Origin of the sequence: Pseudomonas sp. PDM13, assembly GCF_025685765.1 — a bacterium.
GTDB lineage: Bacteria > Pseudomonadota > Gammaproteobacteria > Pseudomonadales > Pseudomonadaceae > Metapseudomonas > Metapseudomonas solani.
This window is the reverse complement of the sequence record NZ_JAOTQU010000015.1, coordinates 114,123-169,584: the sequence shown is the minus strand read 5'-3', so window position 1 is coordinate 169,584 and position 55,462 is coordinate 114,123. Positions and strand designations below refer to the sequence as shown.

Annotated in this window: 6 protein-coding genes and 1 pseudogene (1 of these 7 running past the window's edge); 4 read left to right on the top strand and 3 right to left on the bottom strand. The window is 68.1% G+C overall.

Annotated elements, in window-relative coordinates; translation table 11 throughout:
• Positions 1-356 precede the first annotated feature (356 nt).
• From OEJ36_RS16990 to OEJ36_RS16980, 3 genes and pseudogenes are all read right to left on the bottom strand, one after another.
• Positions 357-499: pseudogene (locus tag OEJ36_RS16990) on the bottom strand (6-pyruvoyl trahydropterin synthase family protein); the annotation flags it as partial.
• 157 nt (positions 500-656) lie between these two features.
• Positions 657-2,594: a type II secretion system secretin GspD gene (gene gspD, locus OEJ36_RS16985; RefSeq protein ID WP_263402507.1), complete on the bottom strand. Its 1,938-nt coding sequence runs from the start codon at positions 2,592-2,594 to the stop codon at positions 657-659.
• 13 nt (positions 2,595-2,607) lie between these two features.
• Positions 2,608-3,279, bottom strand: a complete 672-nt coding sequence (locus OEJ36_RS16980; RefSeq protein ID WP_263402506.1) for a type II secretion system protein N — start codon at positions 3,277-3,279, stop codon at positions 2,608-2,610.
• 285 nt (positions 3,280-3,564) lie between these two features.
• Between OEJ36_RS16980 and OEJ36_RS16975 the strand changes: the two genes are divergently transcribed.
• The 4 genes from OEJ36_RS16975 to OEJ36_RS16960 all read left to right on the top strand — a co-directional run.
• Positions 3,565-46,446, top strand: a complete 42,882-nt coding sequence (locus OEJ36_RS16975) for an Ig-like domain-containing protein (protein WP_263402505.1) — start codon at positions 3,565-3,567, stop codon at positions 46,444-46,446.
• An 89-nt stretch (positions 46,447-46,535) separates the two neighbouring features.
• Positions 46,536-47,414 (top strand): peptidylprolyl isomerase, encoded by an 879-nt coding sequence (locus tag OEJ36_RS16970; RefSeq protein ID WP_263402504.1) that lies wholly within the window; start codon positions 46,536-46,538, stop codon positions 47,412-47,414.
• Positions 47,401-48,270, top strand: coding sequence for a peptidyl-prolyl cis-trans isomerase (locus tag OEJ36_RS16965; RefSeq protein WP_263402503.1), 870 nt, complete (start codon positions 47,401-47,403; stop codon positions 48,268-48,270). The genes OEJ36_RS16970 and OEJ36_RS16965 overlap by 14 nt, the downstream gene beginning before the upstream one ends.
• Before the next feature lie 147 nt (positions 48,271-48,417).
• On the top strand, positions 48,418-55,462 hold the 5' portion of the coding sequence (locus tag OEJ36_RS16960) for a hypothetical protein (protein WP_263402502.1). Its footprint extends 338 nt past the window's final position; only the first 7,045 of its 7,383 coding nucleotides appear in the window; its start codon is at positions 48,418-48,420; its stop codon lies off the right edge, out of view.

Here is a 55,462-nt window from a genome sequence, read left to right as displayed (position 1 = left end):
CGATCTTCGTAAGAAGGTCGGGGGTTTGACTTTGTGCTGTGGAAAAGTTGGCGAGCAATGTGCAGTGCTCGCGATACCCGCTTGAGGCAACACTGGTCCAGCCAGGGTGCAATGGGACGGCTTGCCAGGGTGACTTGTAGGGGCGACTTCAGTCGCCAAGCAGGCCGAAGGGCTGCCATGCCTAGGAGCCTCGCTGCAGCCGATCCCGTTATTTCCGCTGAGCCGAAGAGCCCCCGGACTGAAGTCCGGGCTACATCCGGTCCACGCCCGACTAAACAGGCGATATGATCGGCAGGATCTACGCGCAACAAAAAGGCCACCCTAGGGTGGCCTTTTGCATTTGCGCAGGAGAAGAATCAGTCGCCGCGGTACTCGCAGCCACTGGTGCAGGTCTCATGGATGCGCACGCGGCTGAGGTCGGGTAGCAGCGGCTTGAGCTGTTGCCAGATCCACTTGGCGAGCACTTCGCTGGTGGGTTCTCCAGGCCAGGAGTGTCGTGCCTTGGCTGCCCAGTGCGCCCGGGTTCAGGCGTGGTTCCCATGCGCTTGCGCGAAGCCCATATACCCCCCGCCAGCTCTGCGGCATTCCGGAGAGCCTCAACAGCCGCCCAACAAAAAGCCACCCGAAGGTGGCTCTATATGAACCGTCAATCCCTGCTACTGCGGCGGCAGCGGTACGGCTTTGATCTTCAGCTCCTTCTCCGCGCTGTTGATGCGCTCCGGCAGCGTGGGCACGCCCTTGGCGATGTCCTGGTCGGCATAGCGAAGCTGGCGTTCCCGGATGAAGTTGTACTTGCCTTCGGTCAACTGGTCGGCGTGGTCGAAGTCGTTGATGATGGTGGGCTTGATGAACACCATCAGGTTCTTCTTGTTCACTTCCTTGCGATCGCTGCGGAACAGCTGGCCAATGATGGGGATCTTGCCCAGGAAGGGCACCTTGTCGCCCGAATCCCTCACCTCATCCGAGATGAGTCCGCCCAGTACCAAGGTCATGTTGTCCTTGATCAGCACCCGCGTTTCCACCGAGCGCTTGTTGGTCACGATGTCGGCCGCGCTGGTGTCGTTGGTGACGCTGGAAATCTCCTGATAGACGTTCAGGGTCACCGAGTCCCCTTCGTTGATCTGCGGTTTGATCTTCAGGGTGATACCCACGTCCTGGCGCTCGATGGTCTGGAACGGGTTGGTGGACGGGTTCGAGGCGCTGGTCGAGCTGCCGGTCACGAAGGGCACGTTCTGGCCGACCACGATCTTGCCTTCCTCGTTGTCGAGGGTGACCAGGTTCGGGGTGGACAGGATGTTCATCGAGTCATCGGTGGACAGCGTGCGGATCAGCGCCCTCAGCGAGCCGTTGCTGTAGAAGCCCAGGCTCAACCCGGCATCCAGTTTGGGAGGGGTGCCACCGGGGAAGGTGTCGACCGTATTGCCCTTGAGCGAAGACTTGAAGCCGCCGTAGAAACCGTCACCGCCAATGGCCCCATCCGAGGTCTTCCACTGCACACCCAGCTCGTTGACCTTGTTGTCCGAGACCTCGACTATCACCGCCTCCACCAGCACCTGTGCACGACGGATATCCAGCCGCTGCACCACGCCCTCTACGGTCTTCATGATCGCCGGTGGCGCGCTGATCACCAGGGCATTGGTGGTGTCGTTGGCCTGGATGGAAATCTCCGCCCCGCTGATGCCCACATCCTTGTCCTGCTTCTGCAGGCTGGTGGCCACGTTCTGCAGAATCTGTGCGACTTCCGAAGCCTTCAGGTAATGCAGGTAGATCACCTGGGTGTCGCGGATGATGTTCCCCGGGCGATCCAGATTGGCGAGCACATCGCGCAACTGCTGGCGTTTGCTCGGGTCACCGGAGATCAGGATGCTGTTGGTGCGCTCGTCCACCGACACGTTCATCTTGCTCGAACCCTCGGCGCCGCCACCCTGGGGCACCAGGGTGCCAAGCATGCTCGACAGCTCCTTGGCATTGGCGAACTTCAGCGGGATCACATCGATCTCGAACTGGCCGGCGCGGTCGATCTCCGAGATCAGCTTCAGCAGCTGGCTGATGTTCGAAGCCCGGTCGGAAATGATCAGCGCATTGCTATCGGGGTACGCCGCCAGATGCCCCACCTGCGGCACCATCGGCCGCAGGATGTTCACCAGCTGCGTCGCCGGCACGTGCTGCGTGCGGATCACCCGCACCACCTGCTGGTCATCGTTCAGCTTGTCGTCGTCCACCAGCGGCACGCCGCTCTGCTTGGCATTCGCGTCGGGAATCACCTTCACCGCGCTTTCCGACTCGATGGCGGAGAAGCCGTGCACCTGCAGCACCGAGAGGAACACCCGGTAGGCCTCTTCCGGCTTCATCGACTCGTTGGAAATGACCGTCACCTTGCCGGTCACCCGTGGGTCGATGATGAAATTCTTGCCGGTCGTCTTGGCGATCCACTCGATGAAGGAGCGGATGTTGGTGTCCTGCATGTTGATCTTCACATCGCTGGACGCCGCAGGCGCCTCGGCCGCTACCGGTTTTTCATCGGCGTGGGCCAGGGTGAAGGGGAAGAGCAGGCACAGGCTGAGCAATAGGCACGACGGGGCTCTGGTGGACACTTCCATTACTCGACTACTTGTTCTGCGCGAGTTTGCGCTGAATGTATTGCTGATAAGCGGTGGGCACACCCTGGCTCACAGGTACCGGCTCCGCCACGGCGGGCAGCGAGCTGGCCAGGGTGTCGGTCACCGGTTCGATGTTCTGGGCAACGGGCATGGGCATCGGGCTTTCCGGCGCGGGGCTGGCCCCCGGTATATCGCCATAGCCGCGGAAGGTGATCTGTTCCAGCTTGCCGTTGCGCTTCAGCGTGATCCGGTGGCTCTCGATGCGCTGCACGGCAATGCCGGGGCGGACTTCTTCCCCGGGCTTGAGAATGAGGGTGCGATCGCCGTCTTCCAGGATCGCCGTGCTCTCTTCGGCCGGGACCACGAAGAAAATCGCCGAAACCTGCAGGTCCAGGTTGCTTTCAGGCAGCTTCTCGAGCGCCTCGGCGGCCACGGACTCGGCATCGGCGCTGGAACCGAACAAACCGAGCAGGCCTTTGCCGAGTTGCGTCGGGCCATCCTGCGGGCTGGGCTCGTTCGCCTCGGTGGGCGCGAGTACCGGCGCTTGCAGGGCAGCTCGAAGCTGCAGGCCTTGCCACACGAGGGCGGCGAGCACGAGGAGGAAACACAGGGAGAGCGCCGACAGCTTGACTGAGCGAATGCCCGCGAGCCGGGTCAGCGTGTGAAGTATGGTGGCCATGGACTCTTCCCTGTAATGGCGCGGCAATACTATCGGTTGCCCTAACGGGTGCAAAGCCGGGTCAGGACGGGTGGTGGCACATGATGGCGTTCTTTGATGTCGATCACGTTCCCCACCGTTTATGCCCGTTCGGCATTTGTATCTGGCTTGAAATAAGATTTTTCCGTGTATAGCATTCTGCCACTGGAAAGGCTAAGGCTATCGAATTCCTACGCCTTTATAAGCAAAGTAAATGGAACTTTCCCCAAGATGCTGCAAGGATGCCGCCATACAGGGTTTCGTCGGGTGCTCGCCGCGCTTATCGCGCTGGCAGCCCCTGAAGCCTTTGCATCCGAAATAGACATCCGCACCGCCTCCGCCCTCGGTTCCTCCGGCAACGCTGCCGACTACGTTCTCTCCATCGACGACTGCCGCGACCTCGCCGAAGTCAGCGTGCCCGCCACCGGCAAGCGCTTCCTGCCTACCGACGCCGCCCGCGACATCGATTCCAGCGTCGCCTGCTCGTTCAGCTTCCGTCTCGAAGGTACCGACGTCCTGCAGCCCGCCGTCAAGCTGGTCTTCGCCGATGGCCGCATCCAGGACTACAGCGAGACCTTCCAGCAGGAAAACGTCGCCCCGCAGCTGGAACTCGCCCAGCTGGCCATCGAAAACCAGGACGGCAACCAATACCTGGTCGCCAGCTTCGACGCCCAGGACGACATCGACCTCAGCTACCTCAGCCTCTCCCTCACCGGCCTGCGCGCGTCCGATCTGCGCGCCGCTGGCGGCGTGGTCAGCCAGGCCGAGCGCCGCGCCTTCCTGCGCATGCCCGAAGCGCTCCGCGTCTTCCCCAAGGTGGATGGCCAGCAGCGCTACACCCTGCGCCAGCGCCTGGATGCTCCCCTCAGCGCCGAGGAAGTGGCGCGCAACGCCCTGGTCATGGTCCAGGCCGTCGCCGTCGATGCCTCCGGCAACCAGAGCAGCTTCTCCGACATCCGCTTCATCGGCGACAGCGTCGAAGAAGCCGCCCGCTCCATCGCCGTCCACCCCGACCGCCTGGTGTTCAGCGACGCCCTGCAGTCGGCCCGGCTGATTCCCGAGGTCGATTTCGAATTCCGCGGGCCTACCCCCCTGGCCGGCCTGGGAAACGGCATCAGCTACCGCTCTTCCAATCCGGACGCGGTCTGGGTCAGCGCCGAAGGCGTTGTCTATCCATTGCAAGAGACCGCCGCCGAGGCGGTCTTTGTTTATGTGAGCTACCCCGGCCTGCCGGAAGTCAGCCTGCCGGTGAAGGTCGACTACAGCCGCCGCCTTACCGCCCTGCGCTTCGAAGGCCAGGTCGCCGGCCAGCCGCTGGTCCTGCCGCGCCTCAACGACTACCAATCGCTGCCGGCGCTGCTGGCGGTATTCGACGATGGCAGTGAATCGCCCCTGGCCGACAGCCTTGTCGTCGAACTGCAACTGCCCAACGGCAGCGAAGGCATCCTCGACAGCAACGACCAGCTGCAACTGCGCGCCCGGGCCCAGGTGCCCGAGCAGAGCCCCATGCAGCTGCATGCCCGCCTGCAGCGTTACCCGGATATCGGCGTCGACCTGCCGGTCGCCGCCCAGGACGCCGCGCCCACGGTCGACCTGCAACCCGAAGCCAGCATCGCCGTCGGCTCGGTACTGGAGCTCCAGGCCAGCGCCAGCGACGACGTCGGCGTGAAGAGCGTGGAATTCTGGCTCGACGGCAGCATGGTCGGCCGTCGCCTGTCCCCGCCCTACGCCCTCAGCCTGCCCATCGAACAGGAACTGGAAGGCCGCACCCTGCGGGCACGCGCCGTCGCCTTCGATGAAACCGGCAAAAGCCAGAGCAGCCCCGAGCGTGCGGTGCAGGTCGTGGCCAAGAGCAATCCCAAGGCCCCCGACTTCATCTTCGAATCCCCGGTGGATGCCCAGCGCGTGGTGGAGAACAGCCCGCTGCGCGCCGCCATCAGCGTCAACCTGGGCGTGCTCCCGGACGTGGAATACCAGAGCGGCATCAGCCAGGTCGAATACTTCCTCGACGGCCGCAAGGTCGGCGAAACCCGCTTCCCCATCTTCGAGCAGCGCCCGCTGGAGAGTGACCCGAAGCAGAAGCAGCTGTTCGAGGTCTGGCAGGTCACGCTGCAGGTTCCCGAGATTGCCCTGCGGGAAACCAGCATGGCGCTCTCCGCCCGCGTACACGCCCAGAACGGCGCCGTGGTCGACGCCCCGGCCCGCCTGCTGCGGGTGCTGGAGAACCAGCGGCCCACCTCGCGCATCACCCAGCCAGCGGCCGGCAGCATCGCCACCGTGGGCCAGACCATCAGCGTCACGGTCGAAGCCACCGACGACACCCTCGAAGGCGGCACCGACATCTTCCTGCTGGTGAACGGCGAAGAAGTGCAGTCCTACCGCCACCAGGACCGCGACTACGATGGCTCCAAGCTCGGCCTGCGCAGCACCAGCCACAGCTTCCAGCTGCCGATCAAGCAGGACTGGCTCGGCCGCACCCTCGAACTGCGCGCCCGCGTGGTCGACCTGCACCAGCAATCCAACCTGTCCGAGCCCCTCACCCTTCCGGTCAAGGGCGACCAGGCCCCCACCGTCGCCCTCAGCCACCCGGTGGAAGGCGCGCATCTGGTCTCCGGCCAGCCGGTCGAACTGCGGGCCAACGCCACCGACGACCTGGGCCTGCGCCAGGTCGACTTCTACGTCAACGGCAAGCTGGTGGGCACCGACCTCAAGGCGCCCTTCGCGGTGATCTACCAGGCACCGGCCGGCGTCGACAAGGAAACCCCGCTCACCATTCACGCCGAGGTCACCGACAGCGCCGGCCAACTGGCCCGCAGCGCCCCGGTCAACGTCACCCTGGGCAAGGACGAGGAAGACCCGGTCATCAACCTGGCGTCCCCCTCCATCACCGTCAGCGATGCCGGCGACGACCTCGCCCCGGTGGTGGAAGACAGCACCTTCGTGCTCAAGGTCACCGGCTACGACAACGTCGGTGTCGAGCGCCTGGACCTCTACGGCGTCGCCAAGAAGGAAGGCGTCGGCTTCTACCTCACCGGCAACCCCAGCGACCACCTGAGCAGCGCCGACGGCAGCCTCTCGGTGCAAGCCATCCCGGGTGCCCTCAAGGCCTTCTCCACCCTCAAGGTGGTGGCCGCACCCAAGTTCAAGCACCTCGACGGCGTGCGCTACGACCGTTACCCGATCCGCGCCGTGGCCACCGACGGTGCCGGCAACGACAGCGAAGTGAAGGTGCTGATCGGTATCGCCGACGACACCAAGCCCGAAGTCCGCGCCCTCAACCCGGTGCAGAGCCGCGTCTACAGCAAGGACAGCCTGCAGGTGGACGTGGTCGCCCACGACGACCGCGCCGTGCACGCCCTCGAAGCCAGCCTCTGGGCCGAAGGCGGCAGCGCCCCGCTCTGGCACAAGCGCCTCGACCAGCAGTCAGGCCTCAACATCGGCCCGGACACCGTCAACCGCCTGGTGGTGGACCTCAAGCCCCTCAACCTGGGCAACCAGGACCGCGCCCTGCGCCTGAAGGTCGCCGCCATCGACGACGGCGGCCAGCAGGGCGACGACCGCGAACTGCCCGTGCAGGTCATGGCCGACACCCTCGGCCCGCGCCTGGCCGTGGTCTCGCCGATCCAGGGCGCGCCGCTCTATGCCGGCAACCGCATCCAGGTCCGCCTGCGTGGCGTCGACGACACCCGCCTGGTGACCTTCAGCGCCCACAGCGGCACCAAGGAGCTGTACGCCAAGACCTTCGGCGAGAAACAACAGGTCGCCAGCTTCGAAGACAGCTTCTTGATGGACGTGCCCTCGGACCAGCAGGAGCTGGTGATCGAGCTGCGCGGCAGCGACCAGTACGAAAACGACGCCCAGCCCACCCTCTGGCGCTTCCCCATCAGCAAGGACTTGCCGCCGAAGATCAGCGTCCGCGCCCCGGCTCCCGGATCGCGCCTCTACGAAGGTGAAGCCTTCACCGCCCAGGCCCTGGTCACCGACGACCGCGAAGTGAACCGCGTCGAATTCATCCTGCGCCAGGGCGGCCAGGTGCAGGTGCTCAAGACCGTCACCGGTGCCGACATAGCCAAATCCAAGGAAGGCTACGTCGGTGCCGCCCTGCGCGTGCCCAACAAGGCCGGTGCCGATACCGATATCGCCGTGCGCGCCTACGACAGTGCCAACCAGGTCAGCGAAGCCTCGCTGGAACTGGAAATCATCGACGACACCGAGCCGCCGACCCTGCAGCTGAGCAAGCCGGAAGGCGACTTCAGCCTGCCCCCGGGCACCAGCTTCCAGATCCAGGGCAGCGCCGGCGACAACCAGTACGTCGACAGCCTCGACCCGGTGCTGATCGACCCGGACACCCACGAAGAACACGCCATCGCCTGGGAGCTGTTCAGCCGCAAGGACCGCGTCGAAACCGTCAGGGTCCCCAACCCCGGCACCCTCGGCGCCATCCTCGTGGGCCAGCGCTTCTATGCCGACTTCGACGGCCGCCTGCGCCTCACACCCGAGCTGACCCGCCGCTACGCCGGCCGCGTCCTGCAACTGGTGCTGCGCGCCCGTGACCGGGGCATCAACGAAACCCGCTCCCCGGCCATCAACATCAAGGTGCTGGGCGACGAGACCGGCCCGCAGATCAACATCCAGTCGCCCATCGAGCGCCTCTTCGAGCGGCAGAAGACCAAGCTGCAGATCAGCCTGCAGGACGACACCGCCGTCGCCTCCTACGAAGTGCGCCTGCTGGACGACCAGGGCCGCGACGATCTGCTGACCAAGGCCGAAGGCCTCAGCCTGCCGCAGGTCGAGGTGCCCGCGAACGGCGCCACCGTCGAGCTCGATATCGAACGCTACCGTCCCCAGGCCGAGCCCATCGGCCTCACCCTGGTGGTCAAGGCCAAGGACCTGCTCGGCAACGAAAGCCAGGTCACCCGCCGCCTGCTGGTCCAGCGCGACATGGCGCCGCTGCTCAGCTGGAAGGACAGCACCCCCTCTGCCCAGCAGCAGCGCGGCATGCCCCTGCGCGGCAGCCTGCTGGTGCAGGACGACTTCAATGACGGCGTGCCGGAAAGCACCGCCCGCTACCTGCTGCTGGCCAGCTCCCTGCGTGACCTCGGCGGCGCCCGTGATGTGCGCGGCCTGAACCAGGTCGAGCCCACCAGCAAGCAGAACAGCCCGCTGATCAGCATCGCCTACCCCGAAGCCCAGGGCTGGCAGGGCAACCTGCTGTTCAACGAAAAACCCTTCCTGCAGGTCAAGGACGGTCGCCTGATCGTCGCCGGCAGCGACCAGTTCTATCAGCCGCGCCTGCTCAAGGTGGGCGACCAGACCAGCACCTGGCAGCTGGAAACATACTCCCGCAGCCTCTGCCAGGTACGCCCGGCCCTGCGTGACGTACAGGCCGTCAACGGCCTGCTCGACCTCACCGCCCTGGGCGGCCCCGACGCCACCCGCCTGGTGCTGCGCCCCCGCAGCGGCGCGCCGGCCTTCATCCGCGAGCTGCAGTTCACCCAACTGGAAACCGCCCTGGCGGATGTCAGCACCGACGGCGGCACCCGTGTACCGGGTCGCTACGCCCTCAACCTGCTGCTCCAGGACGGCCTCGACGGCAACGCCCAGACCGCCTTCCTGCAACTGGGTGGCAGTGCCTCCCAGAACCGTGCGGAAGACCGCTACAACCTGCTCCTGCCGGTGCCCGCCGAGGTGCAAAGCAACAGCCTCAGCCTGATCGGCCACGCCACCGACCGTCTCTCCCATGAGCGTGGCGACCTGGTGCTCGGCACCCTGCTGCAACAGCCCCTGCGGCTGGACGAACAGGCGCCCCAGTCGCGCATCGTCAGCCCGGTGGCCGGCAGCGTCGTGGTGCCCATGCAGCAGCTGGACCTGAAAACCACCTTCGGTGACGACAGCCTGGGCCTGAAGAGCCTGCGCCTGCTGGAAAACCGTGGCCGTACCGTCCATGACCTCGGCGTCATCCTCGGCCAGACCGGCCTGCAACTGCCCTACCAGGTGCCCCGCGAGTTCTCCAGCGGCGAGCTGGAGCTCACCCTGGTGGCCGAGGACTGGAGCGGCCGCACCACCGAGCACAGCCTGCGCTACCCCCTGGCGGCCAACGAAAAGCCCCAGCTCAGCATCACCGGCTTCAACTCCTACTGGGTCGACGGCAAGTACGAAAAAGCCCTTACCGACCCGGCCCGCATCAACTACGGCGAGTTCTGGGTACGCACCCAGGAACGCTTCCGCCTTGACACCGACCTGCGCGACGACGCCGGCCTCGCCGCCTACCGCGTGCTGCGTCTGAAGCGCGACGGCAGCATCGCCGCCGTGGTCTACGAGCGCGGCTTCCAGGTCAACTGCCCCACCGCGCCGCCGCTGCAGGCGCTCGACCAGGCCGAAATCCTCTTCGACCAGACCGAGCCCACCGAATACCGCATCGAACTGACCGACACCTACGGTCATGTCAGTGACCGCACCATCCTGGTCCACCCGCTGACCAACATGGTCCCCGAGGTGCGCATCACCGCCCCGGGTGACACCCAGGAAATCGCCGCCGGCACCTTCCGCATCCGCGTGGGCCTGGTGGCCGCCGACGACCGCAAGATCACCGCCAGCCGCCTCAAGGTCTTCGCCAATGGCGTGCCGCTGCCGGTGATCGCCAGCGCCGACGGCGCCGCCGGTGGCGACAAGGTGGTGGAAGCCGCGTTCGCCAGCATCCACGACAGCATCCATGGCCGCTACGACAAGTCCATGGCCGACGACTTCGGCCGCAAGGACAGCCCCTACGCGATGCAGCGCACCTTCGTGCTGGAAGTGCCGCAGGGCCTGATCCGCTACAACGAAGACCTCAAGCTGACTGCCCAGATCGAAGACTCCGATGGAGCGGTCGGGCTCTACGAACGCAAGATCAAGGTGATGGCCGATACCATCAGCCCGAAACTGCTGTTCAAGCGTCCGACTGTCGGTTTCGGCGCCATCGAAGACAGCGACTTCACCCTGGTCTACCAAGCCTTCGACAACGTCAAGGTCAACCGCCTGGTGCTCTCGCGTGGCTACTCGGTGCGCGTCCGTGGCGAAGCCCAGGACCGCGAGCAGCCCTTCACCGTGGTGCGCACCATCGACGGCATTCCTTCCGAGGACTACGAGCCGGTCACCACGGTCGACATCGACACCCCCGAATACAGCCAGCTGATCCACGTCGACCGCCTGGCCGAGATCGTCCGCGCCTTCGGCCTGACCAGCGACCAGATCGAGCGGGTCAGCGTGCGCGTGCGCCTGGAAGGCTTCGACGCCGCCAATAACGCGGTGCTCACCAACAGCTACCCGATCAACATCGACGCCCGCCCGGTGATCGACGTCGTCGAGCCGGTGCCCGGCGCCAAGGTGGTGGAAGGCAACCCGCTGTACGTCAACGCCAAGGCCTTCGACGACGTCGGCGTCGAGTACGTGCACCTGCGCGCCACCTACGGCAACGGCCAGGCGCCCTACGAGATCCGCCTGCGCCAGTCGCCCTACAACTTCTCCGTGCCGATGCCGGCCTTCGACCCGGACAACCCCCAGGCCAACCAGGTGCAGCTCAGCCTGGAAGCGGTGGACACCTACGGCGTCGCCCACGGTGATCTGGACGCCCACCGCGCCGAAGAACACCTGACGGTGGAAGTCACCCGTGACCAGCTGCCCAGCGTGGTAGTCGGCGCGCCGCTGAACAACAGCGAGACCACCGAAGGCCAGCTGCTGCTGGTGGAAATCAACGCCGTGGACGACGTCGGCATCGACCGCGTGGTGCTCAACATCGGTGGCCTCAAGGGCGGCGACCGCAGCCTCACCGACATGGTCTTCCCCTACGAATTCCTCGTCGAAGTGCCCTATGGCCAGGCCGGCACCGACCTTAGCCTCACCGCCAGCGCCCTGGAGCGTCGCGCCGACGGCAAGGGCCGCAACGTCACCACGCCGCAAGCGGTGCGGGTGCGCGTACTGAAGGACGACAAGGCGCCGCAGCTGCTGGTCAAGCTGCCGGTGGCCAACGGCGCCAGCATCGCCGAGAAACGCAACCTGCCGTACCAGCTCGAAGTCAGCGACAATGTCAAGGTCGGCTCCGTGAGCCTGGGCCTCTATGTCGACCGCAACGGCGACGGCACCTTCGCCCCCGAAGAGCGCGTCTCCGACCGCCTGCTGCTCACCGGCCCCTTCATCGGCAGCCTGCCGGTGGCCAGCATCGCCGACTACCTCGGTCGCACCGAGACGCTGCCCGAATCCCTCGCGATGCAGCTGCAGGTCACCGCCCGTGACCCCGCCGGCAACGAAGCCAAGGAAATCATCCCGGTCAACCTGCTGCGCAACCAGCCGCCGGAGATCAACGCCATCAAGCTGCTGGACGCCCGAGGCTTCGCCATGGGCGAGGTCACCGAGCTCACCGAAGGCCGCGGCGTGGTGGTCCAGGTCCAGGCCAGCGACCCCGAAGTCGGCGTCGACAGTGCTGCGCTCTACTACGCCATCGGCCCGGCCGGCTCGGCGCCCAAGTACCAGGCCCTGGGCGAAGACTCCGCCGCGCCCTACCAATTCCAGTTCAAGGTGCCCACCGGCCGCGTCGACCAGGTGCTGCGCTTCCGCGCCAAGGCCCGTGACCTCGATGGCTACGAATCCGCCATGGTGGACCTGCCCGGCAGCATCCTGATCAAGGCCGACAAGCCGCCGCAGGCGCGCATCGTCAAGCCCGACAACGACAACTCGGTGGTGATCGACGGCCAGGACCTGGAAGTCTTCGTCGAAGCCTTCGACGACCTCGGCCCGGAAGGCATCGACCACGTCACCTTCTATGTCAACGGCGTACCGGTCACCACCACCGAGCAGAGCTACGGCCAGCAGGTCGGCAGCCACGCCCAGGACCACGTCTACCGCGCGCGCCTCGCCGCACCGGCGGGCGTCCAGGGCTTCACCGTCCAGGCCATCGCCTACGACACGCTGGGCCAGGCGGGTGAAACCCAGGTGGTCCGCGTCGGCAAGCTGGAAGACACCGTGGTGCCGCGCCTGGGCGTGCTCTACCCGATCGACAAGGACGTACTGACCATGGGCGAAAGCCTGCGGGCGGTGGTGTCCATCGAAGACATGGGCGGCGCCATCCAGAGCGTCAGCATGCTCTGGCGCCGCGAGTACCAGAACGACGCCGGCGAATGGAAGGTGGCGGACGAGTACCCGCTGTCGCTGTTCCGTGATGACCAGCGCCAGCCGGGCGACACCACGCCGGTCAGCGACCCCGACAAGCACTACTTCATCTACTGGGCCGACATCAGCCAGGGCAACGTGCTGCGCCGTACCGGCCTGCGCAACGAGCGCCTGCACGTGCTCACCAAGGTGGTCACGCCGAACCACACCGTCACCCGCGACACCTACCACGAAGTGGGCTGGCCGCTGAGCGAGCGCCGCTTCATCGCGCCCCAGGCCGGTGCCCAGGCGTCCGCCAAGGGTGTGCACTACACCGCCATCGACCAGTACCGTGCCCTCGACCGCACCGGCGCGATGATCGCCGCCTGGGCCAGCGTCGACCCGCTACGCGTCGAACAGGGCCTCGGCCTGCTGAGCAAGGAAGATGCCTTGCGCGGCCTCGCCGAGCCCCGCACCGGCATCTTCATCATGGACGCCGTGGACGAAACCCAGGGCAACCAGAAGGGCGACTACTTTGCCTACTCGCCGCTGCTCAACGGCGCCGCCGAAATCTTCACCGGCACCATCGGCGAGCTGGTCACCGACGAGAACATCGTCCTCGCCGGCAAGTCCGGCGTCACCGCCCCGGGCAGCTGCCAGTCGAACGCCCTGGGCTGCCAGTTCGTCAGCCAGTTCAGCGAAGAGATCCGCAAGGACTGGCACGGCGGCGACACCCCGAGCGAAGGCACCGGCGCCCTCTACCTGGACAACAAGGCCGGCGAGCTGCTGCTGTTCGGCCAGCGCAACGGTGACGGCCAGTTCGGCCTGCCCTACCTGAAGATGGGCCGCGTCGACATGCCCTACCCGGATGTCTACGGCCTCACCCGCAGCGGCAACCTGGCCCTGGTGGCCAACGGCGCCGGCGGCGTGCAGGTCATCGACATCACCAACATGACCGCGCCCTACCACGTCGGCTACATCAAGCCCAACGGCTTTGCCCGTGACGTCAAGGTGCGTGGCCACTACGCCTACATCGCCGCCTCCGAAGAAGGCGTGGTGGTGGCCGACCTCAGCACCCCGGCCATGCCCCAGGTGGCACGCATCGACACCCTCGGCGTCGCCAACCGCCTGCACCTGGTGGGCAACCAGCTCTATGTCACCGACATGGCCGGCAGCGGCGACAGCGCCCGCCTGACGCGCATCGACATCAGCGAGCCCGACCAGCCGCGCCTGGTCCAGGTGGTGGAGATCAAGCCGCACCGTCCCGACCAGGCCGCCGACGGCCTCTACGACGTGCACGTCTCTGGCAACCTGGCCTACGTCACCGAGCTGCTCTCCGACCAGGAAGACAAGCCCACCCAGAGCCTGGTGCAGATCCTCGACCTGGCCCGCATCGGTGAAAGCGGCCTGGACGCCAGCGTCCCGGTCATGGTCCAGCGCAACGCCACCACCGACAACTTCGCCATCCGTGGCGTGACCCTCGCCCGTGGCGCCATCCAGGTCGCCGCCGGCAAGGGCGGCATCGGACGCATCGACCTGCCGGCCCTCACCGTGCTGCAACACAACCCGCAGGTGGGCGAGAGCGATGTCAGCACCCAGCTGCCGGCCATGCTCATCGAGCTGTCGGCGGTGCTGCCGGAGCAGACCCGCCTGGCCGACTTCGTCCAGGTGCTCGAAGGCGATGCCCAGGTCGGCCGCGACGTCACCGGCCTGTTCGACCTGTCCTTCGCCGCCCGTGGCACCGACACCACCAAGCGCCGCATCCAGCTCACCCGCAAGGACGGCCAGAGCCTGCAGCCGCGCCAGCGCTACTACGTGCGCATCAAGCAGGGCCTGGCGCCCATCACCGGCCAACCGCTGGCGTCCGACTACGTCTTCAGCTTCAGCACCGCGCCGGCCGACGCCGCCTACCCGGACATCCAGAGCATCTGCACCCGCGAAAGCGCCGAGCGCAGTGCCTGCGTCAACGTCGGCGACGTGCGCGGCGGTACCGAACTCATCGTCCGTGGCCTCAACTTCGGCGACCAGCCGCGCCTGCTGGTGGGCGGCGAACCGCTGGTGATCGAGCGTCGTGTGGTGGACGCCGCCAGCGGCGTGATCAGCCTCTACGCCCGCACCGTGCCCAACTACCCGGGCCCGGCGGCGGTCAGCCTGTACACCGAAGCCGGCCTCTCCGACACCGTGCTCGGCGGCTTCGTGTTCGTCGACGAACTGTCCATCTCGCACCTGGCCCCGGCCGTGGTGCGCGTGGCCCAGAGCGGCAAGAACGACCGCGTCGACCTGGTGGGCAAGGGCTTCCACAGCGGCCTCCGGCTCACCGCGTACAAGAGCGGCGAGCCGAACCCCGAGAAGAAGGTCATCAAGGTCGGCTCCGACGACCTGCGCCTCTACAGCGCGGAACGCATGAGCCTGCTGGTGCCGGACTTCCGCGACGAAAACGGCAACGGCTACCGCGGCTTCGTCGACCTCGAACTGGACGACGATCTGGGCCGCCACTATGTCCAGCGCAACGCCCTGTTCTACGGTCGCCTGGAGCTGAACCGCGGCCTCGAGAGCGAGAAGCCGATGACCGCCAAGGACATCGACAAGCGGCTGGAGACCCTGGAGCAGGGCGGAATCACCGACTACGTGCCGGACCCGCTCAAGCTGCCGCCGGGCCAGATCGTCGACCTCGCCGTCGACAGCCAGCTGCACATGTTCTACGTGCTCGGCCGTGGCGAACTGGGCGAGGGCTCGCCCCGACCCAACCAGGTGTTCAGCCGCGAGCAGCTCGAGCACTACTACGCCCCGGGCTGGATCAGCCTGGTGAAATACGACCCGGCCAAGGTCGGCGAAGCCTCGCCGCGCCACGGCCTGGGCTACTACAACCTGCCCCAGGACATGAAGCCCAGCGCCATGGCCCTGGCTGACAAGCAGCTGTATGTTGTGGGCCGCGGTTACGACTTCCCCTACATCGACACCGAATACGAAAGCCGCAGCGTGCTGCTGGTCTACGACCGCGAAATCCGTGACCCCGACGACCTCACCGAACAGCCCCCGGGCAAAGACCGTGGCATCCGCTACAGCCTGCCGCTGCCCTTCACCCAGGCCGTGCCGGAAAAAGTGGTCGCCCACCAGGGGCTGCTGCTGATCGCCACCACCGGCGAAGGCATCGCCGTGGTCAGCGTCGCCGACCCGCTGCGCCCCACCGTGGTGCGCCGCATCACCCAGGCCAGCATCGACGGTCGCGCCCAGACCCTGAGCAACGTCCAGGACATCGCCGTCATCGGCGACAGCCTGCACGTGGTCAACGGCACCAGCCGCGTGGTCTTCGACCTGTCGCGTCCGTCCCTGCCGCAGCTGGGCGAATCCCGCGTGGGTGGCTACATCGGCCTCACCGCCGACGGCAGCCGCTTCGCCACCGGCAACGGCCTCAACCTCTACGACGCTAGCCGTCCGGCCTTCATCCGCGAGCAGGGTCGCTACCTCTCCAGCGGCTTCAGCGTGCCGGGCGAAAGCCGTGGCATCGCCGCCCAGGCCACCGCCGGCCTCAACCTGACCCTCACCGACAGCGACGATGGCGCCTGCGAGAAGGGTCTGCGGGCTTACCTGGGCTTCTACGACTTCAGCCGCACTGCGGAAATCGGCCTGCTGGACGCCCTCAGCCTGCCTTATTGCGTACGTCCCGCCGATTATCAGTACGAATACGACGGCCTGCTGAAGAAACCCTGGCGCACCCAGCCGCTGGTCATCGCCGACCAGGGCATCGCCGGCTTCGCCCTGCGCGCCGACGCCAATGCCGGCAGAGTCTCCCACCTCGGCCTGGTGGACCTGCTGACCCTGGAACTGGTGGGCTCCACGCCCCGCGACCAGGCCGACGGCGTGCCCCTGGACAGCCCCCTGGAGCTGCGCTTCACCCGCTCCCTCGCCGCCATGAGCGACGAGCAGCTGCGCCAGTTCCTGGTGCTGCAACGTGACGCCCAGGGCGACCAGCCGGCCACCAGCCTGCCCTTCGCCCTGCAACGCAGCACCGACCAGCGCACCCTCACCCTGGTACCCGAACAAGCGCTGCTGGCCAATGCCAGCCACCAACTGATCCTCAAGGGTGACCTGGCCAGCCGCCGCAGCCGTGGCCTGATGGAACACGCCATCCACTTCCGCAGCGGCCTGGCCGGCGGTGCCCAGGTGGCCATCCTCGACAGCCGGCCCTCCATGCTCGACGTCGGCGGTGGCGAGATCACCGTGCACCTGTCCGGCGTCACCGGCCAGCCGCAGTTCACCGTCTCCGGCCAGACCGCCACTGGCACCCTCGCCGAATCCCTGCCCGACGGCAGCGCCCGTTACCGCGTCCAGGCGCCCTCCAGCCTGCCCGGCCCGGCCAGCCTGCAAGTGGTCGCCGGCAACGGCAGCAAGGCCACCCGCGTCGGCGCCGTGCAATTCGTCGAACCGCTGCTGCTGCGCTCGCTGTCCCCGGCCCAGGGCTCCCTCAACGGCGGTACCCGAGTGCTGATCAAGGGCCAGGGCTTCCGCAGCGAACTGGGCGCCATGACCGTCAGCTTCGGCGACATCCTCGCCGAGCAGTTCAAGGTGCTCGACGGCGAAACCCTCGAAGTCATCACCCCGCCCGGCCCCATCGGCACGGTGGACGTGCGCATCCGCCTGGCCAACGGCCAACAGGGCACCCTGGCGCAGTCCTTCACCTTCCAGCAGCCGCCGCAATCGCAGATCCGCGACAAGGGCCGGGTCTACGACCTGGCGCTGGACCCCAGCGGCAGCTACCTGTTCTCCGCCCAGGGCAGCAATGGCGTGCTGGTCTACGACCTCAACGCCGGCAACTACACCGCCGACCCGCAGAAACCGCTGAACCCGGACGACCTGTTGCGCCTGATCGACCGTAACCGCGATGGCCGCGACGACCGCGTCATCTCCTCCATCAGCCTGCCGTCCGGCTACATCGCCGTGGGCGTCGAACCCTACTTCGAGCGCGGTTCCGACCGCGTCTACGTCACCGCCGTGCACCTCAGTGGCGGCAAGCCCGACGCCGCGCAACTGTTCACCGTGGCCTTCGACAGCCTCGACCCGTCACGCACCACCCTGATCGGCTCCCTGGAGCTGCCGTCCAGCGCCGTGCGCGGCCTGCGGGTACGCAACGCCCGGGTCCTCCTGGCCATGGGCGAAGAAGGCCTGGGCGTGGTCGATGCCTTCCTGCCGAACAAGACCTACCTGGTGGAAAGCCTCGCCACCGACCCGCGTGTGCCGATGCTCGACGTTGCCACCCGCGACGCCGCTGCCGGCGAAAGCGGCCTGCTGGTCACCGTCGGCGGCGCCTTCGACTTCCCCAACAACCGTCTGCTGACCAAGGAAGAAAACGGCAGCGGCGGCTTCCAGGTCTACGGCCAGAGCAGCGGCCAGGGCCTGCAGCGCCTCGGCCACCTCGACCTGCCGGGCACCCGCGTGGTGCTGCAGGGCCGCTATGCCTACGTGGCCGCCGGCGCCAGCGGCGTCGCCGTGGTCGACCTGCAGGACCCGAACCGTCCGCAGGTGGTCGCCCGCGTCAACGACATCGGCTACGTCTACGACCTCGACTACAACGGCAACACCCTCTACGTCGCCCGTGGCGACAAGGGCGTGCTCAGCATCGACGTCACCGACCCGCTGCGTCCGCAACCCAGCCGCAGTATGCAGGCCCCTGAGGGCGGCACCGTGGAAAGCGTCGTGGCCAGCGAATACGCCGCCCACGCCGGTGGTGTCGACGCCAAGGGCAGCGTGCTGCAAGTGGTGCCGGACGTGGTGCTCAAGCTGCACACCGTCGACCCGCGCAACGGCATCCTCGACCGCCAGGTGGACGGCAGCCTGCAGGTCATCGCCCGCTTCAACAAGGCCATCGACCTGTACCCGGCCAACGCCGCGCTGTTCAGCGTGCTCGGGCCCCAGGGCGAAACCCTGCCGGCCATCGTGCAGATCCTCAACAACGACGCCCGCCTGACCCTGGCCGCCAGCGTCGCCGACAGCCTCAAGGCCGGCGACCGCCTCACCCTGCTGGCCAAGGCCGGCATCGCCTCGGTCAAGCCGCTGTCCGCCACCGACACCGTGGTGCTCCAGCGCCTGGCCCAGGATCAGCGCGTCGGCCTCACCTACCGTGGTGCCCGCGACGACACCCTCAGCCTCGAGGCCGTGGTGCCGCGTCGCATCGCCCAGAACGCCACCAGCCTGATTACCGTCAGCGCCCGTGGCATCCCGGCCAACCTGGCCCAGGTGCGCCTGTTCCTCGGCGACCGCGCCCTGCAGATCGAAGGCGTCACCCGTGACAGCGACACCGCCCCGGCGGTGCTCAAGGTCAGCGTCCCGGCCATGCCGCGCCCCGGCCAGTACAACCTGACCCTGACCGTGCTGCGCGACGGCGTCTGGCAGCAGGCAGTGCTGGAAGGCGCACTGCTGGTGGATGCACCGATCCGCTTCGACGCCCTGGCACCGCTCTGGGGCCCGATCACCGGCGACACCACCGTCACCATCAGCGGTGATGGCTTCGAGCCGGGCAACAGCGTCATGGACGGCCTCAAAGTGCGCTTCGGCGGCCTGCCGGTCGGCCGCGTCCAGGTGCTGTCCACCAACCGCATGCGCGTCACCACGCCCCGTGGCGCCCCGGGCAAGGTGGAAGTGCTGGGTGAAGACCGCTACGGCAACCAGGCACGCCTGAATGGCGAGCGCAGCTTCGGTTATGGCCTGCGCAAGCTGGCTGAACTGCACCCCTCGCTGATCTTCCCCAGCGACCTGTGGATCGACCGCGACACCGGCGTCGCCATCAGCAACGGCGGCCTCATGGTCGAAGGCTACGGTGCGCAGAAACTCGTTTCCGGCGGCTGGCTGCCGGAGAACTACCGCGCCGCCACCTTCTCCGTGCAGGACGCCTCCAAGCCCTTGCTCGTGGGCGGCTCGCCGGCCCTGCCCAGCGACACCCAGCGCCTGTCCCTGAAGCTCCAGGCGATGGCCATCAACGAGCGCCTGTCGGACGACTTCCTCGGCAGCGGCGAAATGGAGCCCACCGAGGAAGAGCAGAAGGTCCTCGATCGCCAGGCCGCCCAGGACTTCACCGTCGGCCTCGACTCCCTGCAGATCGCCCCGACCCGTGAATGGGAAGAAAACACCTGGCGCAAACGCCTCTACGTGGCCAGCGGCAACGGCGGCGTGGCACGCCTCAACCTGGACGAGCAGAACGGCCTGCAGGTGATCCAGGAAGAGAAGCTCGAAGGCCTCGTCAGCCGCCTGGTCAAGCAGGGTAACGGCCTGTTCGCCGCCACCGCCTCGGTGGATGTCGACCCGCCGAACAGCGACACCTGCGCCTTCAAGATCGGCGGCTCCAGCGGCCTGGGCCTGGCGGCACTGAACTATCAGGATGGCGAAGACCCGGTACGCGTTGCCGCCCCCGAAGGCCTCCGCGGCGCCGGCCTGCTCAAGCTCGACAACGGCTGGCTGCTCAGCGGCGGCCTGGTGCAGGGCGCCAAGTGGGTCAACTGCCCGGGCTGGGATGAATCCCTGTCCAAGGCCGTCGACATGGACAAGGGCGAGATCCGCAGCCTCAACCTGTTCGACCCGAGCCAGACCCGCACCTACAGCTTCACCGCCAACCCGCAGGACGTGCTGGTCTACGGGCGCTACCTGGTGGTCGCCGCCGGCAGCCGCGGCATCGAAATCATCAACCGCGACGAGCCGGAAGAGCGCGTCCTGTTCAGCCTCGACAAGCAACTGCAAGCCGTCGCCGGCCGTGGCGTCTCGCTGCGCATGGCCGGCAACCTGCTGTTCGTCTCGGCAGAAAGCGGCGTGGTGGTGCTGGACCTGGCCCAGCCCCTGCAGCCCCGTGTAGTCTCCGCCGGTAACCAGGAGCGCATCGAAGCCCTGGACCTCTTCAACAACCGCCTGGTGGCCGGCTCCGGCAAGCAGGGCCTGACCGTGCTGGAACTGCCCGGCGCCCTGGTGCTCGATGCCAGCGTCGCCCAGGGTGGCGTGATCCCGGCCAGCGAACAGGCCGTGAGCCTGAGCTTCAACGAACCGGTAACCCTGGAATCCCTGCGTGCCCCGGGCGCCTTGCGCCTGCTGGACATCAGCAACGGCGAGCAGGTGCTGGCAGCCCCGAGCATCGAGGCCGTGGGTGGCGATGGCCGCTCCGCGACCCGCGTCACCCTGCGCTTCACACCCACTGCCGGCGCCACCCTGCGCCTGCAACTGAGCGACGCCCGCAACCTGCGTGGCAGCGGCCTGTGGGCGCCCTACCTGGTGGACTTCAAGGTCGCCGCCGCCGGTGCCACCCAGCCGCGCATCCGCAACCTGGAGAACGCCCGCTTCCACCGTGGCGCCCAGGACCGCGTGGTGATCAACGGCAGTGGCTTCTCCAGCACCGTCAAAGGCTACGTCAACCAATACCCGGTGGCCCTGCAGTGGGTCAGCGCCGAGCGCCTGGAAATCGCCCCGAACGCCCTCGACATGCTGCCCCTCGGCCCGGGCCAGTGGCACCTGCGCCTGGACGACGGCGGCCTGCGCGAGGACTACCTGGGCGCCCTGGTGGTCGGCGCCGAGCAGGCGCTGAACCAGGTCAAGTACCGCATCAGCCCGGATTCCGCGAGCAAGACCGGCGGCACCCTGGTCAGCATCGACGCCTCCGCCGACGTGCTGCTGCCGGGCACCCGCGTGGTCCTGCGTGCCCGCCACGGCGCCACCGAGATCTACACCGGCCGCAGCCCCATCGTCGAAGAGCCCGGCCGCGCCGCCATCGACCTGCAGGACAACGTCGAGACCCAGCGCGCCTTCAAATTCATCCTCCCGGGCGTCATCGACCCGGATATCTACGACGTCTTCCTGCGCATCCCCAGCGGCGCCAGCACCCGCGAAATCAAGGTAGGCTCGCTGTCCTACACCCTGCCGCAGGGCCTGGGCATCGTGCTGCCGAACTACCCGCCGATGCAGATCGGCGCCGCCCAGGTGGTGGGCGACACCCTGTTCGTCGGCGTCAAGGCGGGCTCCGCGCCCACCAGCTCCAACCGCTTCCTGATGCCGGCCGGCCTGGAGATCTACGACATCGGGCTGTGGGAACGGCCGATCCGCCTGTCCCAGCTGCGCCTCGACCAGCCGGTGCTGGGCCTGGAGACCCTGGGCAGCCTGGTGTACCTGGCCAACGACCGCGACGGCGTGCGCGTGGTGGACATCAACGACCTCGGCCGCCCGCTGCTGGTCTCCAGCCTGACCCTGCCCAACCACCGCGCCCTCGACCTGGCCGTGGAAAGCGAGCGCGGCGCCCTCGCCGTGGCCGCCGCCAACGACCTGGGCACCGGCTATGTGCGCTTCCTGCCCCTGGGCCGCAACGAACTGGGCGCCCAGGCGCCGCTGCCGAGCATTCCCTTCGACGGCAGCCTGCGCGCCGACCTGCTGGGTGCGCCGGTGGACCTGCAATGGCTCAACGGCCAGCTGTACGTGCTGTTCCTGCGCGACAAGCAGCTGCACCTCGCCACCTTCAAGGACTTCGGCGACAAGCTCGACTACCGCGTCCAGGCCATCGAGCGCGGCACCGTCACCGGCGACTCCATCGGCGCCACCCTCAGCCGCCCGACCCTGCAGGTCCAGCAGGGCCTGATCAGCGTCGGCACCGGCGACACCTACCTGCTGCTGGAAGCCAACGCCCAGGGCCAGTACGAAACCATCTACTGGCAGAACCAGAAGACCGGCGGCGAGCTGCTCAGCGTCGGCGGGCAGGTCATGCAGGGCAACGGCAAGGGCGTGCAGATCAACACCTCGCCCTACCTCGCCGTCGCCTCCGCCACCCCGGGCAACGGTGCCGTGCTGGGCAGCGGCGAATCGGTACTGATCGCCTTCAACAACCTGATCAACACCGACCCGGCGCACCTGGGCCAGGTCATCCGCGTGCTGGGCGAGGGCGGCCAGCCGCTGCCGGCCGGCGCCTTCGAGATGACCGGCACCAACACCCTGCGCGGCGGCCAGGTGCAGATCGCCTTCAAGGGCGACTACCAGGGCGCGCTGCGCATCGAAGTGAGCACCGCGCTCACCGACCTGGCCGGCCACGCCCTGCGCCAGGCCTTCGTGCTGCAACTGGAGCGCCTCACCGGCATCCGTCCGCAGATCACCCAGGTCCAGCGTGAAGTCGCCGGTGTCGCCGGCCTGCATTACTTCCACGCCGCCGGTGGCGAAGTCGCCGTGATCAAGGGCAGCGGCTTCGGCATCGCCGCCGACCAGCTCGCCGTGTGGCTGGGCGAAACCCGCCTGCAGCCCCAACAGGTGCTGGAAGTCACCGACACCCAACTGCGTGTCGACGTACCGGACCTGCAACTGGCCGGCATCAGCGCCAGCCTGGCGGTCAAGGTCGAGCGCATCGACCAGCGCCTGTCCTACCTGCGCCAGGGCGCCATGACCGTGCTGCCGCAGATCGAGATCGACGACCTGCAACCGCAGACCGGCCCGCCCCAGGGCGGTAACCTGGTGACCCTGCACGGCCGTGGCTTCAACCACTACATGCAGGTGCGCTTCGCCGGCGCCCTGGCCGGCGACCTGAAGATCCTCAGCAGCAACCGCGCCGAAGTCCGCGCCCCCGCCGGCAGCTTCGGCAAGGCCAAGGTCAGCGCCATCAGCCAGCTGTTCCCGGGTGAGCAGAGCGACTCGCCGGTGGACTACTTCTACACCGGCATCCCCACCGGCTCGGTCAACCTGCCGGCCGAAATGGCCAGCCCGGTTTCCGCCATCGCCCGCCTCGACGGCGCCGAGAGCCAGCTGCTCTACGCCGTCACCGGCGGCAGCTTCGACAAGCTCGACAGCCAGGGCCGCGTCGCCGCCCTGACCAGCAACGCCGCGCGCCTGCTGGTGGCCGACATCAGCGACCCGGTGCACCCGGTGATCGTCACCCGTGAATTCGCCGGCCAGACCAAGTCCTACCACTACGAAGCCGCCAACGGCCTGTCGCCCCGTGGCTTCGTCGACCTGACCATCAACGATCGCCAGCTGTTCGCCGCCGGCGGCCGCAAGCTGCTGCAATTCGACCTGACCCTGCCGGCCGCGCCGGAGAAGCTCGCCGAACTGGAAATGGCCGGCGAGATCAACGCCCTGGCCAGCCGCGACGACCTGCTCTACGTCGGCTACAAGGACGGCGTGCGCCAGTACCGCATCGGCCAGGACCTCAAGCTCACCGACCTCGGCCTGATCAGCGTGCAGCAGCTGGGCGGCGTGCCCGGTCGCCTGCGCCTGGCCGGCTCCAGCCTCTGGGCCACCCTGCCGCAGCAGCGCCAACTGGTGGAAGTGGAACTGGCCAGCGGCGAATTCCGCGTGGTGCGCCGCGTCGCCACCCGCGACCAGGCCGGCAACCCCTTCGTCCCCGAAGACCTGCTGGTGGCGCCCGAGCGCCTGCTGGTCTCCAGTGGCAAGAACGCCACCGTGCAGCTGTTCAACCTGGACCGCAGCGACGACGCCACCCCGGTGGCCGACCTCAAGCTCACCTACCTGGTCAGCCGTGGCGACCTGTTCGCCGGCCAACTGCAACTGGCCGGACAGACTCTCTACGTGGCCGGCGGCCAGGGCGACGTGCAGCTGTTCGACATCTCGCCGTGGCTCAACGGCGACGCCCGCGCCAGCATCGGCCTGCGCGATTACTTCAGCGTGCTCGGCAACGTCAACAGCCTGTCCCTGGGCAGCCAGGCCCTGTATGCCGGCAGCGCCTTCGTCTACCTGGACGGCGTGCCCGCCGAGAACCCGCTGCCCAGCCTGGATTCCGCCAACTACCTGGGCGGCAGCCTCAACACCCTGGCCTACCAGAACCTCGCGATCCTGTCCCAGCAGCCGCTGCCTTCCGGCCGCCTGCCGCGCGACGGCGCCATCGAAGTGCAATTCAACCGCCTGCTGGACAACGCCCAGCTGCGCGACCAGGGCACCCAGCTGGTGCAACTGCTGCTCAGCGGCACCCCGGTTCCGGCCCAGGTGGCCCAGGTCGGCGTCGGCCGCCTGGTGATCCGCCCGGCCGCGCTGCAGGCCGGCAAGCAATACCAGGTCCAGCTGGGCGCCGCCCTGCGTGACCAGCAGGGCCGCACCCTGGGCCACGACTACCGCTTCGGCTTCATCGCCGACGACCAGCAACAGCCGGTGCTCGACAGCGTCTCGCCGCGCCAGGCCAGCTGGCGTGGCGGTGCCGAAGTCACCCTGCGCGGTCGCAACTTCGCCGAAGCCCTGGACATCGAGGTGGGCGGCCAGCGCGTGCCGGCGGCCGACGTGCTCTACCGCGACGACAACCAGCTGCGCTTCCGCGTCCCGGGCCTGGTGGCCTCGCCGGACCGCAACCTGCCGGTGGGCCTGCGCCTGAAGCAGGGCGGCCAGGAAGTCTTCCTGGGCGCCGCGCTGACCTATGTCGCCGACCCGCGTATCGACCAGACCGGCCTCTACGACCGCCTGACCGGCACCCTCAACGTCCAGGCCAAGCGCTTCATCTACAACGCCGGCGAGATCGTCGGCCTGCAAGGGCGTGGTTTCGGCGAGTCCACCGTGGTCCGGGTCAACGGTCGCCAGATCGCCAGCACCCGCCTCGAGCGCGCCGACCTCATCAGCTTCGCCGTGCCGGAGAACAGCCTCGGCCAGCTGCTGGTGGAAGTGAGCAACCAGGGCTTCGCCGGCGATCTTTCCAGCGACGCCAGCCTGCGCATCGAACTGCCGGCCCGCCGCCAGCTGCAAAGCGTCCAGCAGTTCCGCCGCCAGGGCGACCTGCTGCTCACCGGCAGCAGCCGCGACGTGCAGCTCTACAGCCTGCGCGATGGCAGCACCCCGCAACTGCTGGCCAAGTGGCAGGCCGCCGCCAACGTGGTGGACCTGGCCCTGGGCGACCGCTACGCCGCCGTGCTGGGCGACAAGACCCGCCTGCAGGTCTACGACCTGGCCAACCTCTATTCGCCCCAGGCGCTGCCGGCCCTGGCCAACAGCCGCCAGGTCCAGTACGACAAGGTGCGCATCGCCGGTGACCTGCTGCTGGTCAAGGCCGGCAACCGGGTATTCCATGGCCAGGTCCAGGGGCCGGAGCTCAAGGAGCTGACCCTCGGCAGCGGCACGCTGGTGGACCTGGCGCTGGATGGCCGCGCCCTCTACCTGCTCTACGGCGACCGCCTGGAAGTGCGCAACGTCCGTGACCCGGCCCAGTTGCTGGCCACCCAGGTGCATGGCCTGGCCGGCGCCAAGTCCCTGTGGCTCGACGGCTCGCGTCTCTACCTGCAAGGCACTTCCGGGCTGCAGGTGCTGCAACGCGCCGCCCTGCTGCGTGGCCGTGGCGAGCCGGTGCTGGGCGAGCTGGAAATCCCCGCACGCATCACCAAGCTCGCCAGCCAGGGCGAACTGCTGGCCTGGCTGGACAGCGGCCGCCTGCAGGTCCTCGACCTCGACCTGGACGACCAGCGCCGCCTGGTGGCCCGTGAAGTGGCGGCTATCACCGTCGCCAACGACAGCGTGGGCTCCCTGGGGCAGCTGGAGCTGCACGGCGACCTGCTGGAATGGAGCAACGGCGGCAACTACTTCAACGCCAGCGTGCCGATGAACAACGCCTGGGGCCTGGCCCCGGAAAGCCTGGCCGCCGCCGACGAGCCGCTGGGCCTGCGCGTGGCCGGTGCCGAATACGCCTGGCGCGAGGCGCGCCTGGCGCTGTCCTCGGCCAGCGGCGACAGCATCGCCAGCGAATCCCAGCTGCTGGGCCGCGAACTGCGTGCTCTGGTGCAGCAGCCGAGCTTCCAGCCGGCCGGCCTCTACCGCCTGCAACTGAGCCAGGCGCCGCTGGACTGGCTGCAAGGTGCCGAGGTGCACATCGACCTGCCGTGGCTGGTGGATGCCGTGGACTTCTTCGGCGCCGCCCAGGTCCGCCTGGACAGCCTGCAACCCAACCGCAGCATCAGCGGCGTGCCGCGCGACTACGTGCTGCAGGGTCGCCAGCTGCAACTGATCGACGAGCTCCAGGTCGGTGACCGCGTACTCGGCCGCAGCCAGCTGCGCGCCAACGCCGCCGGCGACCAGCTGAGCTTCCGCCTGCAGATGGACCAGGCCGGCCTCTACAGCCTGCAGGCCCGCTACGGCGACGAACGCGCCACCCTGCCCACCGCCCTGGCCGTGGTCACCCCGCTGGCCATCGACGCGGTGCAGTCCGCCCATGCCGCCGGCCAGGTGGTCAGCGACGCCGGTGGCACCCAGGTGCACATCGCCGCCCAGGGCCTGTCCGAAGGCCTCAGCCTGCATTGGTACCCGGCCGGCCAGGGCATCCAGCCCACCGCCAGCAACCGCGTGGCCTTCACCCTGGCCGACGACGGCCTGAACTTCGTCACCCCGGCCAGCCAGCCGGGCTGGCAGTACCAGGTTTCCGTCCTCCGCGAGTCCAGTGGCGAGCGCGTCGACAGCGCCCCGGCCCAATGGCTCACCGCCGTGGACGACAGCGCCCCGAGCGTGCGCCTGATCGCCGCCCTGGGCGCGTCCCAGCCGCTGGTGCTGGAAGCCGACGAGCCGCTGCAGGTGCAGGGCGTCAGCGTCACCAAGGTGTTCAAGGACTACGACACCCACGCCCAGCCGAGCGAAGACGTCAGCGCGCGCTTCCAGCCGCTCATCACCCAGGGCAACCGCCTGGAGCTGCGCCTGCGCGCCGACGCCCAGCTGGAGGCCAACGCCCTCTACCAGATCGCCCTCACCGGCATCCGCGACGCCGCCGGCAACCCCGCCCGCGACAACGCGCTGATCAAGGCCGGCGCCTACAACGGCGTGTTCCAGGCCGAAGACCGCCTGGCCCCGCGCTACGACTCGCTGCAGATCAAGCTGCAGGACGGCCGCGCGCTGAGCCCGGCGGTACGCCTGAAAACCGGCAGCCGCTACGGCTTCCTGGTCAGCGCCCAGGACAACCTGCTGGCCGCCGACAAGATCGCCTTCGCCTATCGCCTGTCCGCCGATGGCGGCCAGACCTGGAAAACCGACTGGGTGCCGGTGCAGAAGGGCGAGTTCAGCCTCGACCTCAACGGCGAGTACCAGGGCTTCAGCCTGCTGCTGCGCGCCAGTGACGGCCGCAACAGCATCGACCGCCGCTTCGACGCCGAGATCAGCGCCCCGGACCTGACCCTGGCCTCCTTCAGCACCGCGCCCACGCCGGTGGAAGAGAGCACCCCGGCCGAGCTGCGCTTCGCCATCAGCGGCGACCTGGACCTGGTACGCAGCACCGAAGTGCGCCTGCTGGATGGCCGCTACCAGACCGCCAGCTTCGACCGCGCCAGCGGCCTGGCCAGCCTGAACGTGCCGCACCCGCGCCTGCGTGACCTGCCGGGCGCGCCGACCACGGCCACCCCGATCACCGCCGAACTGCGCGTGGGCTTCGGCCTGGCCGGCCAGGAAAGCTACCGCTACTTCCCGGTGGGCTATGACCTGCAGCCGGATCGCACCCCGCCGCAGCTGTCCATCATCGCCCCGCTGGACGGCGAGTTCGTGCCCCGTGGCGAGACCACCGAGATCATCCTGCGCAGCTACGACCGCTACGGCATCGACCGTGTCGAAGCCTGCGTCGACAGCCGCAGCACCGATCCCTTCGCCGACGCCCAGGCCTGCCAGCGCCTGGCCGACCCGAGCCGCCTGCGCCTGCCGATCGCTGCCGACGCCACCCAGCCGATCCGCGTGGTGGCCCGCGCCATTGACCTCAATGGCCTGGCCAGTGCGCCGGCCAGCGTCACCCTGCAGCCCTACGACAGCCGTGCCGGCGCGCCGGAGCTGAGCTTCCTGGTTCCGGCCGACGGCCTCGACGTCCAGGCCGGCGAAACCATCCCGGTGCGGGTGCGCATGCGCAAACTGGAACAGGCCACCCTGAACCTGGATATCGCCGGCAACCCGCAACACGCCGGCAACCCGGCAGCCCGTACCCTGACCCGCGCCGCCGACGGCGACGAGGTGGTGGAACTGGCCGTGCCCATGCCCCAGGTCGCCGCCGATGGCGTGCTGGTGCTGCGCCTCGAAGCCACCTGGCAGGGCCAGACCCTGCGCAGCCAGCGCATCCTCAACCTGCATGCCGACAACGGCATCGATCAGGACGTGGGCCTGCTGCTGCAACCGGCCAGCACCCTGCTGGCGGGTACCCAGCTGTGGATCGACGCACCGCCGCCGGCGGGCATGAACGACTTCAGCCGCGATTCGACCCTCGACCTGTTCGACCCGGCCGATGCCGGCAGCGCCGCTGCGCGCCTGGCCTTCAGCGACCAGCGCCAGGTCTGGAACAGCCTCACCCAGGGTGCCGGCCTGCGCCTGGCCGCCACCCTGCGTGACCGCTCCGGCCACGAGAAGGCACTGGAGCGCAGCCTGACCAAGCTGGGCTACCTGCAAGCCGAAAGCCGTCGCGAAGCCATCGAGACCGGCTACCAGGCCAGCCACCTGACCCGTCTGCCGGGCCTGGCGGACGGCGCTGCCTGGGCCGAAAACGCCCAGCGCGACGGTTACCGCATCCGCACCCTCGGTGGCCAGGTGGAAAGCCGTGACAGCGGCCGCATCCGCCAGCTGGCCTTCACCGGCACCGGCCTGGTGGCCCAGGTCCGCCGCGATGGCCAGGACTACCTGCGCTTCTGGCGCTGGCAGGGCGACGCCTGGCTGGCCGCCGTGGAACAACCCATCGCCGGCACCCTGCTGGGTGGCAGTGGCGACCTGCTGTTCGTCCGTCATGGCCAGCAACTGGGCGGCTACGCCGTCGACGGCGGCGCCATGGCCGAACTGGTGGGCCTGAGCCTCGCCGACGAAATCCGCCAGGTGCAGCTGGATGGCCAGCGCCTGCTGGTGCTGACCGACAAGGGCCTGGAATGGCTGCAACTGGATGACAGCCGCCTGCCGCAACTGGTGCGCCGTGCCAGCCTGGCACTGCCGGGCCGCCTGGGCTTCGCCCTCGACGGCGAGCGCCTGGTGACCTGGACCGCTACTGAAGCCACCCGCTTCAAACCGCTGCTGGATGCCGATGGCTGGCGCCTGGGCGATGCCACCGTGCTGGCCGTGGACGGCCAGGTGCAACGCGCCCGCTTCGACGGCGAGCTGGCCTGGCTGCGGGTCAGCAACGACCTGCACGGCGACAGCTGGCAGGCCTGGCGTGACGGCGAGCGCCTGGGTGCCCTGGCGGGCGAACGCCAGGACCTGGCCTTCACCGCTGGCCGCCTGGTGTCCCTGCAACTGCGCGACGGCGTGCAACAACTGGTGGTCGAACCTCTGAAAGTGGCTGCCGCACCGGCCGTCACCCTGGCCGCCAAGGCCGTGCGCCTGCCCTTCGGCGTGCTGGTGGGCGGCCTGCCTGCCGCAGCCGAAGCCGCCCTCGGCCAGGCCGACCTGAGCCTGCGTGATGGCGCCGACAAGCCCCTGGCCGCCCAGGCCTTCTGGTACCAGGGCGAACTGGACACCTACCTCGGCGAGGCCTTCCCCCAAGGCCGCGCCTGGCTGCTGGCCAACCCGCCAGCCACCCTGCGCCTGGTGCTGCAGGACCACGCCGGTGAGCAGAGCCTGGACCTGGCCGTACCCGCCGCCACCGTGGCCGCCGCCGACCTCGTGCCCGACCAGGGCGCGGTGCTCGTCGCCGGTGCCCGCCTGCCCCTGGCCGCCGCCTTCAACGCCGGCAGCGAAGGCGCGGGCGCCAGCCTGACCCGTGAAGGCCAGGCGCAACCCGCCGTCAACGGCCTGCGCCAGCGCTTCAGCTGGATCGGCCTGCCGGCCAGCGGCGAAGCCCGCTACGGCTGGCAGGACGCCGCCGGTGCCCGCGAGATCGGCCTGTTCACCAAGGCCAACCAATCCACCAGCGCCATCACCCTGAGCGGCGCCGGCAACAACCAGGTGTTCGCCGAAGGCTCCAGCCTGTCCCTGGCCTACCAGGTGGGCGACGTCCCGGCCTGGGTGGAACTCGAACTGCTGAGCTTCAACGGCCAGTCCGTGCAGCGCATCCTCGACGCCGGCCAGCAGGGCCGCTTCAGCCTGCGCCTGCCCCAGGTGGCCGTGCAGGAAAGCTATGTACTGCGCGCCCGTGCCTATTTCGCCGGCGACTTCCACTACAGCGAACAGCAACTGAACCTGCGCGTCGCGCCGGCCCAGCAACTGCCCCAGCCGCAACTCGCCGGCCTGCCGAGCCTGCTGTATGCCGGCAGCCGCGTGGACCTGAGCCTCAACGGCGTGGACGCCGCGCGCTTCCGCATGAGCCTGGAAGCCCTGGACCAGAACGACCGCCTGCTGGCCAGCGGCGCCGGCAGCCTCGGCCTGCGCCTGCCGGCGGGCATCCGCGAACTGCGGGTGCGCGCCCTGATCGACGACGAGCTGGGCAACCGCCAGGAGCAGCGCTGGAGCGCGCCGGTGGTGGACGCCTGGAACCTGCAGAGCGAAAGCGCGCGCCTGCCCTTCGACCTGATGCTGCCCCAGGTGGGCGGCTACTGGCTGGCACGCGGTGCCGAACTGCATGATGCCCAGGGCCTGCGCCAGCGCCTCGACGGCCCCATCGCCGCCATGGACAACCTGCAGCGCTACCTGCTGCTGAGCATCAAGGGCTTCGGCCTGACCCTGCTGGACCCGCAGGACGGCCTGCGCAGCGCCGGCAGCCTGGCCGTGGCCGCGCCCCTAAACCACCTGGCGGTGCAGGGCGAGCGCGTCCTTGGCGCCAGCGGTCGCGACCTCTATTGGTTCGACGCCCTGGGCAGCCAGCTCAAGGCCAGCGGCACCCAGACCCTGGGCGCCGAGGTCCGCCAGCTGCTGGCCCGCGACGACGGCTTCCTGGTGCTCACCGCCGGCCAGGTTCTGCGCCTGTCCAGCAGCGGCCAGGTCATCGCCAGCTTCAGCGGCGAGAACCTGCTGGCCATGGCCCGCAGCGGCGACCAGCTGCAGGTGTCGGACACCGCCGGCCGCCTGTGGCGCCTGGATGCCGCCCTGAAAGGCACCTCCGTACAGCTGGGTGCTGCCGCCAAGCGCCTGTTCGCCCTGCCGGGCCAACTGCTGGCGCTGGCCGACGGCCGCCTGCAACTGATAGACCTGGCCACCCGCCAGCGCATCGCCGACTGGAGCCTGGGTAATGCGCCCGTGGCCGCGGCGCAATGGACCGGCGGCCGCCTCTGGCTGGGCGGCAGCGAAGGCCTGGTGCTGCGTCCGCAGGCCGGTAGCGCCGGCTTCCACCTGCTCCACGACAGCCGCAGCCTGGCCACCCCGACCCGTGGCAGCGTGGAAGACCTGGGCCTGCGTGACGGCCAGGTGCTGGTCGCCGCCGACAACTTCGGCGCCCAGCTGCTGCGCCAGGACGACGCCGGCAGCTGGCAGTCCACCCTGTACCCGAGCCAGGCCTTCACCCAGGCCGCCAGCCAGGTGGCCAGCGCCGGTGACCTGTGGTTCCTCGCCCAGGATCAGCAACAGCAAGTGGTGGCGCTGTCGCGCTCCACCCTGGCGGCCCAGACCGTCTTCGCCCAGACCCCGGTGAACGACCTGGCCATTGCCCGTGGCCAACTGCTGGTGGCCAGCGGCGGCAGCCTGCAGATCGCCCCCCTGGACAACCTGACCAACCCGGCCAGCCGCCGCAGCCTGCTGGTCAACGCCCAGGAAAGCCTGCGCCAGCTGTCGGCCCACGGCAGCCGTGTCGTCGCCCTCAGCGAGAGCGGCCGCGTATTCCTGGTGGACCTGCGCAGCGACGCCCGCCAGCCGGTCAGCGAACTGAGCGCCCAGCTGGGTGGCGAAGTCCGTCAACTGGCCTTCACCGGCGACGCGCTGTTCTACATCTCCGCCGAGCGTGCCTGGCGCTACGACCTGCGCAGCGGCCAGCGCAGCGAACTGCTGGCCGGCGCCAGCGCCAGCCAGCTGTACCTGGGTGGCAACCTGCTGTGGATCGAACAACCTCAGGCCCAGGGCGTGCGCCTGCTGGCCCTGGACCCGGCCAGCGGCCAGGCCATGGCCAACGGCGAGCTGCTGCTCGCCCAGCGCATCAGCGCCCTGGCCGTGGAAAACAACCGCCTGGCCGTCGGCCTCGGCAGCCAGGGCGTGCTGGTCTACGAGCTGCCCTATGGCCTCGGCGCCAGCACCACCTCGCTGCTCGAGCCCCTGGCCGGCAGTCACCTGCAGGCGGCCCAGGCATTGGCCCTCGGCCTGGCCGAAGACGGCCTGCGCGGCGTCGAATTCAGCATCAACGGCCAACCGGCCGGCACCCTCGGCCAGGGCCTTGGCGCGACCCAGCTGCGCCTGCCCGCCAGCCTGCCGGGTGGCCAGTCCATGGAACTGGGCCTGCGCCTGGAAGATGCCTATGGCGTGATCCGCCAGGGCACTGCCCGCGACCTGTTCCTGGAGCCGGGCGACGGCGTGGCCAACCCCTTCAGCATCGCCCTGGTGGCCGATGAACATTCCTGGCTGCCCCTGCCGCTGACCGTCAGCGCCCAGGTGAGCGGTAGCCAGCAGCCCCTGGCCCAGGTGGAATTCCTGGTCGCCGCCGGCAGCAACGGACCCTGGCAGCGCGTCGCCCTGCGCAGCGCCCAGCCCTACCAGGCCAACCTGGCCCTGGACAGCAGCTTCAGCGGCCAGTACCTCAAGGCCCGCGCGGTGGACGTGTTCGGCAACAGCGCCGAATCAGCGGCCAAGCGCTTCTACCGTCACCAGGACACCAAGGCGCCCACCGTGAGCCTCGGTTACCAGGGCAGCGCGGTGTTCAAGGACAACAACCGTGCCGTGCGCGGCTATCCCTTCACCGTCACTGCACAGATGGCGGACGAAGAGGGCGCCCTCGACAAGGCCACGCTGCTGCGCAACGGCCAGGTGGTGGCGGTGGCATTCGGCCAGAACCAGCTGAGCTACCAGGACGCCGCCACCAGCCTTGGCGAGCAGGTCTACAACGTCGAGGTGCGTGACCGCGCCGGCAACGTCAGCAGCGCCGATCTGCGCATCACCGTCATCGACGACGCCTTCCCCGAAGTCAGCAGCCTGAGCCTGCCGGCCGAGGTGATCGAGCGCGGCCGCTTCGACATCCAGCTGGCCGCTCGCGACGACGTCGGCCTGAAGGGCGTCGACCTGCTGTGGAACGGCTTCACCGACCACTACGATGTCACCGGCACCACCCTGAACCGCAGCTTCAGCGTCCAGGACCGCCGTACCGAGCGCGTCGCCAGCAGCGTCAACCAGCCGTTCAAGGTGCGCCTGACCGACAGCCGCGGCCAGGTGAGCGAGTCCCCGGCGCAGAACCTGCGCGTGGTCCGCGACCGCGCGCCGGACGCCACCGCGCTGCAGGTGAGCCTGCCGGCCCGTGGCGTCTACGGTGGCCTGGTCACCCTGCAACTGAACAACCTCAACGCCCTGGACGACACCGGCGGCCTGGGCCTGCGCGTGCTGCAGCTGGTGGGCAGCGAGCGCAAGGAACTGTTCAGCTGCCTGCGCGACGACAGCAGCAACTTCCGTTGCGGCAATGGCGCCTACTGGAACGGCCACAGCCGTGACCTGCGCATGCCCGAAGCCGCGCTGCCGGGCGACGCCTTCCGCGTGCAGGTGGAACTCACCGACCGCATCGGCCAGCAGACCCTCAGCCGCGAATACGCCGTGGCCCTGACCCAGTCGCCGAACCAGCTGCGCTTCAAGGCCGTACAGGGCAGCGACAACCCCGACCAGGCGCGGGTGCAGGAACGTCCGATCTACCGCGTGCAGGTGCTCGACGCCGCCGCGCGCCCGGTGCCGGAGCAGCCGGTGCAATGGCGCCTGCGCCGCCTGGCCGACGGCTATGTGGAAAACCTCGGCACCAGCAACAGCGACAGCGGCGGCTACGCCAGCCTGACCTTCAACGCCGACCGGAGTCTGGGCGACTACCTGCTGTGGGCGGACCTGCCGCAGTTCACCCAGGTGGCCCGTGCCGAGAAGGCCCTCGGCCTGCTCGCCGGCCCGACCCGCAACCTGCTGCTCAGCTACCTGCCGCCGGTGGCGGCGGGCGAGACCCTGACGCTGGACATCCAGTCCCAGGACCTGGTGCTCAACCCGGTCACCGATGACCAGAGCAGCCTGCTGGTGGTGACCCTGCCGGCCGCCGACTACCACGCCCAGCCCGGCGCCGGCATCCAGATCGGCAGCACCACCCTCAACGGCCAGACCGTGGAGCGGGTGCAGGTGACCGTGAAGGACGGCCGTGCGCGGCTGAACCTGCAGGTCGGCCAGAAAGCCGGCCAGTTCAGCCTGCCGCTGTCGAGCAACGGCAACAGCATCCGCTACACCTACGACGCCCGCGGCAACGTCAACTGCTGCTACAGCAACCTCGACCTCACCGTGCTGCCGGCCGTGGCCAGCCACCTGCGCCTGCTCAACGACCAGGGCCGGGTGCAGGACGACGGCGCGGTGCTCACCCGTGGCATCAAGCAGGACGTGCGCCTGCAACTGATGCTGCAGGACCGCTTCGGCAACCCCATCACCCAGGTCGACGGCAAGCCCGCCAACCTGGCGGTCAACGTCCAGGCCAGCGGCTCCGCCCTAGTGGACGGCAAGGCCGGCGGCACCACCGTGCAGCTGAGCGCAGGCCAGGGCTGGATGGCCATCAGCGACGAGGCCTTCGAAGAAGTCACCGTCAGCCTGGCCGGCCCGGTGCAGGCCCTGCCGAACCTGGACCTGACCAGCCGCTTCCGCATCAGCTTCACCGTGCAGCCGCCGGAGGTCATCCGTGGCCTCATCGAGGCCCGCCAGGGCACTGCGCTGCGCGCCTACTTCGACTTCGACGAGCCGGTGCGCCTGGCCAGCGGCGATGCCCTCAAGTTCTTCGAAGGCAACGCGGCCCGTGGCGGCAGCGCCACCCTCAGCAGCGACGGCCGCACCCTGACCTTCGACGCACAGCCTGCTCTGGCGCTGGGCCGTTGCTACCGCTACGACACCACCGGCTCCGGCCTGCGTGGCGTCGCCCGCGACGACCAGGTCCGCGAGCAGGGCGCCGAGCTGTGCGCGCCCCATGCGCTGTTCAGCGTCGCCGGGCCGCTCAAGGTCCTGGCCGGCCAGAGCATCCAGATCCCGCTGACCCTGGCCGACAACGTCAGTTGGTACTACGTCGCCAACGGCCGTGCCGAGCTGGGCGGCGCCAGCCAGGGCTTCGACTGGTCCTCCAGCCGCAGGATCACGGTTCCGGCCCTGTTCGAGGCCGCCAACAGCCCGATCGCCGATGGCGCACTGCTACCCCTGACTCTGAGCGGCACCCTGTCGGGTACGCCGGTCAAGCCGGTGGTGCTGGGCAACGCCCTGAAACTGCAGGTCTTCGACCCGGCCGGTGACTTCGACGGCGACGGCCTGAGCAACAAGCTGGAAATGGAAACCCAGGGCCTCGACCCGGCGCTGCGCGACTCCGACGGCAACGGCATCGACGATGGCGCCGAGGACCTCGACGGCGACGGCCTGACCAACCTGGAAGAAGCCGCCCTGGGCACCAAGCTGCGGGTGGCCGATACCGACGGCGACGGCCTCTCCGACGGCGCCGAAGTGCGCACCCACCACACCGACCCGCTGAAGGTCGACACCGACGAAGACGGCCTGTCCGACGGTGCCGAGGTCAGCAATATCCCGGCGTCCTCGCCGCTGAAGAAAGACACCGACGGCGACGGCATCCCCGACCCGCTCGAACTGCAGATGGGCCTGAACCCCAGCGACCCGGCCGACGGCCAGGCCGACAAGGACAACGACGGCCTGAGCAACGCCCGTGAGGCGCAGCTGGGCACCCTGATCAACAACCCGGACAGCGACGGCGACACCCTGCTGGACGGCGTCGAAGTGGACCAGAAGGGCACCGACCCGCTGAAGGCCGACACCGACGGCGACGGCCTGCGCGACGACGAAGACGCCGAGCCGCTGGTCAAGGACACCCAGGCGCCCCGCGTGGGCCTGGACAATCCGAAGGTCGGCCAGACCCTGATCAAGGGCCTGCGCATGACCCTGGTGCCGACCCTGCAGGACAACGGCCGGGTCACCAAGGTGGCGTTCCGCCTCAACGGCGCCCAGATCGCGCTGGTCAATGCTGCGCCCTTCACCTACAGCCTGAACCTGCCGAGCGACGCCGACAGCCTGCGCCTGGAAATCATCGCCACCGACACCAACAACAACGTCGGCAGCAGTGGCGAGCACAGCTTCGCCCTGGTGCAGGACCCGCTGACCACCGTGATCGGCCGCGTGCTCGACAGCAACGGCCAGCCGGTGGTGGGCGCCCAGCTCGACGTCGGCGGCCAGACCGCGGTCAGCGGCGGCGACGGCAGCTTCGTCATCACCCGCGTGCCGGTGGCTCCGGGCGTGGTCTCGGTCATCGCCAGCGGCCTGCTGGGCAACCAGGCGGTGACCGCCGTCTCCGCGCCCACCGACCCGGTCTGGGGCGGCACCACGGACGTCGGCACCATCACCCTGCAGCAACCGAAGGTGCGGGTGGGCTACTTCAACGCCCGCTTCAACGCCGGCCAGCCCTCCCAGCGGCTGGTCATCGAGCGTGCCGGCTATGAGCCGGTGCAGGTGAACAACCTGGCCACCTTCGACCTGTCGCAGCTCGACATGCTGATGGTGGACAGCTCGCGGGACCACTACGGCAACAGCAGCTACTCCAGCAACCGTGCCAAGGTCTTCGCCTTCGTCGAGAACGGCGGCACGCTGCTGTTCAACGAGAACTACAACACCAGCTCCAACTACGTGCTCGCGGATGTACCCGGGCAGCCCGCCGAATCGGTATGGACAGGTAACTGGATCCGCCTGACGCCGGTGCAGCGCTGGTCCGACGCGAGCGAGAGCCGTATCGGTTCCTGGTGGCCCTACCGCGGCAGGGACTACGCCGGCCACACCTATATGCCGATGGACAAGCTGGCGCCCGGCGCCGTGCCGCTGATGTTCACCGATGCCCGTGCCGACAAGCGCGTGGTCGCCATCCGCTACGCCCATGGTGCCGGCCAGGTGTACTTCGGCTTCTCGCCGACCGAGGCTGGCCGCCCGGGCGATGACGACCCGCTGTTCACCATCTACCACCCGGGCATCCTGGTGATGATGCACGAGCTGACCCTCAAGGACAGCGACAACGACGGCCTCAAGGACGTCTACGAATATGCCAACGGCACCAGCGCCTTCATCGCCGACCGCGATGGCGACGGCCTGCTGGACGGCTTCGAGGTCAAGTACGGCTTCAACCCGCTGGTGGCCGGTGAACAGGACCTGGACAGCGATGGCGACGGCCTGACCAACCTGCGCGAGCAGGAGCTGGGCACCCACCCGCGCCAGGCCGACAGCGACGAGGACGGCCTCACCGACGGCGCCGAGATCAACCAGCACAACAGCGACCCGCTGAGCGAAGACGGCGACTACGACCGCGTGCTCGACGCCCAGGAAGTCCAGTACAAGGCCAATCCGCGCAAGGCCGACAGCGACGACGACGGTATTTCCGACTACGAAGAAATCAACAACTACGGCACCCGTCCGGACCTGGCGGACACCGATGGCGATGGCCTCTCCGACTTCATCGAGCTGAAGGGCCCCTATGCCGACATCCTCAACCCGCGCTACGCCCAGGACGCCAGCCAGGACTATGACAATGACGGCCTGAGCAACAAGCAGGAGCTGCTGGAGACCCTCACCAATCCGAAGGTGGCGGACACCGACGGCGACGGCCTGTCCGATGGTGCCGAAGTCGCCCGTGGCCTGAACCCGCTGGATGCGGACATGGACAAGGACGGCCTGCTCGATGGCGAAGACAGCGCGCCCACCGAGAAGGACACCCAGGCGCCGACCGTGAGCCTGGTCTCCCCGGCGGCCGGCGCCAGCCTGGCCCACGGCCAGCAACTGCGCCTGCGTGCCGATGCCAGCGACGACGGCCGCGTGGCCAGCGTGACCTTCTATGTCAACGGCGTGGCCGTGGCCACCTATGACCGCGCGCCCTACCAGCATGTGATCCGCGTGCCGGGCGTAGGCGCGCAGCTGGATATCGAAGCCAGCGCCCGCGACACCAACGGCAACGAAAGCCGCAGCGGCGTGCGTCGCCTGAGCCTGGTGGACGATTCGGGCACCCAGGTCACCGGTCGCGTGCTGGACGCCAACGGCCAAGCCATGGAAGGCGCCCAGGTGACCCTGATCGACGGCTACGAAGCCGCCCGCATCAAGCCGGTTTCCTACACCCTGGACCAGGGCCTGGACTGCTGGCACTACTGCTACTCCGACGAGTACAGCCGCCAACTGATCGATGGCCAACTGGGCGTAGCCGGCTACGCCGCCAACCTGGGCGCAGGCAATGCCTACGAGTGGCTGGGCTGGAACGACCGCACCATGAACGTCGACTTCGACTTCGGCCGTGTGGTCAGCCTGACCAGCCTCAAGGTCGGCGCGACCCAGAACACCCTCTCGGACTACGTGCTGCCGTCCTTCGACGTGCTGCAGAAAGTCGGCAACGACTGGGTGCCGGTCGGCACGCTGAACACCGCACCGAGCAATGCCAACAACCGCGACCGGATGTCCCTGGACGCCCATGCCCAACTGACCCTGTCCGGGCTGAACATCAACAGCCGCTACGTGCGAGTCAGCTTCCGCGCCAATGGTCCCTGGACCCTGGTGGACGAAGTGGCCTTCAGCAACGGCACTGGCCCGATGCCATCCTCGGCGACCGTTACCAGTGACAGCCAGGGCCGCTTCAGCCTGTCTGCCTCCACCCTGGCGCTGGAACCGCGGGTCAGGGCCGAGGCGCGCTTCGGCAACCAACTGGTTACCGGCACCAGCGAGGTGTTCGAACTCGCCCGTGGCAGCAGCTCCGATATCGGTGACCTGGTGCTGGCCGCCCATGGCCGCACGGCATTCGAGCCGATCGAAGAGCGCCATGTGGCCGCCGCCGAGGAAAGCACCTCGTACAACCGCGAGGTGAACAACACCGTTCGTTGGGACTTCAACAGCTACGGCGGCATCGACAACGGCACCTATTTCAACAACTGGACCTTCAGCGGTGCCCAGTACCTGGTGGTCAATGGCAGCAACTACAACAGCAACACCTACCGCACCCGCCTGGATGGTCGCGAGCTGATCTACCCGGCCAAGCAGCTCGGCAACGTACTGGTCAGCCGCAAGGTTTATGCCCCGGCGAACCAGAATTACGCCCGCTTCATCAGCGTGCTGGAGAACCCCAGCGACCAGCCGGTGACCGTGCCCTTCTATGTGTACGGCCACTTCTACGCGAGTCGCCCGGTGGTGCAGACCTCGTCCGGTGACGCCGGCTTCGACCCGGAAGACAGCTACCTGCTGACCGACGACGCGGCCCCCGAAGGTGGCATGTACGCCGCCGGTGTGGTCATCGGCAGCCCGACTGCGCCCCTGCGCCCGGTTTCCACCTGGCTCAGCGGCAACCAGTACCAAGCCAACTACCAGGTCACCCTGGCTCCGCGCAGCCGCCAGGTGCTGGTGCAGTACCTGGTGCAGGATGCCAGCCGCGAGCGCGTGCGCAGCACCCTGGAGCAACTGGCCAATAGTGATGTCCAGGAACCGAACCTGACCCTCGAAGAGCAGCGCGGCATCGTCAACTGGACCACCCAGGTGGACAGCGACGGCGACGGCCTGGCCGATGCCCTCGAATACCTGCTGGGCCTCGATCCGCTCAAGGCCGACACCGACGGTGACGGCCTGCGTGACGGCTTCGAGCAACGCTATGGTTTCGCGCCCAAGCTCGCCAATGGCGAGGCTATCGAGGACAGCGACGGCGACGGCCTGACCAACCTGCAGGAGCAGGAAGCCGGCAGCCACCCGCGCGTGGCCGATACCGACGGCGACGGGCTCACCGACGGCGCCGAGGTGCTGGTGCATCATTCCAGCCCGCTGACCCGCGACACCGACCTGGACCGCATCCTCGATCCGGACGAGATCGCCCGTGGCACCCGTCCGGACCTGGCCGACACCGATGGCGACGGCCTCAGCGACTACGCCGAGATCAACAATCACGGCACCGATCCGCTCAAGGCGGACAGCGACGACGATGGCCTGCCCGACAAGTACGAGGTGGATAACAACCTGCTCAACGTCAGTGCCCAGGACGACACCGACGGCGACGGCCTGAGCAACCTGGCCGAATTCCAGGCCGGCACCTCGCCGCGCGACGTCGATACCGACGACGACGAGCTGCTGGACGGCTGGGAAGTGCTGGGCACGCCGCCGAGCGATCCGCTCAAGGCGGACGGCGACAACGGCGGCCGCCGCGACATCAACGAACGCTTCGTCGATGGCACCGATCCCAAGGTCGCAGGTGACGATCGCGCGAACATCAACGGCTATCGCACCGCCAAGGACGAGAACAACCGCGACTGGAACTTCTATTACGGTGGCGAGCTGCGCTCGACCACCGGCTCCGCCGTGGACTCGAGCTACTGGGCCAACCGGCTGTTCATCAACGGCGACCGCTACGGTTACTCCTACAACCATGCCATCAGCAGCGCCAACGGCCGCGAGTACCACTACGAAGGGCGCCGCATGGGCAACCTGGTGGTCAGCCGCCGCGTACTGGTTCCCAGCGTGGGCGGTGCCTATGCCCGCTACCTGGAGATCCTCGACAACCCGAGCGGCACCGAGCAGGTGGTTACCCTGCGCCTGCAGTCCTACTACGGCGCCAACGACGCCCAGACCGCCATCGTCACCAGCAGTGGCGACGACCAACTGACCACTGCCGATGACTACCTGGCGCTGCGCGACACCGCCACGCCGACCCGTCCGGTGCTGCTGCAGGTGCTGGGCGGCAACGACAACCGTCGCCAGGGCACCAGCCTGGTCAGCCGCAACGGCCGTCAATGGCTGGCGGAGTACCAGGTGCGCATCCCGGCGGGCGAACGCCGCGTGGTCATGCACTTCTCCACCCTCGAAGGCTCGGCCGACGCCGCGATGCTCACCGGCGCCCGCCTGCGCAGTCTCAAGGGCCTGGGCCTGGACAACCTGGACCCGACCCTGGCCGGCAAGGTGGTGAACTTCTTCGCCTTCTACGACCAGGACGAAGATGGCCTGAGCGATGCCGACGAAGCGCGTCTGGGCACCGACCCGGCCAACCCGGACAGCGACCACGACGGTATTCCGGACGGCAAGGACAGCGAGCCGCTGGTGCCCGACGCCACCGCGCCCAACGTCACCATCCAGCCCCTGGAGCCGGCACGTCGCTACGGTGGCGAATCGCTGGACCTGACCGCGCTGATCAGCGACAACGGCCTGGTGGCCAAGGTCGAACTGCTGCAGGACGGCCTGCTGCGCGAGACCCGCACCAGCGGCGGCACCCAGACCTTCACCGTGATCCTGCCGAACCAGGACAGCACCCTGTTGCAGGTTCGTGCCACCGACAGCAACGGCAACGTGCGCACCGCGGACCTGACCGTGGCGGTCGCCACCGTGCCCGAGCTGGAGGTTTCCGGCCGGGTGCAGGACGTGCTGGGCAAAGGTATCGCCGGCGCCCTGGTGCGGGTGAAGGGTATCGAGGCCACCACCGACGCCCAGGGCCACTACCAGCTTCAGGTGCTGACCACCGACACCGCGCTGAAGGTCCAGGCCACCGCGCTGTTCGGCAAGCAACCCATGTTCGCCCAGGTGCTGGCGCAGGTGCCGGTGGACTCGGAAGACGTTCGCGTCGAGCCGCTGGTGCTCAAGGCCCTGCCTCGCCAGGTCCGTGACCCCATCACCGACGCGGAGCTGAGCTACGAGGGCAACACCGGCTTCACCTACAACCTCTACAACGGCTACCGCTGGGACATCCAGGGCAACGGCGGGATCAACGACGGCACCAGCGACGCCTATGACAATGGCCAGTACCTGATCGTCAACGGGCAGGGCTTCCCCGCACTCAGCCAGGGCCTACTGCGCCTGGCCGGCCGCGAAGTGACGCTGCCTGCGCAGGTCATGAGTGGCGGCGTGCTCAAGGTCAGCCGCAGTGTCTACGTACCGGAGAGCGGCAGCTACGCGCGCTTCATCGAGCGGATCGAGAACACCAGCGACCAGGCACTGACCATCCCGGTGCAGATCGGCGGCAACCTCGGTTCCGACAGTTCCACCTACACCATCGCCACCTCCAGCGGCGACCAGGCCTTCACCACGGCCGACAATTGGCTGCTGACCGACGACGGCAGCAATGGCGGTGGCGACCCGGCCGTGGGCCTGCTGTTCAGCAGCGCCAGCGCCAAGGTGCGCCCGGCCTTCGTGATGCGCAGCGCCGACGACTACGCGGTGACGTACAACCTGACGCTCAAGCCCCACAGCCGCCAGGTGCTGATGCACTACGCCGTGCAGAACTACAGCCGTGCCGAAGCCGAGCGCGTGCTGCGGCAGCTGGCGTCGGCCACCTTCGAAGACGTCGGCGTGACCCAGGAAGAGGTTCAGGACCTGGTCAACCTCAGCGACCTGGTGGACTCCGACAACGATGGCATGCCGGATGCCGACGAGATTCCGCTGGGCCTCGACCCGGAAAACCCGGACGTCGATGGCGACGGCATCCCGGATGGCCGCGACCCCGAGCCGAGCGTGCCCGATACCCAGGCGCCCGCCGTGAGCATCGCCCACAGCGAAGGCCCGTTCTACCCGGGCGACCCGATCAACCTGACCCTGGACGTGCAGGATGCCGGCATCGTCGGCGACGTCGAACTGCTCATGGATGGCGAGCAGCAGGCCGTGTTCAGTGGCGCCGGCTCGCACTCGCTGCAACTGACCCTGCCGGGCGAAGGCACCGTGCGCTTCGAGGCCCGCGCCACCGACAGCAACCACAACGTCGGTCGCCAGACCCTGGAGCTCGACGTGGTGGCAGTACCGCCGAGCAGCATCGCCGGTCGCGTGGTCAACGAACTGGGCGTGCCCCTGGCGGATGTCCAGGTCAGCCTTAGCCGCAACCAGGATCAGGGCGGCGAAGTCCCGGCGTTCATGGCGCGCCTGCTGGGCGACTCCAGCACCGTGACCACGGGTGCCGATGGCCGCTTCCTCTTCGAGGACCTGAACCGCCGCGAGAATGCACAGTGGCTGATCAAGCTCGACAAGGACGTGCTCGGCTACCCGGTGCATGCCGAACAGGGCGTGCAGCTGAACATCGATGGGCCTTACGACGCCGGTGATGTGATGCTGGGTGGCGAGGACAACTACGTCGAGCCCCTGAGCGGCGACCTCGGCCAGCGTTACGACGACCCCAACACCCAGCTCGACCTGCAATTGCCCGCTGACTTCGCCTTCGCCGACAAGGCGCTGACGATCCGTGTGCATGACCAGCAGGTGGAGATCGGCGGTAGCAACGGCATCCAGGACATTCCGCTGCAGCGCCTGGTGGAGAACGACCAGGGCAGCCAGGCCTTCCACCTGGCCACGCTGCCGGACCGCCTGGTCCTCACCTGGACCGACTGGGGTCGCGAGGGCGTGAGCAGCGACGAACTGGTAGACGTGCAGACCGTGATCCACCGTGACGGCCGCATCGAAAACCGTTACTACAAGCTGCCGCTCAATGGCTGGCACTGCGGCCTGCAGACTCGTACCCGCTTCGCCCATGGCGAGTGGTACGGCGCCGTGGATTCGCAGAACCTGCCCAGTGTGAATGGCCGTCTGGTCTACCCGGACTACGCCATCCAGCAGAGCGGCTACTGCAACTTCGACCTGCATGGCTACACCGTCACCTACGTGCCCACGGCCGAAGGCAACTACCGAATGGACGTCGACCGCCTGCCGGGCCACGCGGACACTGACGGCGATGGCCTCTCGGACATCCGCGAGACTCTGCTGGGTACTCGCCTGGACGTGATCGACAGCGACAACGACGGCTTGGACGATTACTTCGAGCTGAACTACGGCCCGGCGCCGCTGGAAGCCAACCCGGAAGCGGCCGGTGACGACTGGGACGATGACGGCCTGACCAACCTGGAAGAGCAGGAGCACGGCACCAACCCCTACAGCTCCGACACCGACGGTGACGGCCTATCGGATGCCGATGAGGTGCGCCTGCACCACACCGACCCGACCCGCGAGGACACTGACGGCGACTGGCTGAACGACCGCGAAGAGGTGGAGAACAACGCCGACCCGCTGAAGGCGGACACCGACGGCGATGGCCTCAACGATTACCAGGAGGTGCGCCAGTACGGCACCCGCCCCGATAAGCGCGACAGCGACGACGACGGCATGGAGGACCCCTTCGAAGTCGAGTACGGCATGGATGGCACCAGCCCGGATGGCGACGAGGACGGCGACGGCCTGAGCAACATCGAGGAATTCCGCCAGGGCACCCACCCGCGCCTGCTGGACGGCGACGGTGACGGCCTGCCCGACAAGCTGGAGCTGGAGCTGGGCCTGTCGCCGAACAAATTCGACAGCGATGGCGGCGGCCGTGGCGACGGTGACGAGCTGTTCGCGGACGGCACCGACCCCGAGAACCGTGCCGACGACCGCCTCCCGCTGGGCCAAGGCGATTCCCCCTCCATGCAAATGGAGGCCGGCCTGAGCCTGTTCGTCGAGCAGAATGGCCGCGTGCGCATCCAGCGTACCGATGAGTCCGGCAACATCGGCGTGGAATATGCCCTGGAGCTCGAAGGCCTCGGCAACTCGCAGGCAGGGGTGGCGGCGCGTGTGCAGGCCGCACCGCTGCAGCCCCAGCTCTATAGCCGCATGGGCGACGAGCCGATCTGGCGCTCGCCGCTGAAGGCGGTGGACGCGGGCCTGGTGGTCAGCCGCGAGTACTACGCGCCGGCTACCGGCCGCAGCTTCCTGCGGGTGCTGGACCGGTACTACAACGTCAGCGGCCAGGCCCGGACCATTGCCCCGATCCTCAACTCTCGCCCGCACTACTGGGGGCCGGGCAACCTGCAGCAAACCTCCAGCGGCGATGACCAGCTCAGTGCCGATGACAGCTGGCTGAGCCTGCGCAAGCGGACTTATGGAGAGCAGGGCGACGTACCGGGCCCGATTTCCACCGTGCATGTCTTTGCTGACCAGGCCGGGCGCGCCTCGCTCAACAGCGACGAGCTGTACAGCGATGCCTACTACAGCTGGCGCATCGGTTATCGCTTCGAGATACCCGCCAACGAGCACCGCGTGGTGATGTCGTTCCTGGCCGTGGAAAACGCCGAAGCCGGCGCCCAGGACATGGCCAGCGTGCTTCAGGGCCTGGGCGAGAACGCGCTCAAGGGCATCTCCACCGCCGATCGCGAGCGCCTCGTCAACTTCACGCCCTGCCGTGACGATGACCTGGACCTGCTGTGCAACGCCGCCGAAGCCCAACACGGCTCCAGCGACGGCAACCCGGACAGCGATGGCGACGGTTTCGACGATGCCCTGGAAGTGCAGGTGGGCAGCGACCCGAGCGACCCTGCGTCCCTGCCGGAATTCGAGGTCTACGGGCTGGAAGATGCCGATGGCATGGAAACCAGCCGCGTGCTGAAGCAGTCCGGCTTCACCGGGCCGATGACGATGGCCGGCGACCTCAATGGCTGGTATGTCAGCCTGGACGTGGATAACAACGGCGAACTCTGGACGGCGACCTCAGGCTCTTCGGAAGGCTTCGGCTACGAGGCGTATGAGCTGCCCTCCCTGACGCGGCTCGACGACAACGCCTGGGCCAGCCCCAGCGGGCAGCTGCTGGACGATGCCCGGGGCAACCTGGCCTATATGCTCATGTCCGAGAACATCGATGACCAGGATTTCCTCACGCTGAGCCAGCTCCGTCGTACCTCCTGGGGCCAGAACGAGGTGCAGGTCCTCTCCCAGCACGAGGCGGACCTCCGTTGCGGCGCCGGCCTGGCCCAGTGGCAGGGCGAGCCCCTGTTGCTGAACGGCTGCTCACTGAGCCGCCTGAGTGCGAACAATGGTTGGGTGACCCTGGCCGAGCTGACCTTCGGCGATGGCTTCGGCAGTGCCCCGAAAGTGCTCTCCATGGACGACATGCCCCAGGCCGGCGGCGCCATGCTGCTGGTGGAGGATGAAGTGGACGGTAATGTGCGGCGCAGCCTCGGCTTCGTCGACCTGAAGACCGGGCAGGTGAAACGCCTGGGTGACGTACCGATCGGCGTGAAGGCGATCTCGGTGAAGTTCAAGGGCTTCCAGAATCAGCCGAAATGGCCAATTGATATCGTTCCTACATGATTTGTGAGTCGAGTCACACCCCTGTTTGTGGCCGACCTGTATATCGCACCCGCGATAAAAGGAATTTGACCTTATAAAGGTGGTGATCCATGAAGCAGTTTCCACGCCTCGCCTTGGCGTCCTCGATCCTGGCCCTGCTCCTGGCGGGCTGTGATTCCTCCAGCGAATCCATCGCCGAGGTCAACGGCAAACCGGTCACCCAGGCGCAGTTCGACGCCTTCCTCAAGTTCAAGCGGGTCCCGGCGCAGAACGCCGAATGGGTCAGCCGCGAGCTGGACGAATACCTGGAGCGCGAAGGCCTGGCCGGCCAGATCGAAGCCCAGGGCCTGCTGCCTGCGGAGCAGGTGGAAACCGAGGTGGCCGAGTTCCGCAAGCAGATGCTGATCAGCCGCTACTTCGAGGAGTTCCTCCGCGAGCGGGTGACCGACGAAGCGGTGCGCAACTTCTACGCCACCAACCCCGACCAGTTCCAGGCGCGCAAGGTGCACGTCGCCCACATCCTCCTGCGCACCAACCCCGGCATGAGCGAGAACGAGCGCCAGGCCCTGCTGAGCAAGGCCCAGGAAGTGCAATCGCGCATCAACGCCGGCGAGGACTTCACCGCGCTGGCCGCCACCTTCTCCGAAGACCAGCTGTCCGCCAAGCAGGGCGGCGACCTCGGCTGGCTGCAGGAAGGCGCCATCGACCCGGCGTTCAGCGGCAAGGTATTCGCCATGAAACCGGGCGAGCTGTCCGAGCCCGTGGTCACCCCCTTCGGCTTCCACGTGATCAAGGTGATCGAAGGGCCGCAGGTGGTGAAGCAGCCGTTCGAAGCAGTCAGTGGCGACATCCGCTATCGCCTGCGCCAGGAGGCCAAGCAGGCCGAACTGGATCGCCTGGCCAAGGCGGCGAAGATCGATCGCAAGACGCCCCCGGCTGCGGCCGAGGGCACTGCCGCCAAGGAAGGCGAAGACCGTGCCGCGGGTTGAGTGGACGCTGGGTTGCCTGCTGGCGGCGCTGCTGCTGGCCGGCTGCCGTGACGACGACGGTGCCGAGGCCCTGGCGCAGGTGCCGGTCGAGCCGTCGGCGACCCTGGTCACGGTGGACGAAAGCCCCATCACCCGGGCGCAGCTGGAGCTGACCGTCGAGCGCACCCTGGGCGAGTCGGCACCGCTGTTCGCCAACGACGAAGTGGAACGCAAGATCCTCGACAGCCTGGTGGCCAGCCGCGCCATGGCCCTGCTGGCCGAGCGCGAGCTGGGTGCCAGTGAGCGCGCCCAGCTGGACCTCAAGGCCCAGGCCTACCGCGAAGAACTGCTGGTGCGCCACTACCTGGAACAGCACGCCACGCCGGAGCCGGTGACCAGCGAGCAGGTGGCCGATTACTACCAGCGCCACCCCGAGGAATTCGGCGGCGGCGTGGAAAAGAGCTTCGAAATCATCACCAGCGACCAGGAGCTGGATGAAGCCCAGCGCGCCGAACTCATCGCACTGCTCAGCGGTGCCGAGGTGCAGGGCAACGACTGGCAGAAGCGGGTGGCCGCCTGGCGCGCCGCCGGCAAGCCGCTGGAATACCGCAGCAATCGCATCAAGCCCGAACTGCTGGAGCAGCCCCTGCGCAGCCTGGTGGAACCCACCGCGGCAGGCAGCATCGCGCCGCTCTACGTGGACGGCCAGATGCTGCTGGTGCGGGTGACGGCCGAGGAGCGCCTGCCGGCCAGGCCGCTTTCGGAAGTGAGTGGCGAGATACGCGAGAAACTGGCGCCGCAGGCCCTCAAGCAGGCGGTGAAAAGCCTGAGTGAAGAGGCGACGCGCCAGGTGAAGGTGCAATACAGCTCGCGCTAGATGAGCCGATTGCGAAGAGCCGGCCGATAGGTGCCGGCATAGGGAAACGGCAGGGCAGCCTGTACAACAGTGGACGGACGAACTATGGGGATGCTGGGGGGGCAGGGCAAGCGGTGCCAGCTGCTGGCGGGGCTGGCATGGCTCCTTTTGACCAGTGGCGGCCTGGCGCAGGCGGCCGAGTCCTGTCGCGCCCTGTTCACCGGTGGCCTGCAGACCCATGGCGCCGGCGGCGTCGTCTTCCAATGGGGCGGCACGCTGCAAGGCAATCCCAGCCAACTGATCGACACCCCCCGTGTACAGAACCCCTGGGGCGCCCCCAGCTGCGGCAGCCGCGACTGCCAGGCCAGCGGCCTGGAGGCGGCCGGCTTCGCCGGCCTGACCCTGCCCGCCATCAAGGGCGAGCATGACCTCAACCTGGGCTATCTCGGCGTGGGCGAAGCGGGTGGCAGCGAGCTCAACCGCTACCGCACCATCAATGTCGACGCCAGCGGCACCCTGACCTTCAACGCCCGCCACCAGGCCTACTACATCCAGCGCCTGAGCATCGGCTATGGCGCCAAGGTCACCCTGGCCCCCGGCCGCTACTGGATCGGCCAGCTGGACATGGCCTCCAACAGCCAGCTGCTGGTCGCCGGCGGCAACGCCCGGGTCATGCTCGGCTCATCGCTGAACCTGCCCTACCAGGCCAGCGTCAACGGCGAGGGCAGCGCCGAAGCGTTGCAGCTCTTCGTTCGCGGCAACCTGAGCCTGGAGTCGTCCGCCACCGTCGGCGCCCTGGCCTATGTGGAAGGGGATTACCGCGGGGCCTTCGCCTCGCGCCTGCGCGGCGGCCTCAACGCCCGCAACGCCGTGGTGGACACCGCCGCGCGCATCGAAACGCGCATGGACGCCATCGCCACCCTGGGCTGGAACACCCAATGCAGCGAGCGCCGCGACCTGGATGGCGACGGTGTGCTCGACCTGTTCGATGAGGACACCGACGGCGACGGCCACGACGACGAAGCCGAGCGCCTGGCGGGCAGCGACCCGCGCAATGGCCAGAGCGTGCCCCAGGTGGCGCCGCCCACCACCCAGCCGAGCCAGTGCACCGCGGCCTTCGCCAAGGGCCTGCAAAGCCATACGGCTGGCGGCCGCATCAGCTTCGGGCTCAACGCCCAGCTGCGTGATGGCGTTTCCGCCTACCTGCCGGCGGGCCGGGTCGACAGCAGCTTCGCTTCCCTGGCCCGCAGCTGCGGCACCCAGGATTGCCAGCCCAGCTACACGCCGGCTCCCGTGCCGCAACTGCCGGCCTTCCTCAAGACCGGCTCCACCTTCAACCAGGACCTGGGCTACGGCGCCACGCAGGTGATGGACGGCAGCCGCACCGAGTGGCGCCGGCTGAATGTCGCCGGCATGGCCACGGCACGCTTCACCAAGCCGGGCGCGTATCGCCTGCGGGAACTGGAAGTGGGTTATCGCGGCACCCTGGAGCTGTCCGCCGGTGACTACTGGATCGAGAAACTCACCCTGGCCAGCGAGGCGCGCATCGTCCCGCGCGGTGTCGGCACCGTGCGTCTGCACGTGGCACAGAACCTCGAACTGCCCTGGCAGGCCCGTCTCAATGCCGAGGCCTCCGGCCAGGCCCGTGATCCCTCGCAGCTGGTGGTGCTGGCCGAAGGCAACGTCGTGCTGGGCTCCAACACCACGGTGGCCGGCTTCGTCTACGCCCGTGGCAACCTGACCCAGCAGTACGCCTCCCAGCTCACCGGTGGCGCCGTGGCGGCGAACCTGAGCCTGGAAACCCAGGCCCAGGCGCGCCAGGACCTGGCCGCGCTGGGCAAGGTCGATTTCGGCCTGCTCTGCGACCTGGATGGCGACGGCATCGGCGACAACCTCGACCCGGACCGCGACGGCGACGGCATCTCCAACGATTACGAGATCCAGCTCGGCTACAACCCGGACGACAAGAACAGTACCCCGCCGGACATGGACAAGGACGGCATCCCGGACGCCCTGGACGACGACCGCGATGGCGACGGCGTACCCAACGCCCAGGACGCCTTCCCGGACGATCCCAAGGAAAGCAGCGACCTCGACGGCGACAAGATCGGCGACAACGCCGACACCGATCGCGACGGCGATGGCGTGTCCAACGACATCGAGATCCAGCTGGGCTTCGACCCCAACGACAAGAACAGCACGCCGCCGGACCTGGACAAGGACGGCATCCCCGATGCCCTGGACGATGACCGCGATGGTGACGGCGTGCCCAACGCCCAGGACGCCTTCCCGGACGATCCCAAGGAAAGCAGCGACCTCGACGGCGACAAGATCGGTGACAACGCCGACCTGGATCGCGATGGCGACGGCATCTCCAACGACTACGAAACCCAGTTGGGTTTCGACCCCAACGACAAGAACAGCACCCCGCCGGATAGGGACCGTGACGGCATTCCCGACGCGCTGGACTACGATCGCGATGGCGACGGTGTAGAGAACGACAAGGACGCCTTCCCGGACGACCCCACGGAAAGCAGCGACCTCGACGGTGACAAGATCGGCGACAACGCCGACACCGACCGCGACGGCGATGGCGTGTCCAACGACATCGAGATCCAGTTGGGCTTCGACCCCAACGACAAGAACAGTACGCCGCCGGACCTGGACAAGGACGGCATCCCCGATGCCCTGGACGATGACCGCGACGGTGACGGCGTGCCTAATGCCCAGGACGCCTTCCCGGATGACCCGGCTGAAAGCAGCGACCTCGATGGCGACAAGATCGGCGACAACGCCGATACCGACCGCGATGGCGACGGCATCTCCAACGACTACGAAACCCAGCTGGGCTTCGACCCCAACGACAAGACCAGCACGCCGCCGGACCTGGACAAGGATGGCATTCCGGATGCGCTGGACGACGACCGCGACGGCGATGGTGTGCCCAACGCCCAGGACGTGTTCCCGGACGATCCCACCGAGAGCAGTGACCTCGACGGCGACAAGATCGGCGACAACGCCGACACCGACCGCGATGGCGACGGCATCTCCAACGACTACGAAACCCAGCTGGGCTTCGACCCCAACGACAAGAACAGCACGCCGCCGGACCTGGACAAGGACGGCATTCCGGATGCGCTGGACGATGACCGCGACGGCGACGGCGTGCCCAACGCCCAGGACGCCTTCCCGGACGATCCCACCGAGAGCAGCGACCTCGACGGCGACAAGATCGGCGACAACGCGGATACCGACCGCGATGGCGATGGCATCTCCAACGATTACGAGACGCAGCTCGGCTTCGACCCCAACGACAAGACCAGTACCCCGCCGGACCTGGACAAGGACGGCATCCCGGATGCGCTGGACGACGACCGCGACGGCGACGGTGTGCCCAACGCCCAGGACGTGTTCCCGGACGACCCCACCGAGAGCAGTGACCTCGATGGTGACAAGATCGGCGACAACGCCGACACCGATCGCGACGGTGATGGCATCTCCAACGACTACGAAACCCAGTTGGGCTTCGACCCCAATGACAAGAACAGCACGCCGCCGGATATGGACAAGGACGGCATCCCGGACGCCCTGGATAACGACCGCGACGGCGATGGTGTTCTGAACCCTGACGACGCCTTCCCGGATGACCCCACGGAAAGCAGCGACCTCGACGGCGACAAGATTGGCGACAACGCCGACACCGACCGCGATGGCGACGGCATCGCCAACGACATCGAAATCCAGCTGGGCTTCGACCCGAACGACAAGAACAGCACGCCGCCGGACCTCGATAAGGACGGCATCCCGGATGCGCTGGACGATGATCGCGACGGCGACGGTGTGCCCAACGCCCAGGACGCATTCCCGGACGACCCCACGGAAAGCAGTGACCTCGACGGCGACAAGATCGGCGACAACGCCGACCCGGATCGCGACGGCGACGGCATCTCCAACGACATCGAAATGCAGCTCGGCTTCGACCCGAACGACAAGAACAGCACGCCGCCGGACCTGGACAAGGACGGCATCCCGGATGCACTGGACGACGACCGTGATGGCGACGGGGTGCCCAACGCCCAGGACGCCTTCCCGGACGATCCCACGGAAAGCAGTGACCTCGACGGCGACAAGATCGGCGACAACGCCGATACCGACCGCGATGGCGACGGCATCTCCAACGACTACGAAACCCAGTTGGGCTTCGACCCCAACGACAAGACCAGCACGCCGCCGGACCTGGATAAGGACGGCATCCCGGATGCACTGGACGATGACCGTGACGGCGACGGGGTGCCCAACGCCCAGGACGCCTTCCCGGACGATCCCACGGAGAGCAGTGACCTCGACGGCGACAAGATCGGCGACAACGCTGATACCGACCGCGATGGAGACGGCATCTCCAACGACTACGAAACCCAGCTCGGCTTCGACCCCAACGACAAGAACAGCACGCCGCCGGACCTGGACAAGGACGGCATTCCGGATGCGCTGGACGATGACCGCGACGGCGACGGCGTGCCCAACGCCCAGGACGCCTTCCCGGACGATCCCACCGAGAGCAGCGACCTCGACGGCGACAAGATCGGCGACAACGCGGATACCGACCGCGACGGCGATGGCATTTCCAACGACTACGAAACCCAGCTGGGCTTCGACCCCAATGACAAGACCAGCACGCCGCCGGACCTGGACAAGGACGGTATTCCGGATGCGCTGGACGATGACCGCGACGGCGACGGCGTGCCCAATGCCCAGGACGCCTTCCCGGATGACCCCACCGAGAGCAGCGACCTCGACGGCGACAAGATCGGCGACAACTCGGACCCGGACCGTGACGGCGATGGTGTCAGCAACGACGACGAAGTAGCTGCCGGCACCAACCCGAACGATCCCACCAGCTTCCCGGATCGCCAGCCGCCGGTCGTGGCCATCGAGGGCCCTGAGGTCATCAGCGTCAACGAAGACAGTGTCACCCTGCGCGGCAGCGCCAATGACAGCGGTTCCGGCATGGCGCGCCTGGAGTTTACCTCCGACCGCTTCCCCGGCACCCGCTTCGCCGTGACTCTGCAAGGCAGCCAGTGGACCGCCAGCGTACCTGTGCTGGAAGGCACCAACCGGCTGACCCTGAGCGCCTTCGACAAGGCCGGTAACCAGGCGAGCCTGGCGCGCACGGTGGAGCGCCAGCCGCTGGCCAGCGACATCGCCCTGACGGTGGACTACCCGCTGCCGAGCGCCACGGTGAAGGACGCCAACCTGGTGGTGCGCGGCCAACTGCGCAGCGACAAGGCCGCCCAGCGCATGGAGGTATTGGTCAACGGCGTGCCGGCCAGCCTGTCGGCCACCGGCCAGGTCACGCTGTTCGGCTTCCAGTCCACGCCCATCACCCTGCAGTCGGGCTCCAACACCCTGACCATCCAGGCCTGGGTGGACCAGCGCAGCATCCAGCGCAGCCTGGTAGTGACCTACCAGCCGCCCCAGGCCAGCTTCAAGCCGCCGCGCTTCGACAACCTCTCGCCCGCCAATGGCAGCTTGCTGCCGGGCAACGGCTTCATGCTCGCCGGCCAGGTATTCGCCGAGGCCGGCCTGGAGCGCATCAGCGTCGGCGGCCGCAACCTGGCCCTGCGCGAGCCGGGCGTCCAGCTGCATGACCTGAAAGAGGCACTGAACGTACCGGTGGGGCAGAGCAGCTACTCCGTCGAACTGCTGGCCCGCGACCGCAGCGGCCAGGAGACCCGCCAGACCCTCAGCTGGAAGCTGGACCTGGTGCCGCCGCAGATCACCCTCGACCAGCCCCTGGTGGAGCTGCCGGCGAAGAACCGCGTCAGCGAGCAGCCCTATTCCCTGAAGGGCACCCTGCGCGAAACCAACCTGTCGAGCTTCCAGATCAACGGCAACGACGTGACCCTGGAGCCCGGTGCCCAGGCCGGCGAGTTCCGCTTCTCCAGCCGCATCGCGCTGCCCATCGGCCAGCCGGTGAGCGTGACCATGGAAGCCCGCGACCAGGCCGGCAACCAGCTGCGCCATGAGTACAGCCTGGAGCTCTCGGCCCAGGCGGCCATCAGCTGGGTCATCCCCACCGAGGGCACCGAACTGCTCAACCTGGGCGAACCGGTCTCCCTGCAGGTGGCGGCGCGCATCGAGGACCTCAGCGGCTTGCTGGCGCCTCGGGCCATGCTGCTGGCGGCCAATGGCGACCTGATCGCCGATGCCCCGCTGACCGGCGACACCACGCTGAAGAGCGCCACGCTGCAGATACCGCCGCAAAGCGGCCAATACCAGCTGCTGGCGGTTCTCCAGGGCGCAAATGGCCAGGTGGTGGCGCAGAGCGCGCGGAACATCAGCCTGGTCACCCCGCAACAGGTGCCGGTGGCCCTGGAGCGCGTCGAGCCGGCGAACAATGCCCGTTTCGTCGAGCCCAACGGCTTCATCAGCCTCTACTTCAACCAGGCCATCGACCTGGCCAAGCTGGAGCTCGATGTCCACCAGACTGCCCACGGCATGTCCTACGTCGACCTCGACGGCCTGGGCACCAGTGCGCTCAAGGCCCAAGGCTACCAACTGGTACGGGTGGACTTCGACCATCAGGACGTGGTCGGCGCCCTCTCCGAGCTGCCGGGCAGCCAGGTGATCGCCTTCTACCCGGAGAAGGACCTGGCCTATGACGCCGAGGTGTCGGTGGAAGTGCGCTACGACGGGCAGGAGCTGGAGCGCCTGCGCTATCGCACCCGTGCACTGCCGACCTTCATCTCCGGCGTGGTGCTGGATCAGTTGCAGGAGCCGGTGGCCAACATCGAAGTGCGCCTGGAGGAGCTGAACCGCAGCGTGCGCACCAACCGCGACGGTGCCTTCAACTTCGGCTTCGGCGACACCGCCGAGCAGACCATCCCCGGTGGCCAGTACCGGCTGCTGCTCAACCCGGGCTCGGGCAACCGTGGCTACGGCGCCGACAGCCGCGCTGTCACCGTCCAGGGCGGCCAGCGCAACGACTTCGGCCAGATGCAGCTGGCGCAGCTCAACACCACGCTGCCCTACGTGCCGGTGAAGGGCGGCAGCCAGCTGAGCCTGCTGGAGGGCGAGCTCAAGCTCGACCTCAGTGGCGCCCGCCTGCAGTTCCCCGATGGCCGCCAGGAGGGTGACCTGCATGTGCAGATGTTGCAGTTCAGCGAGCTGCCGTACCCGGTCGAACCGCTGGCGATGCCCTACTGGATGTATG

What these genes read in the sequence shown, in the direction of transcription:
- OEJ36_RS16980 (WP_263402506.1), bottom strand. Translation starts at nt 3,279, where the DNA reads ATGGCCACCATACTTCACACGCTGACCCGGCTCGCGGGCATTCGCTCA.
- OEJ36_RS16970 (WP_263402504.1), top strand. Translation starts at nt 46,536, where the DNA reads ATGAAGCAGTTTCCACGCCTCGCCTTGGCGTCCTCGATCCTGGCCCTG.